The following is a 57,671-nucleotide window of genomic DNA, read 5'->3' as shown; positions in this document are numbered from 1 at the left end:
ACTCCCCCCAGCTACCCTCGCACAACCTCGCCAGGGCGCGGATGGTAGGCACCAGCAGGTGCCCTGTCTCCAGGCTTTCGCGGCCCAGTTGCATGAGGTCGAAGCGCTCCACCTGGGCGGCGCGGTCGATCTCCCGCGCCGCCTCGTGGGGGATGATGCCCATCTCGCCCTGGGTCGCCGCCAAGGCTCGCTCGACATCCAGCCACCTCCGCACCTGGTTGGTATCGGAAAAGATCGCGGCGAATGCCGGGGACGAGTAGGCGCCCCCGTGTATACGGGATTCCGTAATGTGACTTGGCATTTTCGAGTGCTCGCTTTGTCCCGGTGGAAGTCACTTGACGCTCTGCATCTCTTCCCAGATCGCGTCGTAATAGGCCCTTTCCACACGGAAGTGCTGCGATAGCGAGGTCAGGAACGCATTCTGGAACTGCACGTCCGGAATCCGCCGCGCGATGAGTTGCCATTCGCGCTTGGCCCGCGGCGGTACGAGGCTGATGTGGACCTTGTAGTACTCCGCCTGGTCCTCGCTCAGGCCGGCCTGGAGCAGGGCCCGATAGAGCTTTTCGTGGTTCCCCGGCACGACCAGTTCGGTGATGTAGAACACCGCCAGCCCCCAACCGACCTCGGCATGCCGGAAGGCACGGGCGCGATTGTTCAGGTAGGCGATTTCCTCGGGCATCGTCGACACGGCCTGGAAGTCCGCCTCCAGGCCGATGGCCTCGAGCAGCTTGGCCAGCAGGCGCGGATGCGAACCCTTTTCGTCTTCCTCGCCCAACTCGCCATAGAGGTAACGCGCGAGCGCCGCGGCCTCGTCCACATCGGTCAGGTTGACCAACAGGTCGGCCGCATCGCGGTACAGGCGGAAGGTGCGGAACCACTGGTGACGGAGGAACACCTGGAGCTGCGCGCGGGAGGCCGAGCCGGAGAACACGTACTGCGACATCGGGTGCCGCTCGCGGGACTGCGCGGCGATTTCCTGTTCGAGACGCTTCTGGAAATCCTCCTCGGACAGCGCCCTGGAAAGATCGGCGGCGGGCATGAAACGCTCTTCGACGCGATAGATCGCCCGGGCCAGCCAGCGCCGGGTCTGGGCGGTCGCCACGTCGTCGCTCAACGAAAGGACGTAGAGCAACTGCTGGTACGCGGCATAGGCCTGGCGGTCGCCCTTGAGCCCTGCCTCGGCCAGCGCGGCCAGCTTGCTCGCGGCGCTATCGATCTGGCGGGAAGTAGCGTGGACGGCCAGCGCATCGGCAACGATGCGTGCTTCATCGATGGGCAGGTTCTGCAACTGCGGCAGGGAAAAATTGCGGGTATTCATCCTGTACTCCTTGTTCTTGTTCTGGATAGGCATCAGGCCATGGCCAGGGAATTCGCCTGCATCTGCTCCCAGAGCAGGTCGAAGTAGGCCCGGTTGATTTCGAAGTGGCGCGCCAGCGACTGCATGAACTTGCGCTGGAAGTCTTCGCTCGGCGCGAACTTGGCGATCAGCGCCCACATCTCCTCGGTATCGATCTCGTCCTGGGTGCCGTGCAGGCGATGGAACTCGCTGGGTTGCTCGGGCACGCCCAGGCGCTGCAGGAGTTCGTAGATGCGCCGGTGGTTGACGCAGCTCACCGACTCGACCGCGTACAGGAGCGCAAGGCCCCAGGCGACATCGGTGTGCCGCACGCAACGGATACGGTTGTTGAGGTAGGCCTTCTCCAGCGGATGCAGCGCCGGGAAATCGATGCGCAGCGGTATGTCGAAGTAGGTCATCAGGTGGGACAGCAACGCGGGGTGCGAGCGCTCCGGCGTCTCCGCCCCGGCCTCGCCGTAGAGGTTGCGGTAGAACACCGAGGCGTCCTCGATGTTTTCGAAGCGGAAGGCCAGCTCCGCCAGGAGGCTGTAGAAGTTGTAGGAACGGACCCAATGGTGTTCCAGGAAGAAGCGCACGTCCTCGACCGGCGGCGTGCCCTGGAACAGGTGGACCGACATGGGATGGCGCACCCGGCTGCGCGCCTCGATCTCGGCGTCGACCTTCTTGCGGAACTCCTCCACCGGGACGGCGCTGAAACCGGCCGGCTCGGGAGCGAAACGATCCTCGACCAGGTAGACCTGGCTCGCCATCCAGCGGCGGGTCGGCTCCGTATGCGGATCGCTGCCTACGTGCAGTTCCAGGAGCAACGCCTGGTACTGCGCGTAAGCCGAAGCATCGCCGCCCAGGCCTTTGGCCGTGACCGCGAGAATCGCCTCGAGCGCGAGCGTGATCTGGTCCAGGGAGGCACCGGGTTTCAAGGCTTCAGCCAGGAGAGCCGATGCATTTCGGGCAGGTTCCGACATTGTCCGCTGGGAACGGATATTCATATCGGAGGAAGAACTGCAGCATTGCTGTAACGGATTTGAAGTCATTTGGATCACCCTTGTTTTTGTTGTTGTGCGGGGCGACCGTAAAGCTTGCCACGGTGGCAAGGTCAAGCAATGCAGCGGCCTTCTCGGCGGACAACGGAGTTCGCCGAAAGGTGCTCTTCGATAACACTGGATGCGCTGCGAAAAACCCCGAGCTAAAGGCCTGCGAATCCATCGGAGAATAACTTTTAGGGTTTCCTGTCAGCGCCTCTTTCCGTTCACATAACTGTCACCTCGCGGCCGACTGAAATATTGATTTACAAATTCCAAAGCGTTCTTTCCACAATAGCCAAGCGCCATTGATGGCATATGGCGCGCAGACTTCAATGAAAATCATTTTCCTATTGCCGGCACTGGGCGAAACGCTACTATCCGACCCTACGCCTGCGTCATGCCCATGCACTCAACGGCCCTCCGGATAACCGGCGTCGCTCAACGCCTCGAGGAATGCGTGCTTGTCCAGAGTGCTCTCGACCCTAGCCTCGCGCCGAGGGGGATCGGTCTCTACGCGCGCCTGGGGATCGACGCCGTGCAGGATACGGGTGACAGTCTTGGCACAACCGCCGCAGGTCATGTTCGGAATATGGAAAGAAAACATCGCAACCTCCTGGTTTGTTGACTCCTGCGAACCATGAGTCCTGCCATCGTGACAAGGTCAACTCATAAATCTCTCAGGTAAACCAAACTTTCAAAAATTCATATGAATAGTTCCAGATGTTATTCCGCAAACTTCAAACAACGGGCAAAGCCAAGAACGAACATATAGAACAACTCCGCCAGGCAACCGAGATACCGCGTCAGCCAGCTCCACTCACCACTGAAGAACCTCTCGACGATATGTATTCGACGTCTCCGTGCGGCGCGAGCGCAGAGGCACAAGAGTGACCTCGTTCAATAAGAAACGGCGGGCAGCCGGAACGTACCTGAAGAACAATGAGAAAGTAATACTTCCCCACTCTTCTGAACATTGAAGTCCCGAGCAGATACTTTCCATCTGCCCTCTTCACTCATCCATCTGAATGAACTACCGAAAAAGAGTTCGGAACCGACTTATCGATAAGGCGGACAGGGACGAGCGATCCGCGCCAGGCAATCCGTACTCCCGGGGTTCGCCAAATAACCGGAGGACGCGCCGCACGGCCCTCGACCTAGGCAGTCGAGCGAAGGCCGGCGGCCGGAAACCGCCGGCGGCTGATCAGGAGCGACTGTCGCGCTGCCGTGCCACGCCTGGAGAGGTATCGTCGGTAGCCACGCCACAGCGCCGCGCCCCCGCGCAGGCTTCCCAGCCACCACCCAGCGCCTTGTAGATACCCACGACGGCAAGGCGCTGCTCGGTGCGCGCGATGCTCAATGCGCGCCGGCTGAGGTAGTCCGAGCGTTCCGCCTCGAGCACGTCCAGGTACTCGCCGTCCCCCTGGACGAAGCGTTCCCGGGCCAGGCGCGCCGCCTCGCGATTGGCCGTCGCCTCGAGCAGGCGCAGGCGGAGCCTGTCAGCGGCAGCGCCATAGCCGTTGAAGGCATCATCGGTCTCCTGCAGGGCGCGCAGCACCGTCCGGTCGTAGAGGATCAATGCCTCCTGCGCACGGGCCTCGCTGGCGGCGATCCGCGCCCGCACGCGACCGCGGTCGAGTAACGCCCAGCGAATCACCGGGTTCAGGACGTTGAAGGACGTACCACTCTCGTCCAAAGCATCGAGATTGCCGGCGACCAGGCCGATCGAGCCGCGTACCTCGACCTGCGGATACAGCCCCGCGGTCTCGACGCCGATACGTGCGGTCGCGGCCGCCAGGTTGCGTTCGGCCGCGGCGATGTCGGCGCGACGCGCCAGCAGTCCCGCCGGATCGCCGACCCCGAGGGTGCGGAGCGTCAGCCTTTCCCCGGAGGCACGGGCGACCGGCGGGCTGAAGGCCTGCGGGGCTTCCGCGAGGAGAACGGCCAGCGCATTGCGGGTGGCGGCGCGGCGCCGTTCGAGGTCGGGCACGGCCGCCTCGACGTTGTGCAATAACGCTTCGGCGCGCAACCGGTCGAACTCGTGGGCGGAGCCGGCGCTGACCAGGCGTTCGACCATCTCCAGGCTGTCGCGCTGGTTGCCGGCGATGTCATGGACCACCGCAAGTTCGGCCTCGATGCCCTGTAGCTGGAACCAGGTCATGGCAACCGTAGCCGCGACGCTCGCCTGCACGTTGCGCTGCAGGGCCTCGCGCGAGCCCGCCTGCGCCTCGGCGGCCTCCACCGAGCGCCGCACCCGGCCGAACAGGTCGATTTCCCAGGAAGCATCCAGCGCGCCGCGATAGGTCTCGATGTCGCGCTGCTGGCCGGCCGGTGTTTCCACCTCGCCGCGCCGCCGGGCCTGGTAATCGAACGCCGGGCCGCCGCGCGGCAGGAACTCTTCGCGGTTCTCGCGCAGCAGCGCCTTCGCTTCGTCCAGGCGCGCGCCGGCAAGGGCGATGTCGAGGTTCGCCGCGAGCGCCCGCTGGATCAGAGACTCCAGGTCTGGCTCGTCGAACCCGCGCCACCACTCGATCTCCACGCCACCGCCATCGATACCCGCCGGCATCGCGCCGAAGCTGGCCGGTGCGGACGCGCTCGGCGGCGCATAGTCGGGCCCCACCGCGGCACAGCCGCCCAGCAGGATCAGCGCGCTCAACGAAGACCGCAGGTATGGCTTCATGGACGGCCTCCCTCCAGATGCGCCAGGCTGCCGCCGGCGCGTCGCTCCAGGTGCGCCGCCAGTGCCCGTACCAGTACGTAGAACACCGGCGTGAGGAACAGGCCGAACAGCGTCACCCCGAGCATCCCGGCGAATACCGCGACGCCCATCGCCTGGCGCATTTCCGCTCCGGCGCCGCTGGCCATGACCAACGGCACCACGCCGGCGATGAACGCCAGCGAGGTCATCAGGATCGGCCGCAGGCGCAGGCGGCAAGCCTCGACCACCGCCTCCAGCGCACGGGCGCCCTCGGCCTCCAGCGTGCGGGCGAACTCGACGATCAGGATCGCGTTCTTCGCCGCCAGGCCTACCAGCACCACCAGCCCGATCTGGACGAACACGTTGTTGTCGCCGCCCACCAGCCACACCCCGGCGATCGCGCTGAGCAGGCACATCGGCACGATCAGCAGGACCGCCAGCGGCAACAGCCAGCTGTTGTACTGCGCGGCGAGGATCAGGTAGGCCAGCAGCACGCACAGCGGGAAGATGAACAGCGCGCTGTTGCCGGCCAGCTTCTGCTGGTAGGTCAGGTCGGTCCATTCGAAGGTCATGCCCTCGGGCAGCACTTCGCCGGCCAGGCGCTCCATCAACGCCACCGCCTGTCCCGAACTGACGCCGGGAAGCGCGCCGCCGCTGATATCCGCCGACGGATAGCCGTTGTAGTGGATCACCCGGTCGGGACCGGAGCTGGGCGTCACGGTGACGAACGAGGACAGCGGCAACATCGCCCCGGCGGCATTGCGTACCTGCAGGCGCCCGATGGCTTCGGCCTGCATGCGGTGCGGCGCATCGGCCTGGGCAGTGACCTTGTAGGTGCGACCGAAGCGGTTGAAGTCGTTGATGTACAGCGAGCCGAGGTAGACCTGCAATGCCTCGAACACATCGGCCAGGCGAACGCCCTGGCTCTTCACCTTGGTGCGGTCGACCACCACCTCGAGCTGCGGGGCATTGATATCGAAGCTGGTCATCAAGCCCCCGAGCTGGCCGGACTCAGTGGCCTTCATCATCAGCACCTGGGTCTGCCTGGCCAGGGCTTCCAGCCCGGCGCCGCCGCGATCCTCGACCTGCATCTTGAAGCCGCCGATGGTTCCCAGCCCCGGTACCGGCGGCGGCGGGAAGACCCCGAGGAAGCCGTCGGGAATGCTGGCGAACCTGGCTTGCAGGCGCCCGGCGATGGCCAGCGCGCCGAGATCGGCGGAGGTGCGCGATTCGAACGGATCGAGCATGAAGAACATGACCGCGGCGTTCGGCACGTTGACGAAACCGTTCACCGACAGGCCCGGAAAGGCCACGACGCTCTCCACCCCCGGCTCGTCGAGGCCGATCCGGGACATCTGCCTGACCACCGCATCGGTACGCTCCAGCGACGCTCCGTTCGGCAACTGGGCGATGCCGACCAGATAGTACTTGTCCTGCATCGGCACGAAGCCCGGCGGCACCGCCTGGAAACCGACCCAGGTCAGGCCAAGCAGGCCCCCATACACCACCAGGGCCAGGCCGCTCACCCGCACCACCTTGCGCACCGCGTTGCCGTAGGCCTCGGGGGCATTTCGCAACGGTCGGCCGAGGGCCTGGAGCAGTCGCTGGAAGCGCCCCGCCACCGCACCTCCGGCTGGCCGCGGACGCAACAGCAGGCCCGCCAGGGCCGGGCTGAGGGTCAGCGAGTTGAGCGCCGACAGGATGGTGGAGATGGCGATGGTCAGGGCGAACTGACGATAGAACTCGCCCTGCAGGCCACTGAGAAAGGCCGTGGGGATGAACACCGCCGCCAGCACCGAGGTGATCGCCATGATCGGCCCGGTGACCTCGTCCATCGCACGCCGCGCGGCCTGGAGCGGCGGCTCGCCGTTCTCGATGTGGCGCTCGACGTTTTCCACCACCACGATGGCGTCATCGACGACGATGCCGATCGACAACACCAGGCCGAACAACGACAGGGTATTCAGCGAGAAACCCATCAGGTGCATGACGGCGAAGGTGCCGACCAGCGAGACCGGCACGGCCATCAGCGGAATCAGCGAAGCACGCCAGCTACGCAGGAACAGCACCACCACCACCACGACCAGCAGGATCGCCTCCAGCAGGGTGGTGGCCACGGTCTGCAACGAAGCGCGGACGAACACCGTCGGGTCGTAGGCGATGCGCGCGCTCAGGCCGGCCGGGAAGTTGCCTTCGAGCCTCGCCACGGTGGCACGCACCGCTTCGGCGGTATCCAGCGCGTTGGCTCCGGGGCTCTGGATGATCTGCAAGGCCACCGCCGGCTCGCCGTCCAGCAGGCTGCGCAGCGCATAGGCATCGCCGCCCATCTCGATCCGCGCGACGTCGCGCAGGCGCGTCACCTGGCCGTCGGCGCCGGTGCGGACGATGATGTCGCCGAACTGCTCTTCGTCGCTCAGCCGCCCGAGGGTATTCACCGTGACCTGGAAGGCCGCGGTGGAGTCCGGCGCCTGGCCGACGGCGCCGGCCGCCACCTGGACGTTCTGTTCGCGTACCGCGGCGATCACTTCGCCCGCCGTCAGCCCGCGCGCGGCGATCAGGTCGGGGTCGAGCCACAGGCGCATGCTGTACTCGCCGGCGCCCCACACCACCACATCGCTGATCCCCGGCAGGCGCAGCAGTTCGTCACGCACCTGGAGGTAGGCGTAGTTCGAGATGTACAGCGGGTCGTAGCGTTGCTCCGGCGACAGCAGGTGCACCACCATGAGGATGTCCGGCGAGGTCTTCTGGGTGACCACGCCCTGCCGCTGCACCTCGTCGGGCAGGCGCGAGAGCACCCGCGAGACCCGGTTCTGCACCTGGATCTGGGCCATGTCGGGATCGATGTGCTGGTCGAAGGTGATAGTCAGGATCATTCGCCCGTCGGTGGCCGACTGCGAGGACATGTACAGCATCCCCTCGACCCCGGTGATCGCCTGCTCCAGCGGTGTCGCCACCGTCTGCGCGATCACGTCGGGGTTGGCGCCGGGATAGGCGGTAGTCACCTGCACGGTCGGCGGCGTCACCGCCGGGTATTCGCTCAGCGGCAACTGGAAGAACGAAACGATGCCTCCGATCATCATCAGCACCGAAAGAACGATGGCGAAGATCGGCCTATCGATGAAGAAGCGTGGGAATGTCATTGTGCGGCCCCCACGGTCTTCGACAGGTCGACGGGCGTGCCATCGATTTCCGCAAGGAGCGGCGTGATCTGCATGTCCGGCCGCACCAGGCCCTTGACGACGATGCGCTCGCCCGGCTGCAGGCCCTGGCGGACGACCCGCAGGCCGTCGACCATCGGGCCGAGTTCCACCGGCCGGTACTGGGTCTTGTTGCCCTCGTCGACGACCAGCACATAGCGCCGGCCCTGGTCGGTGCCGATGGAATGGTCGGCGACCAGCACCTGCTCGCGAGGCTTGCCGGTCTCCAGCCTGACCTTGGCGAACAGCCCCGGCGTCAGTTGCCCGTCCGGGTTGTCGACCACCGCCCGAACCCGGACCGTGCCGGTCCCGCGGTCGGCGGCATTGGCGAGGAAATCGAGGCGACTGCTTCGTCCATAGGACTCGTCGGTGAGCAACGCCACCTTGACCCTGGGGGCCTGCTCGCCTTCCCTGCCGCGGGTCGGCGCCAGGGCCTGCAGGTAGGTGCGCTCGTCGACATCGAAGTACACGTACAGCGGATCGACCGAAACGATGCTGGTCAGCGCGGTGACGCCATTGGTGACGTAGTTGCCCTCGGTGACCTGGATATGCCCGACACGCCCGCCGATCGGTGCCGTCACCCGCGTGAAGCCGAGATCCAGTTGCGCCGCGTCGAGGGCGGCCCTGGCCGCATCGACCTGGGCCTTGCTGGCATTGCGCGAGGCGATGGCGCTGTCGAGCCGCTCCCGGGCGACGACCTTCCGCGCATACAGCAGCTCGGCTCGCTCGTGTTCGGTGCGCGCCAGCAACGCCGCGGCCTCGGCCTCGCGCAGGCGTGCCCTGGCGGCATCCTGCGCCGCCTTGAACACGCGCGGGTCGATGAGGAACAGTTGCTGGCCCTTCTCTACCAGGCGGCCTTCCGGCACCGTAACGTCCTGGATGTAGCCGGCGACGCGCGGCCGCAGTTCTACCTGCTCGACAGCGGTCAGCGAGCCGGTGAACTCGGCGTAGGGTGTCACCGGGCGAACCACCACCTCGGCTACGGGAACGCTTGGCGGGGCGCTCGCCGCTCCCGGCGGCGCCGATTCCCCGCAGCCAGCGATAAGGGCCGCGACACCTAGCGTCGCGGTGATGCGGATGAAGTGTCTGAGATTCATTGTTGTGCCTTCCTGGTCTGAGCCTGCGTGGCCTGGCTGGACGAAACCGCTTCCGTGGCCGGTTATCGACCTTGACACCTTGGCAAGGTCAACCCCCCTTTTTTCCGACCTCATGGCGAAGGCGCAGCGAGCTTTCGGCCGGTCACCGGGGGCGGGACGCCTGGCACGCTCGGAGACGCAGCGGGCAGCTCGGGAGGGTGGCGGAGGCAGGCCGACCGGCTATCGACGGCCGGCCCAGGGAAGAGGCGAAACGCCCCGTAGGAAGGGAAGTCCGGCAAAGGGCCGGTCGCCGGGACGGGGACGATCCCGATCTCGCAGCCGGTTGCCGGCCACATGGTAAAATCCGCCTTTGACCGTGAAGCTCGAGGCAATGAAAATGCGCATTCTCCATACCATGATCCGGGTCGGAAACATCGATCGCTCGATCGATTTCTATACCCGGGTGCTAGGCATGACCCTGCTCAGGAAGAACGACTATCCCGACGGCCAGTTCACCCTCGCCTTCGTCGGCTATGGCAACGAGGCGGATTCCGCGGTGATCGAGCTTACCCACAACTGGGGCGTGGATGCCTACGAGATCGGCACCGGCTACGGCCATATCGCCATCGAGGTCGACGACGCCTACCAGGCCTGCGACGACATCCGCAACAACGGCGGCCAGGTCACCCGCGAAGCCGGGCCGATGAAGCACGGTACCACCGTGATCGCCTTCGTGACCGACCCGGACGGCTACAAGATCGAACTGATCCAGAAGTCTTCCTGAACGGCCCCGGCTATCGCTTTCAGCAATCCGTAACGAAGAACCCCGGCTCATGGCCGGGGTTCTTCGTTCCATCGCAGGCGGCGCGCATCGATCAGGACAGCGTGCGGCCCTTGTTCGCGGCGATGCGCATGCGCAGCGCGTTGAGCTTGATGAAGCCCGCGGCATCGGCCTGGTTGTAGGCGCCGCCGTCTTCCTCGAAGGTCGCGATGTTGGCGTCGAACAGCGAGTCGTCGGACTTGCGGCCCACCACCACGACGTTGCCCTTGTACAGCTTCAGGCGCACTACGCCGTTCACGTTGACCTGCGAGGCGTCGATCATCTGCTGCAGCATCAGGCGCTCCGGGCTCCACCAGTAGCCGGTGTAGATCAGGCTGGCGTACTTGGGCATCAGCTCGTCTTTCAGGTGGGCCACTTCGCGGTCCAGGGTGATCGACTCGATGGCGCGGTGGGCCTTGAGCATGATGGTGCCGCCGGGGGTCTCGTAGCAGCCACGGGACTTCATGCCGACATAGCGGTTCTCGACGATGTCGAGGCGGCCGATGCCGTTGATCCCGCCGACGCGGTTCAGCTCGGTGAGCACCTCGGCCGGGGTCATGTCCTTGCCGTCGATGGCGACGATGTCGCCCTTGCGGTAGGTCAGCTCGATGTAGGTCGGGGTGTCCGGCGCGTTTTCCGGGGAAGCGGTCCACTTCCACATGTCTTCTTCGTGCTCGGTCCAGGTATCTTCCAGCACGCCGCCTTCGTAGGAGATATGCAGGAGGTTGGCGTCCATCGAGTACGGCGACTTCTTCTTGCCGTGGCGCTCGATCGGGATGCCGTGCTTCTCGGCATAGTCCATCAGCTTCTCGCGGGACAGCAGGTCCCACTCGCGCCAGGGCGCGATCACCTTGACGCCGGGCTTCAGCGCGTAGGCGCCCAGCTCGAAGCGGACCTGGTCGTTGCCCTTGCCGGTGGCGCCGTGGGAGATGGCGTCGGCGCCGGTCTCGTTGGCGATCTCGATCAGGCGCTTGGCGATCAGCGGACGAGCGATGGAAGTGCCCAGCAGGTACTCGCCTTCGTAGACGGTGTTGGCGCGGAACATCGGGTAGACGAAGTCGCGGACGAATTCTTCGCGCAGGTCGTCGATGTAGATTTCCTTGACGCCCATCGCGCGGGCCTTGGCGCGAGCCGGTTCGACTTCCTCGCCCTGGCCGAGGTCGGCGGTGAAGGTCACCACTTCGCAGTTATAGGTATCTTGCAACCACTTCAGAATTACCGAGGTATCCAGGCCGCCGGAATACGCCAGGACTACCTTCTTCACATCCGCCATGCCATCACTCCACGGGGGTCGTCACGAAAAGCGACAATTCTACGCAGGGCATTCGGGAAATTACAGAGGGGCGACAGCTTTAGACGCAAAAGCGACAGATTCTATCGTTTGCGCGACTCAAACCGTGGGTTTTCCCTGAAGCGAGGCGGCCGGAGGCTTCGGTGCGGCAGGTTCTGCCGCGGGCGGCGCCGGCTTGTCCTCGGCCTTCGGCGCTTCCGTCGCCGGCTCGACCACCGCCTCGCGCGACAGGTGCACGGTGACCCGGCGGTTGCGCGCACGGTTGGCGGCGCTGTTGTTGGCCACCAGCGGGTAGCGCTCGCCGTAGAAGCGCACGTTGATCTGGCTTTCCGGCACCCCGTTGCTCTTCAGGTACTCCTGCACCGCCAGCGCGCGGCGGCGCGACAGGTCGCGGTTGGTCAGGCGGTTGCCGCTGTTGTCGGAGTGCCCGTCGAGTTCGATCCGGTTGATGCTCGGATCGGCCTTGAGCAGTTGCAGGATGATGTCCAGCTTGGCTCGCGCCACGTCGTTCAGCGCCGTGCCGCCGTCGGGGAAGCCGACCTGGGCCAGCTTGACCTGGTCGAAGTTCACCGGCAGCAGCTTGGCGATGCAGGCCTGGTACTGGCTGTAGACGCTGGCGAAGCGCGCCGGCAGCAGGCGCACCTCCAGGCGATCGCCCTGCCAGGTGCGATGGCGGACCAGCGGGCTGCGCCCCTCGAGCAGGCCGGTGAGCAACCGACCGGCCTGTTGCTGGTTGCTGTTGAACGGCACCTCGCCGCTACCGATGCTGACCTGGCCAAGGTTGATGTCGCCCTGTCCCGGTCGCCAGGGCGGCGCGGCAGCCAGCAAGGTCGCCGACCCGCGCCCCAGCCACTGGGCCTCGGGCTTCAGGCGGAAGGTCGCCTGCTCGCCGGCACGCCGGACGAACTCGCCGACCCCGAAATTCGCCACCGGCTGCGACAGGCGGCATTCGAACTGGTCGCCTTCGACCTTCCACTCGACGCTCTCCAGCCGCGTCTGGAAGGTCACCGCCAGCGCCGGCAGGCTGCTGAGCAGGAAAGGCAATAGAAGAAGGCGCGGCTGCACGACGGCGGGCTCCGGGAAAGCGTCCAAATACGAAGGATGTATCGGACGGCCCGGACAAAACTTGATAGCGAGTGCCCCGCCCCCCCTTTTCCGGTAGCATTTCCCCCCACGAAATCCCGTCCTGGAAGCCCCATGTCCGACCGTCTCACCCTCCTGCGCCCCGACGACTGGCACATTCACCTGCGTGACGGTGCCGCGCTGGCCAATACCGTCGGCGACGCCGCCCGCACCTTCGGCCGCGCCATCGTCATGCCGAACCTGGTGCCGCCGGTGCGCAACGCCGCCGAAGCCGACGCCTACCGGCAGCGCATCCTCGCCGCCCGCCCCGCCGCCAGCCGCTTCGAGCCGCTGATGGTGCTGTACCTCACCGACCGCACCAGCGCCGAGGAAATCCGTACCGCCAAGGCCAGCGGCTTCGTGCATGCCGCCAAGCTCTATCCGGCAGGCGCCACCACCAACTCGGACTCTGGCGTGACCCGCATCGACAATATCTTCGAAGCGCTCGAGGCGATGGCCGAGGTCGGCATGCCGCTGCTGGTGCATGGCGAGGTGACCCGCGCCGAGGTCGACGTATTCGATCGTGAGAAGCAGTTCATCGACGAGCACCTGCGCCGGGTGGTCGAGCGCTTCCCGACCCTGAAGGTGGTCTTCGAGCACATCACCACCGGCGACGCCGCCCAGTTCGTCCGGGAAGCCCCGGCCAACGTCGGCGCGACCATTACCGCCCATCACCTGCTGTACAACCGCAACCACATGCTGGTCGGCGGTATCCGTCCGCACTTCTATTGCCTGCCGATCCTCAAGCGCAACACCCACCAGGAAGCCCTGCTGGACGCCGCGGTGAGCGGCAATCCGAAATTCTTCCTCGGCACCGACTCGGCGCCGCACGCCCGCCACGCCAAGGAAGCCGCCTGCGGTTGCGCCGGCTGCTACAGCGCCTACGCCGCCATCGAGCTGTATGCCGAGGCCTTCGAACAGCGCAATGCGCTGGACAAGCTGGAAGGCTTCGCCAGCCTGCACGGCCCGGACTTCTATGGCCTGCCGCGCAACACCGACCGGATCACCCTGGTCCGCGAGGAATGGCAGGCGCCCGCCAGCCTCCCCTTCGGCGACTTCGACGTGGTGCCGCTGCGCGCCGGCGAGACACTCCGCTGGAAACTGCTGGAGGCCGGGGCATGAGCGAAGACAACTTCGACGACGAATTCGACGGCAGCCTCCCCAGCGGCCCGCGCCATCCGATGGCGCGCCGCTTCCGCGGCTACCTGCCGGTAGTGGTGGACGTCGAGACCGGCGGCTTCAACTCGGCCACCGACGCGCTGCTGGAAATCGCCGCGACCACTGTCGGCATGGACGAGAAAGGCTTCCTGTTCCCGGAACACACCTACTTCTTCCGCATCGAGCCCTTCGAAGGCGCCAACATCGAGCCGGCCGCGCTGGAATTCACCGGCATCAAGCTTGACCACCCGCTGCGCATGGCGGTGCAGGAGGAAGCGGCACTCACCGAGATCTTCCGCGGCATCCGCAAGGCGCTGAAGGCCAATGGCTGCAAGCGGGCGATCCTGGTCGGCCACAACAGCAGCTTCGACCTCGGTTTCCTCAATGCCGCCGTGGCGCGTACCGGGATCAAGCGCAATCCGTTCCATCCCTTCTCCAGCTTCGACACCGCCACCCTGGCTGGCCTCGCCTACGGCCAGACGGTCCTGGCCAAGGCCTGCCAGGCCGCCGGCATGGAGTTCGACAACCGCGAGGCGCACTCGGCACGCTACGACACCGAGAAGACCGCCGAGCTGTTCTGCGGCATCGTCAACCGCTGGAAGGAAATGGGCGGCTGGATGGATGACGACGACTGAGCCTCGGCCCACTTAGGCGGATAACGCCAGGACGTTATCCGTCCTACGCGACCGGTCAGGCAATCTCCCCCTCTTCGGAGCGAGGCGCGTGACCTGGGATGGGGCTGCCGGCCCTCGCGAGCCCATGAAAAAGCCCCGCCGAAGCGGGGCTTTTTCCAACGCGCGAAGCAGGCTCTTCTTACAGCTTGCTGGCGTTCTCGGCTAGGTACTTGGCCACGCCTTCGGGCGATGCGGTCATGCCCTTGTCGCCCTTCTTCCAGTTGGCCGGGCAGACTTCGCCGTGCTCCTCATGGAACTGCAGGGCATCGACCAGACGCAGCAGCTCGTCCATGTTGCGGCCCAGCGGCAGGTCGTTGACGATCTGCGAGCGCACAACGCCTTCCTTGTCGATCAGGAACGCGCCACGGAAGGCCACGCCGCCGTCGGACTCGACGTCATAGGCCTTGGCGATCTCGTGCTTGGTGTCGGCCGCCAGGGTGTACTTGACGGCGCCGATGCCGCCCTTGTCCACCGGGGTGTTGCGCCAGGCGTTGTGGGTGAAGTGGGAGTCGATGGAAACGCCGATCACCTCGACGTTGCGCGCCTGGAATTCCGGGATGCGGTGGTCCAGGGCGATCAGCTCGGACGGGCAGACGAAGGTGAAGTCCAGCGGATAGAAGAACACCAGGCCGTACTTGCCCTTGATGGCCTCGGACAGGGTGAAGCTCTCGACGATCTCGCCATTGCCCAGTACCGCGGCAACGTTGAAGTCAGGCGCTTTCTTACCTACGAGTACGCTCATTCCATGTCTCCTTTAAGCGGAAGGTTGAAGGACGGCACCGCAGCCTGCCGGCTCCTCGTGAAGCCTCGATGGCAGGGGCGCCGTTCCCCGGGAAACAACCATCATACACCCCGCCCCAGCCGGCGCTAAGTCTTTGTCCGACAAAGCCATTTGTCGGGGGGCGAAAAAAACCCGACTAAAACGCTCCAGGGAACTTTGACAATCATTCTCATTATTATTAGTATCTTTTCCAACTCAACTTCCCAGTAGCCAGATCGCCATGTACGTCTGCCTCTGCCAAGGTGTTACCGACAACCAGATCCGCGATGCCATCTACGAAGGCTGCTGCAGCTATCGTGAGGTTCGCGAAGCCACCGGCGTCGGTACCCAGTGCGGCAAGTGCGCATGCCTGGCCAAGCAGGTGGTACGCGAAACCCTCAACGACCTGCAGAGTGCCCAGCCGGTACCGGCGTTCGGGACTACGGCGTTCGTCGCTGCCTGAAAAATATTTTTTATCCCTCTTTCAGAAGAACCGGGCCTGGCGCCCGGTTTTTTTATGCCTTCAATTCAATGACTTAGCGGCAGAACGCGGAAAGAAAACATTCGTATTCATATTCTTTTTCCCTTATATTTCAATAACTTAGGTTTGACACCCTGCTTCGTCGCGGCCAAACTTGGCGAATCACACCCACTACGACGGCAGGATTCGGCATGAAAGGCGACAAGAAAGTCATCCAGCACCTCAACAAGATCCTCGGCAACGAGCTGATCGCGATCAACCAGTACTTCCTCCACTCGCGCATGTGGAACGACTGGGGCCTGAAGCGCCTCGGCGCCCATGAGTACCACGAGTCGATCGACGAGATGAAGCATGCCGACAAGCTCATCGAGCGCATCCTGTTCCTCGAAGGCCTGCCCAACCTGCAGGACCTCGGCAAGCTGCTGATCGGCGAGAACACCCAGGAAATGCTGCAGTGCGACCTGAACCTGGAGCTGAAGGCGACCAAGGACCTGCGCGAAGCCATCGTGCATTGCGAGCAGGTGCACGACTATGTCAGCCGCGACCTGCTGAAGGACATCCTGGAGTCGGAAGAAGAGCACATCGACTACTTGGAAACCCAGTTGGGCCTGATCCAGAAAGTCGGCCTGGAGAACTACCTGCAGTCGCACATGCACGAAGACGACTGATCGGGAACCACGACGAAGCGCCGGCGGCCTGCCCCGCCGGCGCTTTTTTCTTGCCGCCAGAAAGCCTCAGGCGCTGCGCGGCCTGCGCCGGACCAGATCGGCGCGCAGGGCCAGCAACAGGCAAAGACCGACCAGTACCAGCAATGCCCAGCGCAGGCCGATCTCGTGGGCCAGCAGGCCGATCAGCGGCGGTCCCATCAGCAGTCCGCCATACCCCACGGTAGAGACGGCGGCGACCCCGATCACCGGATCGATGCCCGGCTGGTTGCCAGCAGCGCTGATCACGATCGGCACCATCACCGACAGTCCCAGGCCAACCACCCCGAAACCGGCGATGCTCAGCGCCGGCCAGGGGCTGAACAGCGCCACCAGCATGCCCAGCGTGGCCAGCGAACCCAGGCCGCGCAGCAACGGCGCATCGTCGATGCGTCCGCGCAGGCGGTCGCCGAACAGCCGCCCCACCACCATCGCCGCGGAAAACGCCGCGAAGCCCAGCGCCGCCACCCGCTCGGAAGCATCCAGAACGCTGTGCAGGAACAGCGCGCTCCAGTCAGCCACGCCGCCCTCGGAAACGAACGCGCAGAGAATCAGCAGGCCCAGGCCGAGCAAGGCCCGCGGCGGCAAGGTGAAGCCGCCGCCCTTGCGCGCGCCCGCCTTGCTCGGGTCCGGCGGAAGCAACGCGCGTACGAAGAATGGCAGGCTCAGCAGGCCGAGTGCGGTGAGAATGAGGAAGTGCCAGAACGGCGTCAGTCCGGCCAGGGCCGCGGCGCTCAACGCACCGACCAGGCAACCGAGGCTGTACATGCCATGCAGCATGGACATGCAGGGCTTGCCGAGCAGGCGCTCGACATCCACCGCCTGGATGTTCATCGCCACGTCCATCCCGGCGAAGCTCACGCCCAGCACGTAGAAGGCCAACGCCAGTTGCCACCAGCCCTGGCTCAGGCCGAGCAGCGGAAACACCAGCAGCATGATCAGGCAACCGCCGATCACTACGCTGCGGCTGCCGATGCGCTGGACCAGGAAACCGCTCAACGGGAACGCCGTGAGCGCGCCGACCCCGACGCCGAGCAGGGCCTGGCCGAGCGCGCGCTCGTCCAGCTGGGTCTGCTCCTTGAGCGCCGGGATGCGTCCCATCAGGTTGCCGATGACCAGCCCGGCCATGGCGAAGAAATAGATGCAAGCCAGGCGACCCTGGCGAGGATTGACTTCCGACATGGAGGCTCCCGGTTTCCTTGCTGGTTTCTCCGGACAAAAAAGAAACCCCGCACAAGGCGGGGCTCTTCGTCGGATGCGCGGATCAGGCGTTGGCTTTGGCCGCCGCGTCCTTGACCAGGGTCTGCAGTTCGCCCTTCTCGAACATCTCGGCGAGGATGTCGCTGCCGCCGACCAGTTCGCCATTGACCCACAGCTGCGGGAAGGTCGGCCAGTTCGCGTACTTCGGCAGGTTGGCGCGGATTTCCGGGTTCTGCAGGATGTCGACGTAGGCGAACTTCTCGCCACAGGCCATCAGCACCTGGGCCGCGCGCGAGGAGAAACCGCACTGCGGGGCGTTCGGCGAACCCTTCATGTACAGCAGGATGGGGTTGTTGGCGATCTGCTCTTTAATGGTTTCGATGATGTCCATGGCTTACCTCAACAGGAACGTTTCGACACGGTAACTCGGCAAATAATGACCGGTATTGTATCGGAAAGCCTAGCGCGACGCTCGGCTTTACTCTCGCGTTCCGTCGACCCGCTCAGGCCGCTTCCACCTCCACCGGCAGGCCGTTGAGCGCGGCGTTACCCGACAGCAGGTCGAGATGACGCTCGTCGGTCAGGTCGTTGGCGCTGACGCCGGCCTGGGCGCGGGCGATCGCCAGTTGCACGCCGGGCCGCGCGTGGCCCCAGCCGTGCGGCAGGCTGACCACCCCGGGCATCATCTCGCTGCTCGCCGCCACCTCCACCTCCACGCTGCCGACCCGCGAGCGCACCCGCACCCGTTGCCCGTCGACCAGGCCGCGACCCTCCAGGTCCCGCGGGTGCATCAGCAACTGGTGACGCGGGTTGCCCTTCACCAGGCGATGGTAGTTGTGCATCCAGGAATTGTTGCTGCGCACGTGGCGTCGTCCGATCAGCAACAACTGGCCGGACGCAGGCAGCGGCTGTGCGGCGAAGCGTTGCAGGTCGTCGACGAACAGCGGCGGCGCGGCCTGGATGCGCTGGTCGGCGGTCTTCAGGCGCGGCGCCAGGTTCGGCCGCAGCGGCCCAAGGTCGATGCCGTGGGGATGTTCGCGCAGAGTGGCCAGGCTCAGCCTGTGCTCGGAACGGTCGCCGTAGGCGCCAGCGCGCAGGCCGAGGTCGATCATCTGCTGCGGCTCCAGGGTCGGTTTCAGCTCCAGGCCGTTGCGCGCGGCGAAGGCCCGCGCCAGGCCGACGAAGATCTCCCAGTCGTGCAGCGCACCCTCGGGACGCGGCAGCACGGCCTCGTTGAAACGGGTCACGTTACGCACGGCGAAGACGTTGAAGGTGGTGTCGTAGTGATCGTGCTCCAGCGGCGCGGTGGGCGGCAGGATGAGATCGGCGTAGCGGGTCGTCTCGTTGATGTAGAGGTCGATGCTGAGCATGAACTCCAGGCCGTCCAGGGCCTGTTCGAGCCGCCTCCCGTTGGGCGTGGACAGCACCGGGTTGCCGGCTACCGTGACCAGCGCGCGCACCTGCCCCTCGCCTTCACCGAGGATTTCTTCCGCCAATGCCGCCACCGGCAGTTCGCCGCCATATTCCGGCAGCCCCGAGACGCGGCTGCGCCAACGGCCGAAGTGGCCACCCGAGGTACTCGCCACCAGGTCCAGGGCCGGCGAGGTGCACAGCGCGCCACCGACCCGGTCGAGGTTGCCGGTGACCAGGTTGATCAGTTGCACCAGCCACTGGCAGAGCGTGCCGAAGGCCTGGGTGGAAACGCCCATCCGGCCATAGCAGACCGCCCGTTCGGCGGCGGCGAAATCCCGCGCCAGTTGGCGAATGCTTTCGGCCGGCACGCCACAGCGCGCGCTCATGGACTCGGCGTCGAAGGCCGCGACCGCCTCGCGCACCCGCTCCAGCCCGTCGACCGGCAGCGGCGTGGGGCGACCGAGGTTCTCCTCGAACAGGGTGTTGAGTATCCCGAGCAACAGCGCCGCATCCTGGCCGGGACGAATGAACAGGTGCCGGTCGGCGATAGCCGCGGTCTCGCTGCGCCGGGGATCGACCACCACCAACCGGCCGCCGCGTGCCTTCAGCGCCTTCAGGCGCTTCTCCACGTCCGGCACGGTCATGATGCTGCCGTTGGACGCCAGCGGGTTGCCGCCGAGCACCAGCATGAAGTCGGTGTGGTCGATGTCGGGGATCGGGATCAACAAACCATGGCCGTACATCTGCTGGCTGACCAGGTGATGCGGCAACTGGTCGACGGAAGTCGCGGAGAAGCGGTTGCGCGTTTTCAGCAGGCCGAGGAAGTAGTTGCTATGGGTCATCAGGCCGTAGTTGTGCACGCTCGGATTGCCCTGGTAGACCGCCACCGCATCGTTGCCATGGCGCTCGCGGATCTCGCCGAGGCGGCTGGCCACCAGCGCGAAGGCCTCGTCCCAGCCGATCGGCTGCCACTCGCTGCCGACCCGGCGCAACGGCTGGCGCAGGCGGTCGGGGTCGTCCTGGATGTCCTGCAGGGCCACCGCCTTGGGACAGACATGGCCGCGGCTGAAGCTGTCCTGCGGGTCGCCCTTGATCGAGCGGATCCGCGGCACGCCGCCCTCGTCGCTCTCGGTCTCGATGGCGAGCCCGCAGATGGCCTCGCAGAGATGGCACGCACGGTAGTGGAGGGTCTTGCTCATGGCTCGCCTCTTCATTGTCGTCGCCGGCCGTCGCGGCCCGGCGCGTACGCGAGGACCAGACGACCGGTCTAGTCGTCGAATCGGCACTATGCGGCGCCTTCCGCCGCCGCGCCAGCAGCGTCAGTCGGCTGAATCGCCAGGCATCAGGCTGGCCGATGGGCGCGGTAGAGGGGAGGCGTGCCGTTTGTCCGGCTGTCAACTATCCACCTGGGAATTCCGGCGCGGCGAAAGCCGGTGCTAAACCTTGTCTCTTCGAGTCCACCCCTGTCCGACAAGACCAATAAAGCGTGGAGACCGCATGACCGACGACCACTCCTTCCGCCCTCGCCCCACCTCGTTGTCAGCCGCCCTGCTGCTGGGCGCCTGGATCGCCCAGCCGGCCACGGCCGCCTATGTCGAAGCCGGTCGGCCCGGCGATCCGGCCAGTTGGCGCTCCGCCGAATACCAGCAGGACTGGGGCCTGGAACGGATGCGGGCCGACCAGGCCTATGCCGCCGGCATCGACGGCCAGGGCGTGAAGATCGGCGAGATGGACTCCGGTTTCGACCCGAGCCATCCGGATACCCCCGCCTCGCGCTACCAGCCGGTGACGGCCAGCGGCACCTATGTCGACGGCACGCCGTTCAGCGTCAGCGGCGCGATGAACGGCAACAACGACTCCCACGGCACCCACGTCGGCGGCACCCTCGGCGCCTCGCGCGACGGCGTCGGCATGCACGGGGTGGCCTACGCGGCACAGGTGTACGTCGCCAACACCAACCAGAACGACAGCTTCCTGTTCGGCCCGACGCCCGACCCGAACTATTTCAAGGCCGCCTACCAGGCGCTGGCCGACGCCGGGGTGCGGGCGATCAACAACAGTTGGGGCAGCCAGCCCAAGGACGTCAGCTACGAGACCCTCGACGGCCTGCACGCCGCCTATGCCCAGCACTACGGGCGCTCCACCTGGCTGGACGCCGCCGCCGGCGTCTCCCGCCAGGGCGTGATCAACGTCTTCAGCGCCGGCAACAGCGGCTACGCCAACGCCAGCGTGCGCTCCGCCCTGCCCTACTTCCAGCCGGACCTGGAAGGCCACTGGCTGGCCGTGTCCGGCCTCGACCAGCAGAACGGCCAGCGCTACAACCGCTGCGGCATCGCCAAGTACTGGTGCATCACCACGCCCGGCCGCCTGATCAACAGCACCATGCCCGGCGGCGGCTATGCCAACAAGTCCGGTACCTCGATGGCCGCGCCCCACGCCACCGGCGCGCTGGCCCTGGTCATGCAGCGCTATCCGTACCTGAACAACGAGCAGGCGCTGCAGGTTCTGCTGACCACCGCCACCCAGCTCGACGGCACGCCGACCGGCGCCCCCACCGACACCGTCGGCTGGGGCGTGCCGGATCTCGGTCGGGCGATGCATGGGCCTGGACAATTGCTCGGCCGCTTCGAGGCCAACCTCCCGGCCGGCCTGCGCGACGAATGGAGCAACCCGATTTCCGATAGCGCCCTGCTCCAGCGCCAGGCCGAGGACGCCGCCGAGCACGCGGCCTGGCAGCGGACGCTGAAGGACAAGGGCTGGGAAAACGGCTTGCCGGCCGGTGCCAGCCAGCAGGAACGCACCGACTATGCCATCGGCATGGCCCGCGACCAGGCCGCCGCCCAGCGCCAGTACCAGGGCAGCCTGGTCAAGGCCGGTGCCGGCAGCCTGGTCCTGAGCGGCGACAGCACCTATCGCGGGCCGACCCTGGTCGATGGCGGGCTGCTCAGCGTCGACGGTTCGCTGCTGTCCGCCGTCGAAGTCAATGCCGGCGGCACCCTCGGCGGCAGCGGCAGGATCGGCGGCCTGCTGGCGCGCTCCGGCGGCACGGTGGCCGCGGGCAACTCCATCGGCACCCTGGAGGTCGCCGGGGACCTGCGCTTCGAATCCGGCTCGACCTACGCGGTGGAGCTTTCGGAAAGCGCCAGCGACCGGATCGTCGCCAGCGGCAAGGCGAGCATCGCGGGCGGCAACGTCACCCTGGCCATGGAAAACAGCCCCGACCTGCTCAGCCAGTCCCAGGTCGAGAGCCTGGTCGGCCGCCGCTACGACATCCTCGACGCCGCCGGCGGCATCGACGGGCGCTTCGACGCGGTATTGCCGAACTACCTGTTCCTCGGCGGCACCCTGGACTACGCGGCCAACGCCATCCGCCTGGATATCGGACGCAACGGCACGACCCTCGCCAGCGTCGCGCAGACGCCCAACCAGGCGGCGGTCGCTGGGGCCGTGGAAACGCTCGGCGCCGGCAACCCGGTCTACGAAAGCCTGCTCCTGTCGGAAAACGCCGCAACCGCCCAACGGGCCTTCCAGCAATTGTCCGGGGAAATCTACCCGGCGCTCGCCGGCCTGTTGCTCAACGACAGCCGCTATCTGCGCGACAGCGTCGGCGAACGCCTGCGCCAGACCAGCGACGGCGAGGCCGGCGGGGAGGCTCCCGAAGGCTGGTTCAAGGCGCTCGGCTCCTGGGGCAAGAGCGCCGATGGCAGCCACGGTAGCGAAGGCTACCGGCATTCGGTCGGCGGCTTCCTGCTCGGCGTCGACAGCCAGGTCGCCAGCGACACGCGCCTCGGCCTGGTGGCCGGCTACAGCAACAGCTCGCTGAACATGGACAGCAGCCTGCAATCCTCCGCCAGCATCGACAGCTACCACCTCGGCGCCTACCTCGGCCGGCAATTGCAGCAATGGCGCCTGAGCCTCGGCGCAGCGCACGCCTGGCACCGCGCCGAGGTCAAGCGCGACCTGCAATACGGCGCCGTGGCCGGCAAGCAGAAGGCCAAGCTCGACGCACAGAGCAGCCAGTTGTTCGCCGAGGCCGCCTACGCGCTGGGTTGGCGCAGCCTGGAGCTGGAACCCTTCGCCGGGCTGGCCTACGTGCACGTCGCCAGCGATGACTTCCGCGAACGCGGTAGCGCCGCGGCCCTGGAGGGTGGCGACGACAACCTGGACGCCGCCTTCACCACCCTGGGCCTGCGCGCGAAACGGCATTTCGAGCTGGATGCCGGACGCCGCCTGGCGCTCTCCGGCACCCTCGGCTGGCGCCACAACCTGAGCGACACCACCCCGCAACGCCACCTGGCGTTCGCCAGCGGCAGCCAGCCATTCAGCGTGGAAAGCGTGGCCCTGTCCCGCGACGCCGCGCTGCTCGGCGTCGACGCCAGCCTCGCGGTGAATCGCGAAGTGAGCGTGCGGCTGGGCTACAACGGCCTGCTGGGCAGCCGCGAGAAGGACCATGGCGTCGGACTGGCCGTCGACTGGCGTTTCTGACTTCGGTTACGAGGGCATGCCAGCCGTTGGATGGGTTCCGGCGGGCGGCAAGGGGAAAAAGCCACTTCATTGCCCTCGGTCACGAAACCGCTGCAAATATGAGAAAAAGACCTAACTAAAGGATTCATGCGAAATGCATAGCGCTATACTGTCCATCCAGCGCTGTACTATCCCTTCCAGCGCTGATCGCGACCCGGTGCCCGCACCACCGTGCCGCACGAGCCCCGGAGATCCGCACCTCCGGGGCTCACCTTTTGCTCCTCTCGCACCCTCCTTCCCCGGCTGAGCCCCTCCCCCTGCAAATCCGCGACGAATGGCTGCAATCCGGCAATCCGATGAACGAGCGGCCGAACCGCGGGCGCCCAGGCTGCCTGCGCACAGTCGCTGAACGGGTCAGGCCTGGCGGAAGAAGATCATGCCGAACAGCACCGCCAGGGCGCTGAGGAACGACAACCCGGTTTGCCCCAGGACCATCAGGATCGCGGCCGCCGCCGTGCTCAGCGCATGCCAGCCCCAGAGCAGGCACGACAGGTTGAGGACGATGCCGGCCAGGGCCAGGTGACGCTTGCGGCTGCGCCTGAGCAGGCCGGCCAGGCCCAGCACCAGGCCGCAGGTCGATACCGCGAAGACCGCCAGCAAGGCGGCGAACAGGCCGAGCAGATGGTTCTCGTCGCTGAGGTCGATCCGCTCGCCGAGCGCCAGCGCCATCACCGCCAGCGCGATGGCGACCCCGGCCAGGGCGAGGAACAGCGACAGGCCGCCCAGCCGCGATTGGCGCAATGGCCGTGCCGGCGGCGCGGCGGCGAGTGTTTCTCCCGTGTGCATGTTCGACCTCCCTGGTCCGAAACCCGCCTCCTCCATGAAGGTATTCGGGCGCGCACAGCATAAAGCGTCGCCCCGCCCAACCGATAGATCGACGAGGCGGGACTTTGGCGGCGGGACAACGGCGAAGACCCGGGAAAAACCCCGTAACCCGCGCCTTCCAAGCCCCTCCTTGTGTTTCCGCGACATTTCCTTATAAGATCGCGCCTTCCCCTATTTTCCCGCACGTTGCGGTCCCGCCGCAGGTCCAGTCCCGTTTTCTCTCGCGAAAGCCGGCCAGTGCCTCGGCCAGCAGTAAAAATAAAAGGTAGTCAGCGATGAGCGTACGGCACTTTCTCTCGTTTATGGATTACAGCCCCGAAGAGCTGATCGGTCTGATCCGCCGCGGCAGCGAGCTGAAGGACCTGCGCAACCGAGGCGTGCTCTACGAGCCGCTGAAGAGCCGGGTCCTGGGCATGGTCTTCGAGAAGGCTTCGACCCGTACCCGCCTGTCCTTCGAAGCCGGGATGATCCAGCTCGGCGGCCAGGCGATCTTCCTCTCCCCGCGCGACACCCAGCTCGGCCGCGGCGAGCCGATCGGCGACAGCGCCCGGGTCATGTCGCGGATGCTCGACGGCGTGATGATCCGCACCTTCGCCCACGCCACCCTGACGGAATTCGCCGCGCACTCGAAGGTGCCGGTGATCAACGGCCTGTCCGACGACCTGCACCCCTGCCAGTTGCTCGCCGACATGCAGACCTTCCACGAGCACCGCGGCAGCATCCAGGGCAAGACCGTGGCCTGGATCGGCGACGGCAACAACATGTGCAACAGCTATATAGAAGCGGCGCTGAAGTTCGACTTCCAGCTGCGCGTGGCCTGCCCCGAGGGCTACGAGCCGAAGGCCGAGTTCGTCGCCCTTGCCGGCGACCGCCTGCGCGTCGTCCGCGACCCGCGCGAGGCGGTGGCCGGCGCGCACCTGGTGAGCACCGACGTGTGGGCCTCGATGGGCCAGGAAGACGAAGCCGCCGCGCGCATCGCCCTGTTCCGTCCCTACCAGGTGAACGCCGCGTTGCTCGATGGGGCCGCCGACGATGTACTATTCATGCACTGCCTGCCGGCCCACCGCGGCGAGGAAATCAGCGAAGAGTTGCTGGACGACCCGCGCTCGGTAGCCTGGGACCAGGCAGAGAACCGTCTGCACGCGCAGAAGGCCCTCCTCGAATTGCTGATCGAACACGCCCATTACGCCTGAGCCCATGAGCCACGACCTGCTGCTGAACCTGAAAGATCTCGCCTGCGGCTACGCCTCGCAGAAAGTGGTGCAGGACCTCGACCTGCACCTCAATGCCGGAGACATCGGCTGCCTGCTGGGTCCTTCGGGATGCGGCAAGACCACCACCCTGCGCGCCATCGCCGGCTTCGAACCGGTGCTGGCCGGGCAGATCGAGCTGGGCGGCGAAGTCATCTCGCGTCCCGGCTTCACCCTGGCGCCGGAGAAACGCCGGATCGGCATGGTGTTCCAGGACTACGCGCTGTTCCCCCATCTCAGCGTGGCCGACAATGTCGGCTTCGGCATCCGCAAGCATCCACAACGCGAGCGCCTGGTGCGCGAGCTTCTGGAGCTGGTCAAGCTCGACCACCTCGCCGCGCGCCACCCCCACGAACTCTCCGGCGGCCAGCAACAACGGGTGGCCCTGGCCCGCGCGCTGGCGCCCGAACCGCTGTTGCTGCTGCTCGACGAACCCTTCTCCAACCTCGACGTGGAACTGCGCCGCAGCCTCAGCCAGGAGGTTCGCGAGATCCTCAAGGCACGCGGCACCAGCGCGATCCTGGTGACCCACGACCAGGAAGAAGCCTTCGCCGTCTGCGACCACATCGGCGTGTTCAAGGAAGGTCACCTGGAACAGTGGGACACCCCCTACAACCTCTACCACGAGCCGCTGACGCCCTTCGTCGCCAGCTTCGTCGGCCAGGGCTACTTCATTCGCGGCCAGTTGCTCAGCCCCGATACGGTGCAGACCGAACTCGGCGTGATCCGCGGCAATCGCGCCTACAGCCTGCCTTCCGGCAGCGCGGTAGACGTCCTGCTGCGCCCGGACGACCTGGTGCACGCGCCGCAGGGCGAGCTGAAGGCGCGGATCGTCGGCAAGACCTTCCTCGGCGCCGCCACCCTGTACCGCCTGCAATTGCCCACCGGTACCCAGCTGGAATCGATCTTCCCCAGCCATGCCGACCACCAGCCGGGCGATGACGTCGGTATCCGCGTCGCCGCCGACCACCTGGTGGTGTTCGCCGCCCGGGGCAGCGTCGCCGCGCACCTCGCTCCCGTCCAGGCCTGATACCTCGGCGCCGTTCGGTCGGCGGCGCCTTTCCCTATCGACCGCATAGGTGGAGCCGGACGTCTCCAGCCCCTACAATCGCCCGACGATTCGAGGAGCCTGAACGATGCTGATGGTGATTTCCCCCGCCAAGACCCTGGACTACGAGACCCCGCCGGTCACCCACCGCTTCACCCAGCCGCAATACCTGGACCACGCCCAGGAACTGATCCAGCAACTGCGCCAGCTCACGCCACTGCAGATCAGCGAACTGATGAAGCTTTCCGACAAGCTCGCCGGCCTGAATGCCGCTCGCTACGCCAGCTGGCATCCGGAGTTCACCCCGGAGAACGCCAAGCAGGCGTTGCTCGCCTTCAAGGGCGATGTCTACACCGGCCTCAACGCGGAAGACTTCGGCGAGGACGATTTCGCCTTCGCCCAGGATCACCTGCGCATGCTCTCCGGTCTCTACGGCGTGCTGCGCCCGCTCGACCTCATGCAGCCCTATCGACTGGAAATGGGCACCCGCCTGGCCAACGCCCGTGGCAAGGATCTCTACGCCTTCTGGGGCGAGCGTATCAGCCAGTGGCTGAACGAAGCGCTGGCCGCCCAGGGCGACGACGTGCTGCTCAACCTGGCCTCCAACGAGTACTTCGGCGCGGTGAAGCGCAAGGCGCTGCAAGCGCGGGTCATCGACACCGAGTTCAAGGACCTGAAGAACGGCCAGTACAAGATCATCAGCTTCTACGCCAAGAAGGCTCGCGGCATGATGGCTCGCTACGTGATCCGCGAGCGCCTGCGCGACCCGGCCGGGCTGAAGGACTTCAATGCCCACGGCTATTACTTCAGCGCCGAGCAATCCGGCCCGGATCAGCTGGTATTCCTCAGGGACGCCCCGCAAGACTGATCTCCCCGGCCCGCCGTCCTGGCGGGCCGCTCCTCTTTCGGCACGCCGACGCCTCCTGGCGCTACCGTTCGTCCCTCCGACACCCCTGCTGCGTCGCCTTTCTCCCCGGAAAAGCCCTTGTGGCGAATAGGCCTACTCAACCGTTCGTCTGCAAGTCATGCGGAACTGCATCACATTTTTTCACGCCCAGCCCACAGACTTTTCCCCAATTCAAGGCGGAAATGCCATCTCCGGCGTAATCCATTGGCCATTACCAGCCTCCCGCCATTACATGCAAATTACGATTGCAAAGTGCATGGGTCGAAGATTAAGGAATCCTTAAGGTTTGCTTAAGGCGGTAAAAGCGGCTTCTGTTTCATTCCGGTGACGCGGAACTTTCAGCCGCCATGCATTCTGCAACTAGTGGCCATTGGCAGGCATTTAACGGAAAGGCCATCAAGTTGGTATCAAGTGATATCAAACGGATATTTCCAAATATTTCGCGAGCGGGACAAACGGCCGGAACTTCCCTCGCAGAGAAAACATCCTATCACCGCGATGCCTATCGATAGTTATGGGCAGAGCAACTTGAAACCGTCTCGAATAATCGGACTCCGCTCCGAGGGACAAACTCAACCTGTTGAAATTAAAGGCCTTTAGAAACTTGAATTCTATGGACCGAACTAAAACGAAGCATCCAAGGTCGGGTTATGCACCGTTATTGAAACCCACCTGAAACATTAAAGGGCATGAACTTATAACTTGCCCTATTAGAGTGCCGAACAACTAAGCACTCTATTCGAAACTGCCTGAAGGCGGATCAAGGGCTCTGGATCGGGGCTCGTAGTAACGGCTCGCCAGATAGGGAAGTGGCCATACGGCCACCTCATTAACGGCGCGACAAACAATCGAGGTGAATGCGATGCGAATCAGCATCTTTGGTTTGGGCTATGTCGGTGCAGTATGTGCTGGCTGCCTGTCGGCACGCGGTCATGAAGTCATTGGTGTGGATGTCTCCAGCACCAAGATCGACCTGATCAACCAGGGCAAGTCGCCCATCGTCGAACCGGGCCTGGAAGCGTTGTTGCAGCAAGGCCGGCAGACCGGACGGCTGTCGGGCACCACCGACTTCAAGAAGGCCGTGCTGGACTCCGACGTATCGTTCATCTGCGTCGGCACGCCGAGCAAGAAGAACGGCGACCTGGACCTGGGCTACATCGAGACCGTCTGCCGCGAGATCGGCTTCGCCATCCGCGAGAAGTCCGAACGCCACACCGTGGTGGTGCGCAGCACCGTACTGCCGGGCACCGTCAACAACGTGGTGATCCCGCTGATCGAGGACTGCTCGGGCAAGAAGGCCGGGGTCGACTTCGGCGTCGGCACCAACCCCGAATTCCTCCGCGAGAGCACCGCGATCAAGGACTACGACTTCCCGCCGATGACCGTGATCGGCGAACTGGACAAGCAGACCGGCGACCTTCTCGAGGAAATCTACCGCGAGCTGGACGCGCCGATCATCCGCAAGACCGTCGAGGTCGCCGAGATGATCAAGTACACCTGCAACGTCTGGCACGCCGCCAAGGTCACCTTCGCCAACGAGATCGGCAACATCGCCAAGGCGGTCGGCGTCGACGGCCGCGAGGTGATGGACGTGATCTGCCAGGACCACAAGCTCAACCTGTCGCGCTACTACATGCGTCCCGGCTTCGCCTTCGGCGGCTCCTGCCTGCCCAAGGATGTACGCGCCCTCACCTATCGCGCCAGCCAGCTGGACGTCGAGCACCCGATGCTCGGTTCGTTGATGCGCAGCAACTCCAACCAGGTGCAGAAGGCCTTCGATCTCATCACCAGCCACGACACCCGCAAGGTCGGTCTGCTCGGCCTGTCGTTCAAGGCCGGCACCGACGATTTGCGCGAAAGCCCGCTGGTGGAGCTGGCCGAGATGCTCATCGGCAAGGGCTACGAGTTGCGCATCTTCGACCGCAACGTCGAATACGCGCGTGTCCACGGGGCCAACAAGGAATACATCGAGTCGAAGATCCCGCACGTCTCCTCACTGCTGGTCTCCGACCTCGACGAAGTGGTGGCGAGTTCCGATGTGCTGGTGCTGGGCAATGGCGACGAGCTGTTCGTCGACCTGGTGAACAAGACCCCGAGCGGCAAGAAGCTGGTCGACCTGGTGGGCTTCATGCCGCACACCACCACTGCCCAGGCCGAGGGCATCTGCTGGTAGCGGGCCGCCCCCTGGCCCCGTGAGCCGGTAAAGAACCTCTTTATCGCCCTCGGACCGAAGGCCGTCTCCGCGGCGTGCGCCATAACAACAACAAGCGCACGCCGGCGTCGAGGCCAAGGTCCCCAGCCCGATGGAACTGATGATGGAAACTTACAAACGTGGCCTCGCCGAAGCCACCGGCTGGCTGGTGTTCCTCAGCCTGCTGATGGTGCTCGCGCTGGCAGTGCCGAAGACCGTGTTCGACGCCGACTCCAAGGATTTCATCCTGCTTATCGGCGCCGTCGGCATCTGGCGCTACTCCATGGGCGGCGTGCACTTCCTGCGCGGCATGCTGTTCCTCCACGTGGTCTACCCGTACTACCGCCGGCGCGTGCGCCAGTTGGGCAGCGCGGCCGACCCGTCGCACGTGTTCCTGATGGTCACCAGTTTCCGCATCGACGCCCTGACCACTGCCATGGTCTATCGCTCGGTGATCCGCGAAGCCATCGACAGCGGCTACCCGACCACCGTGGTCTGCTCCATCGTCGAGATGTCCGACGAGGTCCTGGTCCGTTCTCTGTGGGAGAAGATGAACCCGCCGGACCGGGTCAGCCTCGACTTCGTGCGGATTCCCGGCACCGGCAAGCGCGACGGCCTGGCCTATGGCTTCCGCGCGATTTCCCGGCACCTGCCGGACGACGACGCGGTGGTCGCGGTGATCGACGGCGACACCGTGCTCGACCACGGCGTGGTGAAGAAGACCGTGCCCTGGTTCAAGCTCTTCCCCAACGTCGGCGGCCTCACCACCAATGAATTCTGCGAAGTGCAGGGCGGCTACGTGATGAGCGAGTGGCACAAGCTGCGCTTCGCCCAGCGCCACATCAACATGTGCTCGATGGCCCTGTCCAAGCGCGTGCTGACCATGACCGGACGGATGTCGGTGTTCCGCGCCCGGGTGGTGACCAACCCCGAGTTCATCACCGACGTCGAGAACGACCACCTGGAGCACTGGCGCCTGGGTCGCTTCAAGTTCCTCACCGGCGACGACAAGTCCAGCTGGTTCAGCCTGATGCGCCTGGGCTACGACACCTTCTACGTGCCCGACGCGGCGATCAACACGGTCGAGCACCCGCCGGAGAAGAGCTTCATCAAGGCCAGTCGCAAGCTGATGTACCGCTGGTACGGCAACAACCTGCGGCAGAACTCGCGCGCGCTCAAGCTCGGCGCACGGCGCCTGGGCTGGTTCACCATGCTGGTGCTGTTCGACCAGCGCGTCTCGATGTGGACCAGCCTGCTCGGCCTGGTGGTGGCGATCCTCGCCAGCCTCAAGTACAGCATCGCCTTCCTGCTGGTGTACCTGCTCTGGATCGGCCTCACCCGACTGGTGCTGACCCTGCTCCTCTCGCTCTCCGGGCACCGCATCGGCCCGGCCTATCCGCTGATCCTCTATTACAACCAGATCGTCGGCGCGCTGGTGAAGATCTACGTGTTCTTCCGCCTCGACCGGCAGTCCTGGACCCGCCAGCCGACCAAGCTGGAGCGCGGCCTGGCCAGCTTCCAGCGCTGGTTCAACGCCTGGTCGTCGCGGGCCATGACCTTCTCTGCCGCCAGCATCTTCGTCGCCGTGCTGCTGACCATCGTATGACCACCGAATCGACTACGGACAACGCCAGGGCCGCGGCCCGCGCGCAAATCGACCCAGATTGGACCGAACAGGACCCGACACCATGAATACAGCCGTCAACGTCAACGTCGTGCACGAATCCGAAGCCCAGCGCCAGTTCGCCCGGGTCAAGCTGCCGGCGCGCATCCGCTACATCGGCGCCAACCGCGAAGGCGTCGACGCACGCCTGCTGGATCTCTCCGCCGGCGGCTTCGCCTTCACCGCGAGCGGCGCGCCGATCCAGCCCGGCGACCTGTACAAGGGCAAGCTGCTGTTCCAGGTCGACAGCATCAGCTTTTCCCTCGAAGTGGAGTTCCAGGTGCGCTCGGTGGACCCCGCCAGCCGCCGCGTCGGCTGCGAGTTCCAGAACCTCAAGCCGCGCGAGGTGGCGGCCCTGCGCTACCTGATCACCTCCTACCTGGCCGGCGAGGTGATCGGCGTCGGCGACATGCTCAATACCCTCCAGCGCGAGAACTTCACCAAGGCCCGCAAGCAGGGCGGCGGCAACGGCGGGATGGGCTTCTTCGGCCGGGTCCGGGCGGTGACCCTGAGCACCGCGATCTTCGTCGTCGGGGTCGGCGCCTTCGCCTTCATCCTCAACCAGATGTACAACCTGTACTTCGTCACCCATGCCGATTCCGGCGTGGTCAGCGTCCCCAACCAGCAGATCACCATGCCCCGCGAGGGCACCGTGCAGAGCCTTCTTGGGCCCAACGCGGAAGTCGCCAAAGGCGCGCCGATCGCTACCTTCTCGGCCAACCTGCTGGACATGCTCAAGGGCAACCTGACCGAGGAGCAGCTCAACCCGGGCAACATCGAGAAGCTCTTCGGCCACCAGATGAAAGGGACCCTGACCAGCCCCTGCGACTGCCGCGTGGTCCAGCAACTGGTAGCCGACGGGCAATACGCCAACAAGGGCCAGGTGATCTTCACCCTCGCGCCGCGCGACAGCGTGGCCAGCATCGAGGCGCGCTTCCCCTACCGCAACGCCGCCGAGCTGGCGCCGGGCACCCGGGTGAACTTCCAGGTCGCCGGCGACGGCGTCAACCGCAGCGGCCGCATCGTCAACACCGCGCCGGTGGACGGCGACCTGTCCTCGGAAATCCGCGTGCAGATCCAGCCCGACCAGCCGCTCGACGCCCAGTACGCCGGCCGCCCGGCCGAGGTCAGCATCGGCGGCCTGCCCGGCCGCACCCTGCTGAACAAGGCCGTGACCCTGGCCACCGCTCGCTGACCGGTACCCGACCATGAAGATGCCCATCCTCCCTCCCCTGCCCCTGGCGTCCCGGCACCTGCTGCTGGCCTCGGCCATCGCCCTGGCCGCCGGCTGCGCCGGGCTGCCCGACCAGCGCCTGGCCCAGGAGGCCCTGGAGCGCGGCGACCTCGCCACCGCCCAGAGCAACTACCAGGCCCTGGCCGCGATGGGTTACGCCGACGCCCAGGTCGGCCTCGCCGACATGCAGGTCGCCAGCGGCGACAGCGCCCAGCAGGCCAAGGCCGAAAAGCTCTACCGCGAGGCCGCGCAGACCTCGCCGCGGGCCCGCGCGCGCCTTGGCAAGTGGCTGGCGGCCAAGCCCGGCGCCAGCGACGCCGAGCACCGCGAGGCCGAGCGCCTGCTCAGCCAGGCCTTCGAACAGGGCGAGGACAGTGCCCTGGTGCCGCTCATCGTGCTCTACCTGCAGTACCCGCAGTCCTGGCCGGAAATCGACCCGCAGCAGCGCATCGACCAGTGGCGCGCGCGCGGACTGCCGCAGGCCGACCTGGCGCAGATCATCCTCTACCGCACCCAGGGCACCTACGCCCAGCACCTGGGCGAGATCGAGCAGGTCTGCCAGCGCTGGCTGCGGCGCATGGACGTGTGCTGGTACGAACTGGCCACGGTCTACCAGATGCAGGGCAACGCGGAAAAGCAGAAGGTCCTGCTCGAACAGCTGCGCGCCGCCTACAAGGCCGGCCGGGTGCCCGGCGAGCGGGTCGACTCGGTGGCCGGGGTGCTCGCCGACGGCGAACTCGGCCAGCCCGACCCGCAGACCGCCCAGGCGCTGCTGGAAGAGATCGCGCCGAGCTACCCCGCGGCCTGGGTCAGCCTGGCCAAGCTGCTCTACGACTATCCCGACCAGGGCGACCTGGAAAAGATGCTCGGCTACCTGAAGAACGCCCAGGACGCCGCCCAGCCACGCGCCGAACTGCTCCTCGGGCGCCTCTACTACGACGGCAAGTGGGCGCCGCAGGACCCGCGCAAGGCCGAGCGGCACCTGCTCAAGGCCGCCGCCAGCGAACCCCAGGCCAACTACTACCTGGGGCAGATCTACCGCCGCGGCTTCCTCGGCAAGGTCTATCCGCAGAAGGCCGTCGACCACCTGATCCTCGCCGCCCGCGCCGGCCAGGCCAGCGCCGACATGGCCCTGGCCCAGCTCTGGTCGCAGGGCCGCGGCATCCAGCCGAACCGGGTCAACGCCTACGTCTTCGGCCAGCTCGCCGTGCAGCAGCAGGTACCGCAGGCCAGCGACCTGCTCGGGCAGATCGAAGCGCAACTGCCGCCGGCCGAACGCAGCCAGGCGCAGCAATTGCTCAAGCGCGAACAACAGAGCCGCGGCAACAACTGGCAGGCCACCGTCAGCCTGCTGCAGAGCCAGGACTCGCCGATCAACGAAGAAGAGCCAGAAAGCCTATGAACAGCTCCCGTTCCGTCAACCCGCGGCCGTCCTTCGCGCCGCGCGCCCTGTCCCTGGCCATCGCCCTGCTGCTCGGCGCGCCGGCGTTCGCCGCCAACAGCGGCGAGGCGCCGAAGAACTTCGGCCTGGACGTGAAGATCACCGGCGAATCGGAAAACGATCGCGACCTCGGCACCGCTCCCGGCGGCACCCTCAACGACATCGGTATCGACCTGCGGCCCTGGGCCTTCGGCCAGTGGGGCGACTGGAGCGCCTACTTCATGGGCCAGGCGGTGGCCGCCACCGACACCATCGAGACCGACACCCTGCAATCGGACACCGACGACGGCAACAACAGCCGCAACGACGGTCGCGAGCCGGACAAGAGCTACCTCGCCGCACGCGAATTCTGGGTCGACTACGCCGGCCTCACCGCCTACCCCGGCGAGCACCTGCGCTTCGGCCGCCAGCGCCTGCGGGAAGACAGCGGCCAGTGGCAGGACACCAACATCGAGGCGCTGAACTGGAGCTTCGAGACCACCCTGCTCAACGCCCACGCCGGGGTCGCCCAGCGTTTCAGCGAATACCGCACCGACCTCGACGAACTGGCTCCGGAGGACAAGGACCGCACCCATGTGTTCGGCGACATTTCCACCCAGTGGGCGCCGCACCACCGCATCGGCGTGCGCATCCACCACGCCGACGACAGCGGCCACCTGCGCCGCCCCGGCGAGGAAGTCGACAACCTCGACAAGACCTATACCGGCCAGCTCACCTGGCTCGGCATCGAGGCTACCGGCGATGCCTACAACTATCGTTCGAGCATGCCGCTGAACTACTGGGCCAGCGCCACCTGGCTGACCGGCGACCGCGACAACCTGACCACCACCACGGTCGACGACCGGCGCATCGCCACCGGCAAGCAGAGCGGCGACGTCAATGCCTTCGGCGTCGACCTCGGCCTGCGCTGGAACATCGACGAGCAATGGAAGGCCGGCGTCGGCTACGCCCGCGGCAGCGGCGGTGGCAAGGACGGCGAGGAGCAGTTCCAGCAGACCGGGCTGGAGAGCAATCGCTCCAACTTCACCGGCACCCGCTCGCGCGTGCACCGCTTCGGCGAAGCCTTCCGCGGCGAACTGAGCAACCTCCAGGCAGCCACCCTGTTCGGCTCCTGGCAACTGCGCGAGGACTACGACGCGAGCCTGGTCTACCACAAGTTCTGGCGCGTCGACGACGACTCCGACATCGGTACCAGCGGCATCAACGCCGCCCTGCAACCGGGCGAGAAGGACATCGGCCAGGAACTCGACCTGGTGGTGACCAAGTACTTCAAGCAAGGCCTGCTGCCGGCCTCGATGAGCCAGTACGTCGACGAGCCCTCGGCGCTGATCCGCTTCCGCGGCGGCCTGTTCAAGCCGGGCGACGCCTACGGGCCGGGCACCGACTCGACCATGCACCGCGCCTTCGTCGACTTCATCTGGCGCTTCTGAGCCCCGCGAGGAAACCGGACATGCCCGACATTTCCCTTTCGATCCCCCGCCGCCGGCTCCCGCGCCTGCGCCCGCTGGCCGCGGCAGTGCTCGGCGCGGTGCTGCTGCACGGCCAGGCGTGGGCGGCGCAGCCGGTGGAGAAACCGCAGCCGGTCCCGGCGCAGGCCGGCAACGAGCCGGGCCTGACCCAGGGCCTGAAGGAAACCGGCAACTACACGGTGACCACCGCGCCGGCCGAACCGTTGCACCTGGACCCGCCGAAACTGCCCGACCTCTCCGGCTACACCGCCGCCGCGGTGGAAGCCAAGATCGTGCGCAAGCCGGGTGGCCACGCCAGCGTGCAGCGCATGGTCCAGCAGCAGCCGCTGAAGGAGTTCACCGGTGGCAGCAACCGCCTCGCCGAATGGGTCAAGCGCCAGCGCCAGATGCCCCAGGCGATCTTCATCGAAGGCGGCTACGTGAACCTCGCCCAGCTCGCCGGCAAGCTTCCCGCCAGCGCGCTGGAACAGGTCGAGCCGGGGGTGTTCGTCGCCCGCCTGCCGATCGTGGTCAGCCAGGGCGCGACCCTCGACATCGACAAGCAGGTCAAGGAACTGCGCCTGTCCCAGGAGCGCGGCGCGTTCCTGGTCAACGACGGCATGCTGTTCGTCCGCGACAGCAAGGTCACCGGCTGGAGCGAATCGAAGAAGGAGCCGGCCTGGTTCAAGACGCCCAACGAGTTCCGTCCGTTCCTGATCTCCTGGGGCGGCGCCGAGGTGTACCTGAGCAACAGCACCTTCACCAGCTTCGGCTACAACGCCTCCAAGGCCTACGGCATCTCCATCTCGCAGTACAGCCCGGGCATGGACAAGCAGATGAAGCGCCCGCGCCCCAAGGGCTGGGTGATCGACTCGACCATCGTCGACAGCTGGTACGGCTTCTATTGCTACGAGGCCGACGACCTGGTGGTGAAGGGCAACACCTACCGCGACAACATCGTCTACGGCATCGACCCGCACGACCGTTCGCACCGCCTGATCATCGCCGACAACACCGTCCACGGGACCAGGAAGAAGCACGGCATCATCGTCTCGCGGGAAGTCAACGACAGCTTCATCTTCAACAACCGCAGCTACGAGAACAAGCTTTCCGGGATCGTCCTCGACCGTAACAGCGAGGGCAACCTGGTGGCCTACAACGAGGTCTATCGCAACCATTCCGACGGTATCACCCTCTACGAGAGCGGCGACAACCTGCTCTGGGGCAACCAGGTCCTGGCCAACCGCCGCCACGGCATCCGCGTGCGCAACAGCGTGAACATCCGCCTCTACGAGAACCTCGCGGCGGGCAACCAGCTGATCGGCGTGTACGGCCACATCAAGGACCTCACCAACACCGACCGCAACATCGCCCTCGACCCATTCGACACCAAGGTCTCGCTGATCGTGGTCGGCGGCAAGCTCGCCGGCAACGGCTCCGGCCCGCTCTCGGTGGATTCGCCGCTGAGCCTCGAACTGTACCGGGTGGCGATGCTCGCCCCGACCAAATCCTCCGGCATCAGCCTGCCCGGCGTTCTCGGCGAGAAGCAGGACCAGATCCTCGACCTGCTGGTGCGCCAGGACAAGGCGGTGCTGATCGACCCCGTGGAAAGCCAGGCCGAACTCCAGGACTGAGGACCCAGACGCATGAAAACCCGCACTTCCCGACTGTTCCGCCTGAGCGCCCTGGCCGCCGGCCTCTGCCTGGCCCAGGCAGCCCTGGCCGCCGACCCCGGCGCGGCGCCGAGCTACCAGGCGCTGCCGGCCGGCAACCTGTGCCCGGCCGCCGCCGACGACTCGCGCTACAACACCAAGTACCTGGGCTTCTTCACCCACCTGGTGCAGGCCCAGGACGACTGGCTGTTCCGCACCACCTACGACCTGCGTACCGACTTCGGCACCAGCGCCGAAGGCTGGCGCGAACTCCGCGCACTGCGCGACGAACTCAAGCGCAAGGGCATCGAGCTGGTGGTGGTCTACCAGCCGACCCGCGGCCTGGTGAACCGCGAGAAGCTCAGCCCGGCGGAAAAGGCCGGCTTCGACTACGAGCTGGCGAAGAAGAACTACCTGGCGACCATCGCCCGCTTCCGCCAGGCCGGCATCTGGACCCCGGACTTCTCGCCGCTGTTCGACGAGAAGGAGGAGCACGCCTACTACTTCAAGGGCGACCACCACTGGACTCCCCATGGCGCCCGGCGCAGCGCGAAGATCGTGGCCGAGACGCTGAAGCAGGTGCCCGGCTTCGAGGAGATCCCGAAGAAGCAGTTCGAAAGCAAGCGCGTCGGCCTGCTGTCCAAGCTCGGCACCTTCCACAAGGCCGCCGCGCAACTCTGCGGCAACAGCTACGCCACCCAGTACGTCGACCGCTTCGAGACCGAGCCGGTGGGCGCCAGCGACAGCGGCGACCTGTTCGGCGACGGCGGCAACCCGCAGATCGCCCTGGTCGGCACCTCCAACAGCGGCCCGGCCTACAACTTCGCCGGCTTCCTGGAGGAGTTCAGCGGCGCCGACATCCTCAACAACGCGGTGTCCGGCGGCGGCTTCGACAGTTCGCTGCTGGCGTACATGACCAGCGAGGAATTCCACAAGAACCCGCCGAAGATCCTCATCTGGGAATTCGCCACCCACTACGACATGGCGCAGAAGAGCTTCTACCGCCAGGCCATGCCGCTGGTGGACAACGGCTGCTCCGGCCGGAAGACCGTACTCAGCCGCAAGGTCAAGCTGCGCCAGGGCCGCAACGAGGTGCTGCTGAACAGCGCCGCGCTACCGATCCGTAGCGGCAGCTACGTCGCCGACGTGACCTACAGCGACCCTTCGGTACACGAGTTGAAGAACACCATCTGGTACATGAACGGCCGCCGCGAGCAGTTGAAGATCGAGCAGTCGAAAGCCGTCGATACCGGCGGCCGCTACGTCTTCCAGCTGCGCAACGACAGCGACTGGGCCGACCAGCAGTTCCTTTCCCTGGAAATCGAAGCGCCGGAGGACATGCCCCAGGGCCTGGAGGTCCAGGCCAGCATCTGCCAGGCGGCGCCCGCCAAGGCCAGCCAGTCGGTGGCCGGGAGGTAAACGATGAAAACGTCCCACCTGATCCGTATCGCCCTGCCCGGTGCCCTCGCCGCGGCATTGCTCGCCAGCCAGGTCAGCCAGGCCGCCGACCTGGTACCCCCGCCCGGCTACTACGCGGCGGTCGGCGAGCGCAAGGGCAACGCCGGCAGCTGCCCCGCGGTGCCGCCGCCGTATACCGGCAGCCTGGTCTTCACCAGCAAGTACGAAGGCTCCGATTCGGCGCGGGCGACCCTCAACGTCAAGGCGGAGAAGACCTTCCGCTCGCAGATCAAGGACATCACCGACATGGAGCGCGGCGCCACCAAGCTGGTCACCCAGTACATGCGCAGCGGCCGCGACGGCGACCTGGCCTGCGCACTGAACTGGATGAGCGCCTGGGCCCGCGCCGGCGCCTTGCAGAGCGACGACTTCAACCACACCGGCAAGTCCATGCGCAAATGGGCGCTGGGCAGCCTCTCCGGCGCCTACATGCGCCTGAAGTTCTCCAGCTCGCGGCCGCTCGCGGCCCACGCCGAGCAGAGCCGGGAAATCGAGGACTGGTTCGCCCGGCTCGGCACCCAGGTAGTCCGCGACTGGAGCGGCCTGCCGCTGAAGAAGATCAACAACCATTCCTACTGGGCGGCCTGGTCGGTGATGTCCACCGCGGTGGTGACCAACCGCCGCGACCTCTTCGACTGGGCGGTGAGCGAGTTCAAGGTCGCCGCCAACCAGGTCGACGAGCAGGGCTTCCTGCCCAACGAACTCAAGCGCCGCCAGCGCGCCCTCGCCTACCACAACTATGCGCTGCCACCGCTGGCGATGATCGCCGCGTTCGCCCAGGTCAACGGCGTCGACCTGCGCCAGGAGAACCACGGCGCCCTGCAGCGCCTGGCCGAGCGGGTGATGAAGGGAGTCGACGACGAGGAAACCTTCGAGGAGAAGACCGGCGAGGACCAGGACATGACCGACCTCAAGGTCGACAACAAGTACGCCTGGCTGGAGCCCTACTGCGCCCTCTACCGCTGCGAGCCGAAGATGCTCGAGGCGAAGAAGGACCGCGAGCCGTTCAACAGTTTCCGCCTCGGCGGCGAAGTGACGCGGGTGTTCAGCCGCGAAGGGGGAAGTTGAGGGCGTGGCGGGAAGCGGGCGCACAGGCCGGGGGCCACGCGCCCCTCTACCCCGCTCGCCGACCAGGCGCCACACCCCGACCCATGCGCGACAGACGCGGGCGGGCGCAACACCTTAGGCAACACCACGGGGAGGAAAACGGCGGGTCGTCCCGCCTTTCCTCGAGCGCTCCAGGGCGCGGAAAGGCAGGGCCGACCTGAATGGTTGACGCTCTAGAGAGAGAGACGGCATGGTCTTTTCTTCAAACGTGTTCCTGTTCCTGTTCCTGCCGGTCTTTCTCGGCCTGTACTACCTGAGCGGCGAACGTTACCGGAACCTGCTGCTGCTGATCGCCAGCTACGTGTTCTACGCCTGGTGGCGGGTGGACTTCCTCCTGCTGTTCGCCGGGGTCACCGTCTTCAACTACTGGATCGGCCTGCGCATCGGCGCCGCCGGCGTACGCACCAGGGCCGCGCAACGCTGGCTGATCCTCGGCGTGGTGGTCGACCTCTGCGTGCTCGGGTACTTCAAGTACGCCAACTTCGGCGTCGACAGCCTCAACGAGATCATCACCTCGTTCGGCATGCAGCCGTTCGTGCTGACCCACATCCTGCTGCCGATCGGCATCTCCTTCTACACCTTCGAGTCGATCAGCTACATCATCGACGTCTACCGCGGCGATACCCCGGCGACCCACAACCTGATCGACTTCGCCGCCTTCGTCGCGATCTTCCCGCACCTGATCGCCGGCCCGGTGCTGCGCTTCAAGGACCTGGTCGACCAGTTCAACCACCGCACCCACACCGTCGACAAGTTCGCCGAAGGCTGCACCCGCTTCATGCAGGGCTTCGTCAAGAAGGTGTTCATCGCCGACACCCTGGCCGCCCTCGCCGACCACTGCTTCGCCCTGCAGAACCCGACCACCGGCGACGCCTGGCTCGGCGCCCTGGCCTACACCGCGCAGCTCTACTTCGACTTCTCCGGCTACAGCGACATGGCCATCGGCCTCGGCCTGATGATGGGCTTCCGCTTCATGGAGAACTTCAACCAGCCCTACATCAGCCAGTCGATCACCGAGTTCTGGCGGCGCTGGCACATCAGCCTGTCGACCTGGCTGCGCGACTACCTCTACATCAGCCTGGGCGGCAACCGCGGCAGCACCTTCCAGACCTACCGCAACCTGTTCCTGACCATGCTCCTCGGCGGCCTGTGGCACGGCGCCAACTTCACCTACATCATCTGGGGCGCCTGGCACGGCATGTGGCTGGCGATCGAGCGGGCCCTCGGAGTGAACGCCGCGCCGCGCGTGCTCAACCCGTTGAAGTGGGCGTTCACCTTCCTCCTGGTGGTGATCGGCTGGGTGATCTTCCGCGCCGAGAACCTGCAGGTCGCCTGGCGCATGTACGAAGCCATGTTCAGCTTCGGCACCTGGCAGCTCTCCGAACTGAACCGCGCCAACCTCACCGGCCTGCAGGTCGGCACCCTGGTCCTGGCCTACCTGGTGCTGGCGTTCTTCGGCCTGCGCCAGTTCTACAACCAGCCATTGCAGACCAAGGCGCCCAAGGCCGCGGCGAACAGCGACGAAGTGGCCGCCGACGGCCCGGCCAGTGCCCAGCCGCGTGCCCCGCGCGAGGCCGCCGGCGACCCGGCGGCGATCGCCTACTCGCCGAGCGGCGCGCTGGTCTACCAGCCGAGCTGGCTCAGCCAGTTGCCCGTCCTGGCCACCCGCCTGGCGCTGCTCCTGCTGTTCGCCGCCTCGGTGCTGAAGCTCTCCGCGCAGAGCTACTCGCCATTCCTCTACTTCCAGTTCTGAGCGAGGCCCACGCCATGACACAGAGCATTTCCCGCCCCCTGCAATACGCCTATATCGCCGCCTTCGGCGGGCTGCTGCTGGGGCTCGCCGGATGGTCGCTGAAGAGCGTGCCGGGCTTCTCCGCCGCGGCCGATACGCCACTGCTCAACGGCAAGCTGGCGCACGCCTTCGAAGCCCACTACGACAAGGAATTCCCGATCAAGCGCCTGGGCACCAACCTCTGGGCCGCACTCGACTACACGCTGTTCCACGAAGGCCGCCCCGGCGTGGTGATCGGCAAGGACGGCTGGCTGTTCACCGACGAAGAGTTCAAGCCGGCACCGAGCGGCCAGCAACTGGAAGACAACTGGGCACTGGTACGCGGCGTGCAGCGCGAGCTGAACCGGCGCGGCGTCAAGCTGGTGCTCGCGGTGATCCCGGCCAAGGCCCGCCTGTATCCCGAGCACATCGGCCGCGAGCAGCCGGCCGCGCTGCACGACAGCCTCTACCAGGACTTCCTGGCCCGCGCCCGCGCCGCCGGCATCGACAGTCCCGACCTGCTCGGCAGCCTGCGCCAGGCCAAGGACAACGGCGCGGTGTTCCTGCGCACCGACACCCACTGGTCGCCGCTCGGCGCGGAAACCGTGGCCCAGCGCCTCGGCGCGGAGATCCGCGAGACGCACCTGCTGGATGTGCCGGCGCAGAACTTCGTCACCCGCGTCGGCGAAGAACGCACGCACAAGGGCGACCTGCTCAGCTTCCTGCCGCTGGACCCGCTGTTCGACGAACTGCTGCCGCGTCCGGAGCAGTTGCAGCAACGCACCACCGAAGCCGCGCCGGCACTGCCGGGCGGCCAGCAGTCCGGCGCGGGCGACGACCTCTTCGGCGATAGCCAGCAACCGCGCCTGGCGCTGGTCGGCACCAGCTACAGCGCCAACCCCAGGTGGAACTTCGAGGGCGCGCTGAAACAGGCGCTGTCCGCCGACCTGATCAATTACGCGAAGGAAGGCAAGGGCCCCCTCGAACCGATGCTGGAACTGCTGCAGGACGAAGGCTTCCGCAAGGACCCGCCGCAACTGCTGGTCTGGGAGTTTCCCGAGCGCTACCTGCCGATGGCCAGCGACCTCAGCCAGTTCGACGCCGACTGGGTCGCCCAGCTGAAGGCCAGCGGCGGCCGCGACGAGCGCCTGGCCGCCAGCCGCAACGATTGAACGAACACAGCCAAGGCTGTTTACCCACGGGGCCGAACGCCCCGCTGAAGAAGAAGCAACGGAGGAATACCCATGAACCCGATGACCCGCCGCCACACCTGGACCCGCCTGGCCTGCGCACTTTCCCTCGGCGTCGCCGCATTCGCCGCGCAGGCCGACGAGGGCGCCCTGTACGGGCCCCAGGCACCCAAGGGCTCGGCCTTCGTCCGCGCCTACAACGCCGGCAACAGCGAACTCGACGTGTCGGTCGGCAGCACCAGCCTGAACGACGTCGCGCCGCTCGGCTCCAGCGACTTCAAGTTCCTCCCCCCCGGCAGCTACACCGCCCAGGTCGGCCAGCAGAGCCTGCCGGTCAAGCTCGACCCGGACAGCTACTACACCCTGGTCAGCCAGCCCGGCGGCAAGCCGCAGCTGGTGGCCGAGCCGCCGTTCAAGAACAAGCAGAAGGCGCTGGTACGGGTGCAGAACCTCAGCGGCTCGAAGCTGACCCTGAAGACCGCCGACGGCAAGACCGACGTGGTCAAGGACGTCGGCCCGCAAAGCCACGGCGACCGCGAGATCAACCCGGTGAAGGTGAACCTGGCGCTGTTCGACGGCAGCAAGAAGGTCAGCGACCTGAAGCCAGTCACCCTGGCCCGCGGCGAGGTGGTCTGCCTGTACGTCACCGGCAGCGGCGGCAAGCTCGCGCCGGTCTGGGTCAAGCGCCCGGTGAAGGCGGACTGAGACCGACCGGGAGAGGCTCGCCCCTCCCGGCATTCCACACAACAAGACCGGCCCGACACCGGCGCACCAACCGTCAGCGCTCCCGCAGAAGGAGCGCACTGGAGAGGTCACCCGGGGCTCCGTGGAGCCCGGTAACGAGATATCCCGCCGCGCGGCGGGATCCCTAGACAGACGCATCGCTTCAAGGAGAAACAACATGATCCCAGTAATCCTTTCCGGTGGCAGCGGCTCGCGACTCTGGCCTCTTTCCCGCAAGCAGTACCCCAAGCAGTTCCTCGCCCTCACCGGCGACGACACCCTGTTCCAGCAGACCATCAAGCGCCTGGCCTTCGACGGCATGCAGGCACCGCTGCTGGTGTGCAACAAGGAGCACCGCTTCATCGTCCAGGAACAGCTGGAGGCACAGAACCTGGCGAGCCAGGCGATCCTCCTCGAACCCTTCGGCCGCAACACGGCGCCGGCGGTGGCCATCGCCGCGATGAAACTGGTCGCCGAGGGCCGCGACGAACTGCTGCTGATCCTTCCCGCCGACCACGTGATCGAGGACCAGCGCGCCTTCCAGCAGGCCCTGGCGCTGGCCACCAACGCCGCCGAAAAGGGCGAGATGGTGCTCTTCGGCATTCCCGCCAGCCGCCCCGAGACCGGCTACGGCTACATCCGCGCGAGCGCCGATGCGCAACTGCCGGAAGGCGTCAGCCGGGTGCAGAGCTTCGTCGAGAAGCCCGACGAAGCCCGCGCCCGCGAGTTCGTCGCCGCCGGCGGCTACTACTGGAACAGCGGCATGTTCCTGTTCCGCGCCAGCCGCTACCTGGAAGAACTGAAGAAGCACGACGCCGACATCTACGACACCTGCCTGCTGGCCCTGGAGCGCAGCCAGCACGACGGCGACCTGGTGAACATCGACGCCGCCACCTTCGAATGCTGCCCGGACAACTCCATCGACTACGCGGTGATGGAGAAGACCTCACGCGCCTGCGTGGTGCCGCTGTCCGCCGGCTGGAACGATGTCGGCAGCTGGTCGTCGATCTGGGACGTGCACGCCAAGGACGCCAACGGCAACGTCACCAAGGGCGACGTGCTGGTCCACGACAGCCACAACTGCCTGGTGCACGGCAACGGCAAGCTGGTCTCGGTGATCGGCCTGGAGGACATCGTGGTGGTGGAAACCAAGGACGCCATGATGATCGCCCACAAGGACCGGGTGCAGGACGTCAAGCACGTGGTCAAGGACCTCGACGCCCAGGGCCGTAGCGAGACCCAGAACCACTGCGAGGTCTACCGCCCGTGGGGCTCCTACGACTCGGTGGACATGGGCGGCCGCTTCCAGGTCAAGCACATCACCGTGAAGCCCGGCGCGCGCCTCTCGCTGCAGATGCACCACCACCGCGCCGAGCACTGGATCGTGGTTTCCGGGACCGCCCAGGTGACCTGCGACGACAAGACCTTCCTGCTCACCGAGAACCAGTCGACCTACATCCCGATCGCCTCCGTGCACCGCCTGGCCAACCCCGGCAAGATCCCGCTGGAGATCATCGAGGTGCAGTCCGGCAGCTACCTCGGCGAGGACGACATCGAGCGCCTGGAAGACGTCTACGGGCGCACCGCAGAACCGGCCCTGCAAGTGGTCGCCGGCAGCCGCTGAAGCGTCGACCCGGCCCCCTGGCGGAGCGATCCGCCAGGGGGTTGTTTTTTTCCGACAACCTACGGGATTGACTTTCCCTGGCCCTCCCCATGTTTCCATGAAGTTTCCGGAATATTCACGGGGAGCGGACATCAAGTATTAATGAACCCTTAAAGAAACAGGACTCGGGTTATTAATAAAAGCCACTCAGAAAACACCCGAGATCCATTCCAACCAACCCTGCAAGCCCCTGAAAACGAGGCTTCCGGCTTTATCCTCCAGTTTCTTCGAGTTCGTTCAGTCTTCATTCAGCCGTTGTTAAGCGAGTCTTAACAAACGTTCAGGCAGCATTCAGCGACATATAAATAACCTCTTCGTACCGCCCTCCCAGTACCGAGGCTTCATTACATGTCACTGGACTTTCTGCCATTCTCCCGGCCAAGCATCGGCGAGGACGAAATCGCCGCCGTGGAGCAGGTCCTGCGTTCCGGCTGGATCACCACCGGGCCGAAGAACCAGGAGCTCGAACAGCGCTTCGCCGAACGCCTCGGCTGCCGCCACGCGGTGGCGCTATCCTCGGCCACCGGCGCCCTGCACGTCACCCTGCTGGCGCTGGGCATCGGCCCCGGCGACGAAGTGATCACGCCGTCGCTGACCTGGGTCTCCACCGCCAACGTCATCACCCTGCTCGGCGCCACCCCGGTGTTCGTCGACGTCGACCGCGACACCCTGATGTGTTCGGCGCAGGCAGTGGAAGCCGCCATCGGCCCGCGCACCCGCGCCATCGTGCCGGTTCACTACGCCGGCTCCACCCTGGATCTCGAAGGCCTGCGCACGGTCGCCGGGCGCCACGGCATCGCCCTGGTCGAGGACGCCGCCCACGCGGTCGGCAGCGAATACCGCGGGCGCCCGGTAGGCTCCCGCGGCACGGCGATCTTTTCCTTCCACGCGATCAAGAACCTGACCTGCGCCGAAGGCGCGATGTTCGTCAGCGACGACAGTGCCCTCGCCGAACGGGTCCGCCGCCTCAAGTTCCACGGCCTCGGGGTCGATGCCTACGACCGCCTGAGCCATGGACGCAAGCCGCAGGCGGAAGTGATCGAGCCCGGTTTCAAATACAACCTGGCCGACCTCAACGCCGCCCTCGCGCTGGTCCAGCTCAAGCGCCTGGACGCGCTCAACGCGCGCCGCCAGGCCCTCGCCGAACGCTACCTGGAGCGCCTCGCCGGCCTGCCGCTGGCGCCGCTCGGCCTGCCCGCGCACAAGCAGCGCCACGCCTGGCACCTGTTCATCCTGCGCATCGACGCCGAGGCCTGCGGCCTGGGCCGCGACGCCTTCATGGAAGCCCTGAAGGTGCGCGGCATCGGTAGCGGCATCCATTTCATCGCCAGTCACCTGCACCACTACTACCGCCAGCGCCAGCCGCGCCTGAGCCTGCCCAACAGCGAGTGGAACTCGGCCCGCCTGTGCTCCATCCCGCTGTTCCCCGACATGCGCGACGACGACATCGAGCGCGTCGCCCGCGCCATCGAGGAGATCCTGGAGAAACGTCGATGAAGCCCTATCCGATCGACCTGGTCTCGGTGGTGATCCCGGTCTACAACGAGGAAGCCAGCCTGCCCGAACTGCTGCGCCGCACCGAGGCCGCCTGCCTGGAGCTGGGCCGCGCCTTCGAGATCGTGCTGGTCGACGACGGCAGCCGCGACCGCTCCGCGGAACTCTTGCAGGCCGCCGCCGAACGCGACGGCAGCGCCGTGGTGGCGGTGATCCTCAACCGCAACTACGGCCAGCACGCGGCGATCCTCGCCGGCTTCGAACAGTCCCGTGGCGACCTGGTGATCACCCTCGATGCCGACCTGCAGAACCCGCCGGAGGAAATCCCGCGCCTGGTGGAGCGCGCCGCGCAGGGCTACGACGTGGTCGGCAGCATCCGCGCCGAGCGCCAGGACTCGGCCTGGCGGCGCTGGCCTTCGCGCCTGGTGAACCTGGCGGTGCAGCGCTCCACCGGGGTCGCCATGCACGACTACGGCTGCATGCTGCGCGCCTACCGGCGCAGCATCGTCGAAGCGATGCTGGCCTGCCGCGAACGCAGTACCTTCATCCCGATCCTGGCCAACGGCTTCGCCCGGCATACCTGCGAGATCCGCGTCGCCCACGCCGAGCGCGCCCACGGCGAATCGAAATACAGCGCGATGCGCCTGCTCAACCTGATGTTCGACCTGGTCACCTGCATGACCACCACGCCGCTGCGCCTGCTCAGCCTGGTCGGCGGCGGCATGGCCCTGGCCGGCTTCCTCTTCGCCCTGTTCCTCCTCGTGCTGCGCCTGGCCTTCGGCGCCGCCTGGGCCGGCAACGGCCTGTTCGTGCTGTTCGCCGTGCTGTTCATGTTCAGCGGCGTGCAGTTGCTCGGCATGGGCCTGCTCGGCGAGTACCTCGGGCGCATGTACAGCGACGTGCGCGCGCGGCCGCGCTTCTTCATCGAGCGCGTGGTCCGCGCAACGCCCTCCGCGCTTCCCTCGGCCCTGCAGCGGGTCGGTTTCACCTCTTCATCCAGCGAGCCTTCCACGCCATGACCTCGAAAGCCGTCGTCTTCGCCTACCACGACATCGGTTGCACCGGTATCGAAGCCCTGCTCAATGCCGGCTACGAGATCGCCGCCGTCTTCACCCATGCCGACGACCCACGGGAAAACACCTTCTACGCCTCGGTCGCACGCCTCTGCGCCGAGCGCGGCATTCCGCTGCACGCGCCCGAGGACTTGAACCATCCGCTGTGGCTGGAGCGCATCCGCCAACTGCGCCCGGACTTCCTGTTCTCCTTCTACTACCGCCGCCTGCTCGGCGCCGAGCTGCTCGCCTGCGCCGCACGCGGCGCCTACAACCTGCACGGTTCGCTGCTGCCGCGCTACCGCGGACGCGCCCCGGCGAACTGGGTGCTGGTCAACGGCGAAACGCAGACCGGGGTGACCCTGCATCGCATGATCGAGCGCGCCGACGCCGGGCCGATCCTCGCCCAGCAGGCCGTCGCCATCGACCCCGAGGACACCGCCCTGAGCCTGCACGGCAAGCTGCGCAAGGCCGCCGGCGCCCTGCTGCGCGACAGCCTGCCGCTGCTCGCCCTCGGCGTGCTGCCGGAAGTCGAGCAGGACGAGAGCCAGGCCAGCCACTTCGGCCGGCGCACCCCGGCGGACGGCCTGCTCGACTGGCACAGGCCGGCACGGCAGTTGTACGACCTGGTGCGCGCGGTGACCCAGCCCTACCCTGGCGCCTTCTGCCAGGTCGGCGAACAGAAGCTGATCGTCTGGAGCGCCGAGGTGGTCGCCGGCAACCACGGCCGCGAGCCGGGCAGCGTACTGTCCTGCGACCCGCTGCGGATCGCCTGCGGCGAGGACTCGCTGGTGCTGCGCTTCGGCCAGCGCGGCGAGCGCGGCCTGTACCTGGCCGGCACGCAACTGGCCACCGAGCTGGGCCTGGTCGAGGGCGCGCGCCTGCGTGGCGCGGCGTCCGGCCCGCAGCGCCGCACGCGGGTGCTGATCCTCGGGGTCAACGGCTTCATCGGCAACCACCTGTCCGAACGCCTGCTGCGCGACGGTCGCTACGAGGTCCACGGCATGGACATCGGCTCCGACGCCATCGAACGGCTCAAGGCCGACCCGCATTTCCACTTCGTCGAAGGCGACATCGGCATCCATTCGGAGTGGCTCGAATACCATGTGAAGAAATGCGACGTGATCCTGCCGCTGGTGGCCATCGCCACGCCCATCGAGTACACGCGCAACCCGCTGCGGGTGTTCGAACTGGACTTCGAGGAAAACCTGCGGATCGTCCGCTACTGCGTGAAATACGGCAAACGCGTGGTGTTCCCTTCCACCTCCGAGGTCTACGGCATGTGCCAGGACCCGGACTTCGACGAAGACCGCTCGAACCTGGTGGTCGGGCCGATCAACAAGCAGCGCTGGATCTACTCGGTGTCCAAGCAGTTGCTCGACCGGGTGATCTGGGCCTACGGCCAGCAGGGCCTGCGCTTCACCCTGTTCCGTCCGTTCAACTGGATGGGCCCGCGCCTGGACCGCCTGGATTCGGCGCGGATCGGCAGCTCGCGGGCGATCACCCAGCTCATCCTGCACCTGGTCGAAGGCACGCCGATCCGCCTGGTCGACGGCGGCGCGCAGAAGCGCTGCTTCACCGACGTCGACGACGGCATCGAGGCCCTCGCGCGGATCATCGACAACCGCGACGGCCGCTGCGACGGGCAGATCGTCAACATCGGCAACCCGGACAACGAGGCGAGCATCCGCCAGCTCGGCGAGGAACTGCTGCGCCAGTTCGAGGCCCACCCGCTGCGCGCGCAGTTCCCGCCCTTCGCCGGCTTCCGCGAGGTGGAGAGCCGCAGCTTCTACGGCGACGGCTACCAGGACGTGGCCCACCGCAAGCCGAGCATCGACAACGCCCGGCGCCTGCTCGACTGGCAGCCCACCATCGAACTGCGCGAGACCATCGGCAAGACCCTCGACTTCTTCCTCCACGAAGCGCTCCGCGAGCGCGAGGCACAGGCGTGATCCAGGCCGGCCTGCGCATCGACGTCGACACCTTCCGCGGCACCCGCGACGGGGTGCCGCGGCTGCTCGAGCTGCTCGACGAAGCCGGGCTGAAGGCGACCTTCTTCTTCAGCGTCGGCCCGGACAACATGGGCCGCCACCTCTGGCGCCTGGCGCGCCCGGCGTTCTTCTGGAAGATGCTCCGCTCGCGCGCCGCCAGCCTGTATGGCTGGGACATCCTGCTGGCCGGCACCGCCTGGCCGGGCAAGCCGATCGGCCGCGAACTCGGCCCGCTGATGCGGCGGACCCAGGCCGCCGGCCACGAGGTCGGCCTGCACGCCTGGGACCACCATGCCTGGCAGACCCACGCCGGCGTCTGGAGCGTGCAGCAGCTCGGCGAGCAGATCCGCCGCGGCAGCGATTGCCTGGCGGACATCCTCGGCCAGCCGGTGCGTTGTTCCGCCGCCGCCGGTTGGCGCGCCGACGGCCGGGTGGTCGAGGCCAAGCAGCCCTTCGGCTTCCGCTACAACAGCGACTGCCGCGGACGCGGCGCGTTCCGCCCGCGCCTGGCCGACGGCAGCCCTGGCATCCCGCAGGTGCCGGTGAACCTGCCGACCTTCGACGAGGTGGTCGGTCCCGGCCTGCCGCGCGAGGCCTACAACGACTTCATCCTGGAACGCTTCGCCGCTGGCCGCGACAACGTCTACACCATCCACGCCGAGGTCGAGGGGCTGCTCCTCGCCCCGGCGTTCCGCGAACTGCTGCGGCGCGCCGAACGGCGCGGCATCCGCTTCCGCCCGTTGGGCGAACTGCTGCCGGACGATCCGCGCAGCCTGCCGCTGGCCGAACTGGTGCGCGGTCGCCTGGCCGGCCGCGAGGGCTGGCTGGGAGTGCGCCAGCCATGAGCCGCCGCCAGACCTGTTCGCTGCTGCTGATCGCCTTCGGCCTGTTCTACCTGGTTCCATTGAGCAACCATGGCCTGTGGATTCCCGACGAGACCCGCTACGCGCAGATCAGCCAGGCGATGCTGCTGGGCGGCGACTGGGTGTCGCCGCACTTCCTCGGCCTGCGCTACTTCGAGAAGCCGGTCGCCGGCTACTGGATGATCGCCCTCGGCCAGGCGGTCTTCGGCGAAAACCTGTTCGGCGTGCGCATCGCCTCGGTCGTCGCCACCGCCCTCAGCGTCCTGCTCGCCTACCTGCTGGCCCGCCGCCTGTGGCGCGACCCACGCACCAGCCTGGCGTGCGCGCTGCTCTACGCCAGCTTCGGCTTGATCGCCGGGCAGTCCGGCTATGCCAACCTCGACCCGCAATTCACCTTCTGGGTCAACCTGAGCCTGGTGGCGCTGTGGCATGCCCTCGACGCGGGGAGCCGCCGCGCGCGCCTGCTCGGCTGGACCCTGCTCGGCCTCGCCTGCGGCATGGGCTTCCTGACCAAGGGCTTCCTCGCCTGGCTGCTGCCGGTGCTGGTCGCCCTGCCCTACATGCTCTGGCAGCGGCGCTGGCGCGAGCTGCTTGGCTACGGCGCGCTGGCGGTGCTGGCGGCGCTGCTCGTCTGCCTGCCCTGGGCGCTCGCCGTGCATGCGCGGGAAGCGGACTACTGGCGGTTCTTCTTCTGGCACGAACACATCCGCCGCTTCGCCGGCGAAGACGCCCAGCACTCTCGCCCGTGGTGGTTCTACCTGCCGTTGCTGGCGGTCTCCTGCCTGCCCTGGAGCGGCCTGCTGCCGAGCGCGCTGCGCCAGGCCTGGCACGAGCGGCGCCAGGCGCCGGTGGTCTTCCTGGCGCTATGGCTGCTGTTGCCGCTGGCGTTCTTCAGCCTGAGCCGGGGCAAGCTGCCGACCTACATCATGCCCTGCCTGCTGCCGCTGGCACTGCTCATGGGCCACGTCCTGGTGCAGCGGCTGCGCCTGGGGAACAGCGTCGCGCTGCGCGGCAACGGGCTGCTCAACCTGGGCCTGGCGCTCCTCGCGCTGGCGGCCCTGGCCTACCTGCAACTGCGCAAGCCGGTGTACCAGGAAGAACCCTTCGAGCTGTTCCTGGTCCTGCTGGTGATCGGCGCCTGGGCCGCCGCCGGCCTCGCCCAGTGGCGCTACCCGCTACGCGCCTGGGCCGCGCCGCTGCTGGCGAGCTGGGTGCTGATCGCGCTGCTGCCGGCAGCGATGCCCAACCATGTGGTGCAGAACAAGACCCCCGACCTGTTCGTCGCCGAACACATCGACGAACTGACCGGCGCCCGCCATCTGCTGAGCAACGACCTCGGCGCCGCCTCGGCCCTCGCCTGGCGCCTGCGTCGTAGCGACGTGACGCTCTACGACACGCGCGGCGAGCTGAAGTACGGCCTCTCCTACCCCGAGCACAGCCAGCGCAGCGTGCCCTTGGCAGACATCCGCCAGTGGCTCTGGCAGGCACGCCAGGACGGCTCGGTTGCCGTGCTGCTGCGGATCAACAGCGCCAGCGACCGCTACCAGCTGGCGCTGTTGCCGGGCGACGGCGAACGCTACCGGAACGGCAACCTGGTCCTGGCGATCCTGCCGCAGGTGCGCCCATGAGCGCCGCGCTGCTGCTCGCCACCCTGCTCATGACCGGCCTCGGCCAGGTTGCGCAGAAGCTCACCGTGGAGCACTGGCGCCTGGTCGCCGCCGACGGCTGGACGGCGCGCCTGCGCAGTCCGTGGCCGTGGCTGGCGCTGCTCGCCCTCGGGCTCGGCCTGCTCTGCTGGCTGCTGCTCCTGCAACGGGTGGAAGTCGGCAGCGCCTATCCGATGCTGGCGCTGAACTTCGTCCTGGTCACCCTGGCGGCACGCTTCGTCTTCGATGAGCCGGTGGATCGCCGCCACCTCGCCGGCCTGTTGCTGATCGTCGCCGGCGTGGCCCTGCTCGGGAGGAGCGCATGAACGCGCTACGCGGCTGGCTGGCGGCGCTGGGCAGCATGCTGCTGGCCAGCGCCGCCCAGCTCGGCATGCGCTGGGGCATGAGCCGCCTGCCGCTACCGGAAGCCTGGGCCGGGCAAACGCCGGAGCGCGCCGCGCTGCTCGCGGTAGCCCTGGCGGTGGCAGCCTACGCCGCCTCCCTGCTGTGCTGGCTGGCCGCCCTGCGCCACCTGCCGCTGGGCCGCGCCTACAGCCTGTTGAGCGCCAGCTACGCGCTGGTCTACCTGCTGGCGGCGAGCCTGCCGGCGTTCGATGAAACCTTCAGTACCAGCAAGACCCTGGGCGTAGGCCTGGTGGTGCTCGGCGTGTTGACCGTCAACGCCCGCCGCACCGCTGCCGCGCCCGCGCATCATCCGTCGAGGAAAGCACCATGAAGATCAGCGTATTCGGCAGTGGCTATGTAGGACTGGTGCAGGCCGCCGTCCTCGCCGAAGTGGGCCACGATGTACTGTGCATGGACATCGACCGGAACAAGGTCGAACGCCTCGCGCAGGGCCTCGCCAGCATCTACGAACCCGGGCTCGACGCCTTGCTGCGCGAAGGCCTGGACAGCGGCCGCCTGCGTTTCAGCAGCGATGCGCGCCTGGCCGTGGAACACGGCCGGGTGCAGTTCATCGCGGTCGGCACCCCGCCTGGCGAGGACGGCGCGGCCGATCTCGGCGCGGTCTTCGCGGTGGCCGATGCCATCGCCGAGCATCGCCGCAAGCCCGTCATCGTGGTGGAGAAATCGACCGTCCCGGTAGGCACCGGCGACCGCCTGCGCGCGCACATCGAGCGGCGCCTGGAAGCCGACGGACGCGAGCTGGAATTCGAGATCGTCTCCAACCCGGAATTCCTCAAGGAAGGCTCCGCCGTCGCCGACTGCCGGCGCCCGGACCGCATCGTGGTCGGCTGCGACAACGAAGAGGTGCGCCAGGTGATGCGCGAACTCTACGAGCCGTTCAACCGCAACCACGACCGCATGCTGTTCATGGGCCTGCGCAGCGCCGAACTGACCAAGTACGCGGCGAACGGCATGCTGGCGACCAAGATCAGCTTCATCAACCAGATCGCCGAACTGGCCGAACACCTCGGTGCCGACATCGAGGCGGTGCGCCAGGGCATCGGCGCCGACCCGCGGATCGGCTACCACTTCATCTACCCCGGCTGCGGCTACGGCGGCTCCTGCTTCCCCAAGGACATGCGCGCGCTGATCCACAGCGCCGAGCAGGCGCATTGCTCCAGCGACCTGTTGCAGGCAGTGGAAGCGATCAACCGGCGGCAGAAGCTCAAGTTGTTCGAACGCATCCGGGTGTTCTACGACGGCGACCTGCGCGGCAAGACCTTCGCCCTCTGGGGCCTGGCCTTCAAGCCGAACACCGACGACATGCGCGACGCGCCCAGCCGCGAACTGATGGAAGCGCTCTGGCGCCACGGCGCGCAGGTGCGCGCCTACGATCCCGAAGCCATGCAGGAAACCCAGCGGCTCTATGGCCACGACGAACGCCTGAGCCTGATGGGCACCCCCGAGGCGACCCTGGGAGGCGCCGATGCGCTGGTCATCTGCACCGAGTGGCAGCAATTCAAGGCACCGGATTTCGAGCTGCTCAAGGAGCGCCTGAAGGCCCCGGTGATCTTCGACGGGCGCAACCTCTACGACCCCGAGCGCATGGCCCGCCACGGCTTCCACTACTACCCGATGGGACGCGGGCAGTCCTGCTCGTTGCCGATCAACGAGGCCAGCCTCGCACAGGAAGATGGCATGCGCCTGTTGCGCCAGGCCTGAGGCCGCCCCAGGTCGGATCGACCGCTGGGGCGAATAACCGCTTGCGGTTATCCGCCGGTTCTCCGGAGTCTCGGCGGATAACGCCTGCGGCGTTATTCGCCCTACCCTCTGCCACGTAGCTCAGGTGGCGTAGGGCGCATGACCGCCTCGCGGCTATCCGCCAGCCGCCGGCTCCCGCGAGGACGAGGTCCCCAACGCCAGTCCCGGCTCGGCGCCGCGCTTGAGCACGGCGTAGAGCAGCCCGGTAAGCAGGCTGCCGGCGACGATCGCCAGCAGGTACGCCAGGGCGTGGTTGATCGCGTTGGGCACCAGCATCACGAACAACCCGCCGTGAGGCGCCTGCAACTTGCAGCCGAAATACATCGACAGGGCGCCGGTCAGCGCGCCGCCGGCGATGCTCGCCGGGATCACCCGCAACGGGTCCTTGGCGGCGAACGGGATGGCGCCTTCGGAGATGAAGCACAGCCCCAGCACCGAGGCTGCCTTGCCGGCCTGCCGCTCGCTCTCGGCGAACTTGCGCCGCGCCAGCAGGGTCGCCAGGCCCATGCCGATCGGCGGCACCATGCCCGCCGCCATCACCGCCGCCATCGGCGCGTAGCTGTGCGACGAGAGCAGGCCGACGGAAAAGGCGTAGGCGGCCTTGTTGACCGGTCCGCCGAGGTCGACGCACATCATCCCGCCGAGCAGCAGGCCGAGGAGGATGGCATTGGAGGTACCCATGCCGTCGAGGAACCCGGTCAGTGCCGCGAGCATCCCGGCCACCGGCTTGCCGACCACGTAGAGCATCAGCAGGCCGGTGACCAGGCTGGCCAGCAACGGGATGACCAGGATCGGCTTCAGCGCTTCCAGGCTCGCCGGCAGCCTCAGCCCGTGGCTGATGGCCCGCGCCGCATAGCCGGCGATGAAGCCGGCGACTATCCCGCCGATGAACCCGGCGCCGAGGGTCCCGGCGAGCAGGCCGCCGAGCATGCCCGGCGCCAGGCCCGGGCGGTCGGCGATGGAATAGGCGATGTAGCCGGCGAGCATCGGCACCATCAGGACGAAAGCCGTGTCGCCGACCGTCCTCAGCACCGCCGCCAGGCTGCCCGGCTGCTTGTAGGCATCGATGCCGAAGGCCAGCGACAGGGCGATCAGCAGGCCGCCCGCGACCACCATCGGCAACATGAACGACACCCCGGTCAGCAGGTGCTTGTACACCCCGCGCTTCTCGTCCCTGGCGACCACCGCGCTGGCTGCGCCCGCGCTCTCGACCTGCCCTTCCGCCAGCGCCCGCTCGAGCGTCGCGCGGGCCTGCTTGAGGGCCACGCCGGTGCCGCAACGGTAGATCTTCTTGCCGGCGAAACGGGCCGTGTCCACGTCGATGTCGGCGGCCAGCAGGACCACGTCGGCGGCGGCGATGTCCGCCGGGTCGAGCGGGTTGCGCGCGCCGACCGAGCCCTGGGTCTCGACCTGCAACGCGAAGCCCAGTTGCCCCGCCGCGAGCTGCAACGCCTCGGCGGCCATGAAGGTGTGCGCCACGCCGGTCGGACAGGCGGTCACCGCGACGATCCGCGGTGCCGCTCCGGCCTCCGGCGCAACCAGGCCGGCCTCGTCCCCGGCGACCTCCACGCTCGCCAGGGCGGCGGCCCGCTGGAGGAAGGCGCGCGGATCGGCCAGCGCCTCGGCGGGACGCGCGCGATACACCGGCTTGCCGACGAAACGCGCCGCCGCCAGCGGCTCGACGCCGACCAGCAGGACCCAGTCGGCTTCGGCGATCTGTTCGGCGCTCAGTTCGCCCTCGGGCCTCGACCCGGCATTCGCCTCGACGCAGGTTTCCCAGCCCAGGCGCTCGGCGGCGCCCCGCAGCAGGCGCGCGGCGAGCACGCTGGTGACCTGTCCGCCAGGGCAGGCGGTGACGATCGCTAGTTTCATCTCAGGCCTCCTCGACCAATGGCTGCACCACGACGCCCGCTTCGATCCGCGCCAGGCGCTGCGGATCGCCGATGCCGAACTCGAACTGGGTCACCGCCAGGCTGGCGATGGCGGTGGCCTGACGCAGCACCCGCTCGGCCGGCCAGCCGCTGGCCAGGCCGTGCAGCATGCCGGCCAGCAGGGAATCGCCGGCGCCCACCGTGCTGGCCACTTCCACCGCCGGCGGCCGCGCCTGCCAGGCACCCTCGGCGGCGAACCAGTTGACCCCCGCGGCGCCCTGGGAAATCACCACCTGGCCTACCCCGTCCTGGCGCAGGCGTTCGGCCGCCTGGCGCTGTGCGGCCAGGTCGTCCATCGGCGCCGAGCAGAGGTCGGCCAGTTCCTCGAGGTTAGGCTTGATCATCCACGGCGCAGCCTTCACACCTTCGCGCAGGGCCGCGCCACTGCTGTCGAAGGCGACCTTCAGGCCGAGGCGCCGCAAGCGCCGCAGCAGTTCGCCCAGCCATTCCGGCTCGACCCCGCGCGGCAGGCTGCCGGCGACCACCGCCAGCTCGTGCTCCCCGGCAAGCCGGTCGAGGCGTTCGAGCAACGCCGCCTGGGCTCGCTCGTCGGCCTCCGGGCCCGGCCCGTTGAGGTCGCTGACGCGCCCGCCGCGCTCGGCCAGCTTGATGTTGCTGCGGGTTTCGCCCGGCACCCGGACGAACGCATCGGCGAAGCCACGACGCTGGAACATGGCGGTGAACGGCGGCTGGTTGTCTTCGCCGAGGAAGCCGCTGACCGTCAACCGATGGCCGAGGTCGGCAAGCACCTGGGCGACGTTCAGACCCTTGCCGGCGGCCTGGGTCAGCACCGCCTCGCTGCGGTTAACCGCCCCCAGTTCCAGCTGGCGCAGGCGCACGGTGAGGTCCAGCGCCGGGTTCAGGGTAATCGTCAGGATCCGCGCCATTACTGCACCTCCGCTTCCACCAGGGCCCGGACCTCGGCGGCGCTCGCCAGGCCCAGGGCTTTGCGGGCCAGGCCGCGCGCAGCGACCAGCTGCAGTTCGCGCACGCCGGCCTTGACCAGGGCGATGCTGCGCGCCGAGACGCTCAGCTCGTCCACTCCCAGGCCGACCAGCAGCGGCAACGCCAGCGGGTCGGCCGCCAGTTCGCCGCAGACGCCGACCCACTTGCCCTCGGCGTGGGCGGCGCGGACGGTCATGTCGATCAGTTGCAGCACCGCCGGATGCAGACCGTCGGCCTGGGCCGAAAGACTCGGGTGGCCGCGATCGATAGCCAGGGTGTACTGGGTCAGGTCGTTGGTGCCGACGCTGAAGAAGTCCACCTCGCGGGCCAGCACCGGCGCGAGCAACGCCGCAGAGGGCACCTCGACCATGATCCCCAGTTGCAGGTCGGCCAGCGGGATTTCCTCGCGCAGGCGCAGCGCCAGGTCACGCGCCTGGCGCCATTCGTCGAGGCTGCCGACCATCGGGAACATCACCCGCAGCGGCCGCTCCCCGGCGGCGCGGAACAGCGCGCGCAAC

47 protein-coding genes (2 of these 47 running past the window's edge) are annotated in these 57,671 nt (G+C 66.9%); 29 read left to right on the top strand and 18 right to left on the bottom strand.

Annotated features, from left to right (window positions below; genetic code table 11):
* The 8 genes from AC1RB9_RS07345 to mexP form a co-directional block, all read right to left on the bottom strand.
* A protein-coding gene (locus tag AC1RB9_RS07345) for a class-II fumarase/aspartase family protein (RefSeq protein WP_023085992.1) crosses the window boundary here: on the bottom strand, positions 1–301 show its 5' portion. It extends 1,133 nt beyond the left edge of the window; 301 of the gene's 1,434 nt are visible here — the first part of the coding sequence; its start codon is at positions 299–301; its stop codon lies beyond the left edge, outside the window.
* A gap of 30 nt (positions 302–331) precedes the next feature.
* The gene (locus AC1RB9_RS07340) at positions 332–1,318 is read right to left on the bottom strand and encodes an HOASN domain-containing protein (RefSeq protein WP_003110004.1); all 987 of its coding nucleotides are present in this window, start codon (positions 1,316–1,318) and stop codon (positions 332–334) included.
* A gap of 32 nt (positions 1,319–1,350) precedes the next feature.
* On the bottom strand, positions 1,351–2,388 hold the full coding sequence (locus AC1RB9_RS07335; RefSeq protein WP_003119554.1) for an HOASN domain-containing protein: 1,038 nt from the start codon (positions 2,386–2,388) through the stop codon (positions 1,351–1,353).
* A complete protein-coding gene (locus tag AC1RB9_RS07330; protein WP_161789441.1) occupies positions 2,279–2,560 on the bottom strand; it encodes a hypothetical protein in 282 nt (93 codons plus the stop codon). Before AC1RB9_RS07330 ends, AC1RB9_RS07335 begins: the two co-directional genes overlap by 110 nt.
* 228 nt (positions 2,561–2,788) lie before the next feature.
* A complete protein-coding gene (locus tag AC1RB9_RS07325) occupies positions 2,789–2,983 on the bottom strand; it encodes a heavy-metal-associated domain-containing protein (RefSeq protein ID WP_003453567.1) in 195 nt (64 codons plus the stop codon).
* A gap of 597 nt (positions 2,984–3,580) precedes the next feature.
* Complete coding sequence (gene opmE / locus AC1RB9_RS07320; protein ID WP_003453569.1) at positions 3,581–5,056, bottom strand: multidrug efflux transporter outer membrane subunit OpmE; 1,476 nt, start codon at positions 5,054–5,056, stop codon at positions 3,581–3,583.
* Positions 5,053–8,214: a multidrug efflux RND transporter permease subunit MexQ gene (gene mexQ, locus AC1RB9_RS07315; RefSeq protein WP_003453571.1), complete on the bottom strand. Its 3,162-nt coding sequence runs from the start codon at positions 8,212–8,214 to the stop codon at positions 5,053–5,055. Before mexQ ends, opmE begins: the two co-directional genes overlap by 4 nt.
* The gene (gene mexP / locus AC1RB9_RS07310) at positions 8,211–9,368 is read right to left on the bottom strand and encodes a multidrug efflux RND transporter periplasmic adaptor subunit MexP (RefSeq protein ID WP_003117521.1); all 1,158 of its coding nucleotides are present in this window, start codon (positions 9,366–9,368) and stop codon (positions 8,211–8,213) included. Before mexP ends, mexQ begins: the two co-directional genes overlap by 4 nt.
* Before the next feature lie 376 nt (positions 9,369–9,744).
* On the opposite strand from mexP, the gene gloA reads away from it, so the two are divergent.
* On the top strand, positions 9,745–10,131 hold the full coding sequence (gloA, locus tag AC1RB9_RS07305; protein WP_003110007.1) for a lactoylglutathione lyase: 387 nt from the start codon (positions 9,745–9,747) through the stop codon (positions 10,129–10,131).
* A gap of 91 nt (positions 10,132–10,222) precedes the next feature.
* Here gloA and AC1RB9_RS07300 read toward each other — a convergent pair whose 3' ends face one another.
* The gene (locus AC1RB9_RS07300; protein ID WP_003092065.1) at positions 10,223–11,440 is read right to left on the bottom strand and encodes an argininosuccinate synthase; all 1,218 of its coding nucleotides are present in this window, start codon (positions 11,438–11,440) and stop codon (positions 10,223–10,225) included.
* Positions 11,441–11,557: 117 nt separating this feature from the next.
* On the bottom strand, positions 11,558–12,523 hold the full coding sequence (gene motY, locus AC1RB9_RS07295; protein ID WP_003092066.1) for a flagellar protein MotY: 966 nt from the start codon (positions 12,521–12,523) through the stop codon (positions 11,558–11,560).
* Between the two features lie 132 nt (positions 12,524–12,655).
* On the opposite strand from motY, the gene pyrC reads away from it, so the two are divergent.
* Complete coding sequence (gene pyrC, locus AC1RB9_RS07290) at positions 12,656–13,702, top strand: dihydroorotase (RefSeq protein WP_003092068.1); 1,047 nt, start codon at positions 12,656–12,658, stop codon at positions 13,700–13,702.
* On the top strand, positions 13,699–14,373 hold the full coding sequence (gene rnt / locus AC1RB9_RS07285) for a ribonuclease T (protein WP_003092070.1): 675 nt from the start codon (positions 13,699–13,701) through the stop codon (positions 14,371–14,373). The genes pyrC and rnt overlap by 4 nt, the downstream gene beginning before the upstream one ends.
* A 178-nt stretch (positions 14,374–14,551) precedes the next feature.
* Here the strand turns inward: rnt and AC1RB9_RS07280 are convergent, their stop codons facing one another.
* Complete coding sequence (locus AC1RB9_RS07280; protein WP_003092073.1) at positions 14,552–15,154, bottom strand: peroxiredoxin; 603 nt, start codon at positions 15,152–15,154, stop codon at positions 14,552–14,554.
* A gap of 259 nt (positions 15,155–15,413) precedes the next feature.
* Here AC1RB9_RS07280 and AC1RB9_RS07275 point away from each other — a divergent pair, with 259 nt between their 5' ends.
* Both AC1RB9_RS07275 and bfrB read left to right on the top strand, forming a co-directional pair.
* Complete coding sequence (locus AC1RB9_RS07275) at positions 15,414–15,635, top strand: bacterioferritin-associated ferredoxin (RefSeq protein ID WP_003092075.1); 222 nt, start codon at positions 15,414–15,416, stop codon at positions 15,633–15,635.
* A gap of 209 nt (positions 15,636–15,844) precedes the next feature.
* A complete protein-coding gene (gene bfrB, locus AC1RB9_RS07270) occupies positions 15,845–16,321 on the top strand; it encodes a bacterioferritin BfrB (RefSeq protein WP_003092078.1) in 477 nt (158 codons plus the stop codon).
* Between the two features lie 66 nt (positions 16,322–16,387).
* Here the strand turns inward: bfrB and AC1RB9_RS07265 are convergent, their stop codons facing one another.
* The 3 genes from AC1RB9_RS07265 to AC1RB9_RS07255 all read right to left on the bottom strand — a co-directional run bounded on the left by AC1RB9_RS07265 (position 16,388) and on the right by AC1RB9_RS07255 (position 20,169).
* Positions 16,388–17,539: an MFS transporter gene (locus AC1RB9_RS07265; RefSeq protein WP_003104266.1), complete on the bottom strand. Its 1,152-nt coding sequence runs from the start codon at positions 17,537–17,539 to the stop codon at positions 16,388–16,390.
* Positions 17,540–17,621: 82 nt separating this feature from the next.
* Positions 17,622–17,948, bottom strand: a complete 327-nt coding sequence (gene grxD, locus AC1RB9_RS07260; protein ID WP_003092082.1) for a Grx4 family monothiol glutaredoxin — start codon at positions 17,946–17,948, stop codon at positions 17,622–17,624.
* A gap of 112 nt (positions 17,949–18,060) precedes the next feature.
* Entirely contained in the window at positions 18,061–20,169 is a 2,109-nt protein-coding gene (locus AC1RB9_RS07255; protein ID WP_003453575.1) for a molybdopterin oxidoreductase family protein, read from the bottom strand.
* Positions 20,170–20,467: 298 nt separating this feature from the next.
* Between AC1RB9_RS07255 and eprS the strand changes: the two genes are divergently transcribed.
* Positions 20,468–23,455, top strand: a complete 2,988-nt coding sequence (gene eprS / locus AC1RB9_RS07250) for an autotransporter serine peptidase EprS (RefSeq protein ID WP_003104263.1) — start codon at positions 20,468–20,470, stop codon at positions 23,453–23,455.
* Positions 23,456–23,848: 393 nt separating this feature from the next.
* On the opposite strand, the gene AC1RB9_RS07245 is transcribed toward eprS, so the two are convergent.
* Positions 23,849–24,280, bottom strand: coding sequence for a hypothetical protein (locus AC1RB9_RS07245; RefSeq protein ID WP_003104261.1), 432 nt, complete (start codon positions 24,278–24,280; stop codon positions 23,849–23,851).
* Positions 24,281–24,594: 314 nt separating this feature from the next.
* On the opposite strand from AC1RB9_RS07245, the gene argF reads away from it, so the two are divergent.
* The 23 genes from argF to AC1RB9_RS07130 all read left to right on the top strand — a co-directional run bounded on the left by argF (position 24,595) and on the right by AC1RB9_RS07130 (position 54,238).
* Positions 24,595–25,512, top strand: a complete 918-nt coding sequence (gene argF, locus AC1RB9_RS07240) for an ornithine carbamoyltransferase (protein ID WP_003092090.1) — start codon at positions 24,595–24,597, stop codon at positions 25,510–25,512.
* Between the two features lie 4 nt (positions 25,513–25,516).
* On the top strand, positions 25,517–26,599 hold the full coding sequence (locus tag AC1RB9_RS07235; protein WP_003092092.1) for an ABC transporter ATP-binding protein: 1,083 nt from the start codon (positions 25,517–25,519) through the stop codon (positions 26,597–26,599).
* Between the two features lie 106 nt (positions 26,600–26,705).
* The gene (gene yaaA, locus AC1RB9_RS07230; protein WP_003092094.1) at positions 26,706–27,485 is read left to right on the top strand and encodes a peroxide stress protein YaaA; all 780 of its coding nucleotides are present in this window, start codon (positions 26,706–26,708) and stop codon (positions 27,483–27,485) included.
* A 901-nt stretch (positions 27,486–28,386) separates the two neighbouring features.
* Complete coding sequence (gene algD, locus AC1RB9_RS07225; RefSeq protein WP_003110461.1) at positions 28,387–29,697, top strand: GDP-mannose 6-dehydrogenase; 1,311 nt, start codon at positions 28,387–28,389, stop codon at positions 29,695–29,697.
* Positions 29,698–29,836: 139 nt separating this feature from the next.
* Positions 29,837–31,321, top strand: coding sequence for a mannuronan synthase (alg8, locus tag AC1RB9_RS07220; protein ID WP_003119545.1), 1,485 nt, complete (start codon positions 29,837–29,839; stop codon positions 31,319–31,321).
* An 82-nt stretch (positions 31,322–31,403) separates the two neighbouring features.
* Positions 31,404–32,573 (top strand): alginate biosynthesis protein Alg44, encoded by a 1,170-nt coding sequence (alg44, locus tag AC1RB9_RS07215; RefSeq protein ID WP_003092101.1) that lies wholly within the window; start codon positions 31,404–31,406, stop codon positions 32,571–32,573.
* Positions 32,574–32,586: 13 nt separating this feature from the next.
* Positions 32,587–34,014: an alginate biosynthesis TPR repeat lipoprotein AlgK gene (algK, locus tag AC1RB9_RS07210; RefSeq protein ID WP_003112887.1), complete on the top strand. Its 1,428-nt coding sequence runs from the start codon at positions 32,587–32,589 to the stop codon at positions 34,012–34,014.
* The gene (gene algE / locus AC1RB9_RS07205; protein ID WP_003092105.1) at positions 34,011–35,483 is read left to right on the top strand and encodes an outer membrane porin AlgE; all 1,473 of its coding nucleotides are present in this window, start codon (positions 34,011–34,013) and stop codon (positions 35,481–35,483) included. Before algK ends, algE begins: the two co-directional genes overlap by 4 nt.
* A 20-nt stretch (positions 35,484–35,503) precedes the next feature.
* Positions 35,504–37,135: a mannuronan 5-epimerase AlgG gene (gene algG, locus AC1RB9_RS07200; protein ID WP_003453577.1), complete on the top strand. Its 1,632-nt coding sequence runs from the start codon at positions 35,504–35,506 to the stop codon at positions 37,133–37,135.
* A gap of 12 nt (positions 37,136–37,147) precedes the next feature.
* Entirely contained in the window at positions 37,148–38,572 is a 1,425-nt protein-coding gene (algX, locus tag AC1RB9_RS07195; RefSeq protein WP_003092107.1) for an alginate biosynthesis protein AlgX, read from the top strand.
* A gap of 3 nt (positions 38,573–38,575) precedes the next feature.
* A complete protein-coding gene (gene algL, locus AC1RB9_RS07190; RefSeq protein WP_003453578.1) occupies positions 38,576–39,679 on the top strand; it encodes an alginate biosynthesis protein AlgL in 1,104 nt (367 codons plus the stop codon).
* Positions 39,680–39,908: 229 nt separating this feature from the next.
* Complete coding sequence (locus AC1RB9_RS07185) at positions 39,909–41,471, top strand: MBOAT family O-acyltransferase (RefSeq protein ID WP_003159522.1); 1,563 nt, start codon at positions 39,909–39,911, stop codon at positions 41,469–41,471.
* A gap of 14 nt (positions 41,472–41,485) precedes the next feature.
* Positions 41,486–42,661, top strand: coding sequence for an alginate O-acetyltransferase (gene algJ / locus AC1RB9_RS07180; RefSeq protein WP_003092111.1), 1,176 nt, complete (start codon positions 41,486–41,488; stop codon positions 42,659–42,661).
* 72 nt (positions 42,662–42,733) lie between these two features.
* Positions 42,734–43,384: an alginate O-acetyltransferase AlgF gene (gene algF, locus AC1RB9_RS07175; RefSeq protein WP_003092112.1), complete on the top strand. Its 651-nt coding sequence runs from the start codon at positions 42,734–42,736 to the stop codon at positions 43,382–43,384.
* 196 nt (positions 43,385–43,580) lie between these two features.
* On the top strand, positions 43,581–45,026 hold the full coding sequence (locus AC1RB9_RS07170) for a mannose-1-phosphate guanylyltransferase/mannose-6-phosphate isomerase (RefSeq protein WP_003092113.1): 1,446 nt from the start codon (positions 43,581–43,583) through the stop codon (positions 45,024–45,026).
* A gap of 387 nt (positions 45,027–45,413) precedes the next feature.
* Positions 45,414–46,562 carry a UDP-4-amino-4-deoxy-L-arabinose aminotransferase gene (arnB, locus tag AC1RB9_RS07165; protein ID WP_003117513.1) on the top strand — a complete coding sequence of 383 codons (1,149 nt, stop codon included), beginning with the start codon at positions 45,414–45,416 and terminating at the stop codon, positions 46,560–46,562.
* On the top strand, positions 46,559–47,578 hold the full coding sequence (gene arnC, locus AC1RB9_RS07160) for an undecaprenyl-phosphate 4-deoxy-4-formamido-L-arabinose transferase (RefSeq protein WP_003092115.1): 1,020 nt from the start codon (positions 46,559–46,561) through the stop codon (positions 47,576–47,578). Before arnB ends, arnC begins: the two co-directional genes overlap by 4 nt.
* A complete protein-coding gene (gene arnA, locus AC1RB9_RS07155; protein WP_003453579.1) occupies positions 47,575–49,563 on the top strand; it encodes a bifunctional UDP-4-amino-4-deoxy-L-arabinose formyltransferase/UDP-glucuronic acid oxidase ArnA in 1,989 nt (662 codons plus the stop codon). The genes arnC and arnA overlap by 4 nt, the downstream gene beginning before the upstream one ends.
* Positions 49,560–50,447 (top strand): 4-deoxy-4-formamido-L-arabinose-phosphoundecaprenol deformylase, encoded by an 888-nt coding sequence (arnD, locus tag AC1RB9_RS07150; RefSeq protein ID WP_003112878.1) that lies wholly within the window; start codon positions 49,560–49,562, stop codon positions 50,445–50,447. Before arnA ends, arnD begins: the two co-directional genes overlap by 4 nt.
* Positions 50,444–52,093, top strand: coding sequence for a lipid IV(A) 4-amino-4-deoxy-L-arabinosyltransferase (gene arnT / locus AC1RB9_RS07145; RefSeq protein ID WP_003119538.1), 1,650 nt, complete (start codon positions 50,444–50,446; stop codon positions 52,091–52,093). Before arnD ends, arnT begins: the two co-directional genes overlap by 4 nt.
* Positions 52,090–52,437, top strand: coding sequence for an EamA family transporter (locus tag AC1RB9_RS07140; RefSeq protein WP_003112876.1), 348 nt, complete (start codon positions 52,090–52,092; stop codon positions 52,435–52,437). Before arnT ends, AC1RB9_RS07140 begins: the two co-directional genes overlap by 4 nt.
* Entirely contained in the window at positions 52,434–52,847 is a 414-nt protein-coding gene (gene arnF / locus AC1RB9_RS07135; RefSeq protein ID WP_003124269.1) for a 4-amino-4-deoxy-L-arabinose-phosphoundecaprenol flippase subunit ArnF, read from the top strand. Before AC1RB9_RS07140 ends, arnF begins: the two co-directional genes overlap by 4 nt.
* Complete coding sequence (locus AC1RB9_RS07130) at positions 52,844–54,238, top strand: UDP-glucose 6-dehydrogenase (protein ID WP_003119536.1); 1,395 nt, start codon at positions 52,844–52,846, stop codon at positions 54,236–54,238. Before arnF ends, AC1RB9_RS07130 begins: the two co-directional genes overlap by 4 nt.
* A 153-nt stretch (positions 54,239–54,391) precedes the next feature.
* Here AC1RB9_RS07130 and AC1RB9_RS07125 read toward each other — a convergent pair whose 3' ends face one another.
* The 3 genes in view from AC1RB9_RS07125 to ptsP are tightly spaced (at most 1 nt apart) and all read right to left on the bottom strand, a layout consistent with a single transcriptional unit that may run on beyond the window.
* Positions 54,392–56,149: a PTS fructose-like transporter subunit IIB gene (locus AC1RB9_RS07125; RefSeq protein ID WP_003107161.1), complete on the bottom strand. Its 1,758-nt coding sequence runs from the start codon at positions 56,147–56,149 to the stop codon at positions 54,392–54,394.
* Between the two features lies 1 nt (position 56,150).
* The gene (pfkB, locus tag AC1RB9_RS07120; protein ID WP_003119535.1) at positions 56,151–57,095 is read right to left on the bottom strand and encodes a 1-phosphofructokinase; all 945 of its coding nucleotides are present in this window, start codon (positions 57,093–57,095) and stop codon (positions 56,151–56,153) included.
* A protein-coding gene (gene ptsP, locus AC1RB9_RS07115) for a phosphoenolpyruvate--protein phosphotransferase (protein ID WP_003119534.1) crosses the window boundary here: on the bottom strand, positions 57,095–57,671 show its final stretch. Its footprint extends 2,294 nt past the window's final position; the window shows 577 of its 2,871 coding nt (coding positions 2,295–2,871); its start codon lies beyond the right edge, outside the window; it ends in the stop codon at positions 57,095–57,097. Before ptsP ends, pfkB begins: the two co-directional genes overlap by 1 nt.

It is taken from the genome of Pseudomonas sp. 20-5 (genome assembly GCF_056782835.1).
This window is presented reverse-complemented; position numbering and strand designations above follow the sequence as displayed.

Bases quoted from the DNA above. Each gene is read 5' to 3' on its own strand.
- AC1RB9_RS07340 (WP_003110004.1), bottom strand. From the start codon at position 1,318: ATGAATACCCGCAATTTTTCCCTGCCGCAGTTGCAGAACCTGCCCATC.
- AC1RB9_RS07335 (WP_003119554.1), bottom strand. From the start codon at position 2,388: ATGACTTCAAATCCGTTACAGCAATGCTGCAGTTCTTCCTCCGATATG.
- AC1RB9_RS07330 (WP_161789441.1), bottom strand. From the start codon at position 2,560: ATGGATTCGCAGGCCTTTAGCTCGGGGTTTTTCGCAGCGCATCCAGTG.
- AC1RB9_RS07325 (WP_003453567.1), bottom strand. From the start codon at position 2,983: ATGTTTTCTTTCCATATTCCGAACATGACCTGCGGCGGTTGTGCCAAG.
- opmE (WP_003453569.1), bottom strand. From the start codon at position 5,056: ATGAAGCCATACCTGCGGTCTTCGTTGAGCGCGCTGATCCTGCTGGGC.
- mexQ (WP_003453571.1), bottom strand. From the start codon at position 8,214: ATGACATTCCCACGCTTCTTCATCGATAGGCCGATCTTCGCCATCGTT.
- mexP (WP_003117521.1), bottom strand. From the start codon at position 9,368: ATGAATCTCAGACACTTCATCCGCATCACCGCGACGCTAGGTGTCGCG.
- gloA (WP_003110007.1), top strand. From the start codon at position 9,745: ATGCGCATTCTCCATACCATGATCCGGGTCGGAAACATCGATCGCTCG.
- AC1RB9_RS07300 (WP_003092065.1), bottom strand. From the start codon at position 11,440: ATGGCGGATGTGAAGAAGGTAGTCCTGGCGTATTCCGGCGGCCTGGAT.
- pyrC (WP_003092068.1), top strand. From the start codon at position 12,656: ATGTCCGACCGTCTCACCCTCCTGCGCCCCGACGACTGGCACATTCAC.
- rnt (WP_003092070.1), top strand. From the start codon at position 13,699: ATGAGCGAAGACAACTTCGACGACGAATTCGACGGCAGCCTCCCCAGC.
- AC1RB9_RS07280 (WP_003092073.1), bottom strand. From the start codon at position 15,154: ATGAGCGTACTCGTAGGTAAGAAAGCGCCTGACTTCAACGTTGCCGCG.
- AC1RB9_RS07275 (WP_003092075.1), top strand. From the start codon at position 15,414: ATGTACGTCTGCCTCTGCCAAGGTGTTACCGACAACCAGATCCGCGAT.
- bfrB (WP_003092078.1), top strand. From the start codon at position 15,845: ATGAAAGGCGACAAGAAAGTCATCCAGCACCTCAACAAGATCCTCGGC.
- AC1RB9_RS07265 (WP_003104266.1), bottom strand. From the start codon at position 17,539: ATGTCGGAAGTCAATCCTCGCCAGGGTCGCCTGGCTTGCATCTATTTC.
- grxD (WP_003092082.1), bottom strand. From the start codon at position 17,948: ATGGACATCATCGAAACCATTAAAGAGCAGATCGCCAACAACCCCATC.
- AC1RB9_RS07255 (WP_003453575.1), bottom strand. From the start codon at position 20,169: ATGAGCAAGACCCTCCACTACCGTGCGTGCCATCTCTGCGAGGCCATC.
- eprS (WP_003104263.1), top strand. From the start codon at position 20,468: ATGACCGACGACCACTCCTTCCGCCCTCGCCCCACCTCGTTGTCAGCC.
- AC1RB9_RS07245 (WP_003104261.1), bottom strand. From the start codon at position 24,280: ATGCACACGGGAGAAACACTCGCCGCCGCGCCGCCGGCACGGCCATTG.
- argF (WP_003092090.1), top strand. From the start codon at position 24,595: ATGAGCGTACGGCACTTTCTCTCGTTTATGGATTACAGCCCCGAAGAG.
- AC1RB9_RS07235 (WP_003092092.1), top strand. From the start codon at position 25,517: ATGAGCCACGACCTGCTGCTGAACCTGAAAGATCTCGCCTGCGGCTAC.
- yaaA (WP_003092094.1), top strand. From the start codon at position 26,706: ATGCTGATGGTGATTTCCCCCGCCAAGACCCTGGACTACGAGACCCCG.
- algD (WP_003110461.1), top strand. From the start codon at position 28,387: ATGCGAATCAGCATCTTTGGTTTGGGCTATGTCGGTGCAGTATGTGCT.
- alg8 (WP_003119545.1), top strand. From the start codon at position 29,837: ATGATGGAAACTTACAAACGTGGCCTCGCCGAAGCCACCGGCTGGCTG.
- alg44 (WP_003092101.1), top strand. From the start codon at position 31,404: ATGAATACAGCCGTCAACGTCAACGTCGTGCACGAATCCGAAGCCCAG.
- algK (WP_003112887.1), top strand. From the start codon at position 32,587: ATGAAGATGCCCATCCTCCCTCCCCTGCCCCTGGCGTCCCGGCACCTG.
- algE (WP_003092105.1), top strand. From the start codon at position 34,011: ATGAACAGCTCCCGTTCCGTCAACCCGCGGCCGTCCTTCGCGCCGCGC.
- algG (WP_003453577.1), top strand. From the start codon at position 35,504: ATGCCCGACATTTCCCTTTCGATCCCCCGCCGCCGGCTCCCGCGCCTG.
- algX (WP_003092107.1), top strand. From the start codon at position 37,148: ATGAAAACCCGCACTTCCCGACTGTTCCGCCTGAGCGCCCTGGCCGCC.
- algL (WP_003453578.1), top strand. From the start codon at position 38,576: ATGAAAACGTCCCACCTGATCCGTATCGCCCTGCCCGGTGCCCTCGCC.
- AC1RB9_RS07185 (WP_003159522.1), top strand. From the start codon at position 39,909: ATGGTCTTTTCTTCAAACGTGTTCCTGTTCCTGTTCCTGCCGGTCTTT.
- algJ (WP_003092111.1), top strand. From the start codon at position 41,486: ATGACACAGAGCATTTCCCGCCCCCTGCAATACGCCTATATCGCCGCC.
- algF (WP_003092112.1), top strand. From the start codon at position 42,734: ATGAACCCGATGACCCGCCGCCACACCTGGACCCGCCTGGCCTGCGCA.
- AC1RB9_RS07170 (WP_003092113.1), top strand. From the start codon at position 43,581: ATGATCCCAGTAATCCTTTCCGGTGGCAGCGGCTCGCGACTCTGGCCT.
- arnB (WP_003117513.1), top strand. From the start codon at position 45,414: ATGTCACTGGACTTTCTGCCATTCTCCCGGCCAAGCATCGGCGAGGAC.
- arnC (WP_003092115.1), top strand. From the start codon at position 46,559: ATGAAGCCCTATCCGATCGACCTGGTCTCGGTGGTGATCCCGGTCTAC.
- arnA (WP_003453579.1), top strand. From the start codon at position 47,575: ATGACCTCGAAAGCCGTCGTCTTCGCCTACCACGACATCGGTTGCACC.
- arnT (WP_003119538.1), top strand. From the start codon at position 50,444: ATGAGCCGCCGCCAGACCTGTTCGCTGCTGCTGATCGCCTTCGGCCTG.
- AC1RB9_RS07140 (WP_003112876.1), top strand. From the start codon at position 52,090: ATGAGCGCCGCGCTGCTGCTCGCCACCCTGCTCATGACCGGCCTCGGC.
- arnF (WP_003124269.1), top strand. From the start codon at position 52,434: ATGAACGCGCTACGCGGCTGGCTGGCGGCGCTGGGCAGCATGCTGCTG.
- AC1RB9_RS07130 (WP_003119536.1), top strand. From the start codon at position 52,844: ATGAAGATCAGCGTATTCGGCAGTGGCTATGTAGGACTGGTGCAGGCC.
- AC1RB9_RS07125 (WP_003107161.1), bottom strand. From the start codon at position 56,149: ATGAAACTAGCGATCGTCACCGCCTGCCCTGGCGGACAGGTCACCAGC.
- pfkB (WP_003119535.1), bottom strand. From the start codon at position 57,095: ATGGCGCGGATCCTGACGATTACCCTGAACCCGGCGCTGGACCTCACC.